Raw genomic sequence first — 55210 nt, forward strand, 5'->3', positions numbered from 1 at the left:
AAATAAATTTTATGAAATCAAAGACCTCAATTCTGTAGCTGGTATTTATGGACACTATGTAATGGTTTTAGACGAGTATTGTCAAGTTTATATAGGAACCTCAAGTCGTAATGATGGTATAAAAGCAAGGATACCCCAACATTGGAGAGAGAAATTATCCTTAGCTCGTCTTGACAGGGGGGAGTATGGTTCTTTACATATAGATAGTTTTAGAGCTATGGATACTACCAGAATTTTTGTATGGCGAGATGATGAATGTACTTTTTTTGAGGATTACACGTTTAACGAGCTTCATGAAGGTAAATTGGTCGCCCAATTTCCTATAGATTATTGCCTGAATTCAGTCATGATAAATATACCAAAAGAGTTCTTCCATCAGAGAATGAGGGATCGCGATCTAAGAGATTTAAGGGTGTATGGAAAAAGTTGGCGAACCGAGAAGTTAGATCGAAATCATGGAGGTTTAAAATGAAAAATGGTGACAAGGTAATCGTATCAGGCAGAGGTCAAACTGGAATATCATACTTAGAATGTACTGGCTATTATCAAGGATTTTCTGAAGACCATAGTTCGAAGCTGAAGGTGAAATTACTGGATAAAACAGAGGATGTTTTTGACCAAGACTCAGTAAGATTGTGGGACTATCGGTGAAACGAATATTTAATACTAATTTGAGTCGGAGGATTAATTTATGAACCTTGAATTAGAGTATAAGACAAAAAGGATTCTGTCACATGCGAGTCAATTGGCTAAATTAGCTCAACTTGGTGCGCCAGAAGTACTTATCGAAAACGAGTTAGATATTTTGAAAAAAGCATTCAAAGAATTTGAAGCGAAACTAGTCATGGATGCTGCCAATATGCAAAACACCATTAACGTTGCTGACACAAGAACACTCGATAATTTGTTTGAATTGTATTACTCTACCCATAATTTTTCTAAAGTTGAAGAAGAATTCATTGCCCGTAATAAAAAACAATAGGCTATGAAATGTGAATTTGATTTAGATTAAGAATTGAGGATAGCATATGAGAGTATTTGCAGACTTTTTATTTAAGACTTTGAGTTTACTGATAGTTCTAATAGATTTTGTCGTATTTATATTAATACTCCCATTATTCGTTATCCTTGCATTTTTCCTAAACAGAAAGAATAGACTCAACAATCAGTACTGTTTTAGTTACAATGAGAAATCCAATAAATATTATCTCCATCATTCGCCAAGAGTGATTATCAACTTTACCGATTCAACAACCTTTTTTAATTCACGAATTAACGCAGTAGATGAGTTTAAACTTCTTAAACCTAATGAAGCACTGTTTGCCAAAACTATGACGCTTCAGGATTTCTACGAAAAAATGGGGTTTGAAGGTGAGAAGACAAAGCAGACATTCGGTATCGTCTCAAGTACTTTTTTAGCAATATTAATGAACTTAAGGAATATCATAAAATTCAAAACGTTTAGGTTGTTTAAAAGAGTTTATACGGTAAAACCGAAAGAGTATAAGATTCTATGAAATATGACTTTTAAGGAAAAGTGAAAGGAATTGATATGACCATGGAATTTCAACCTTTTAAATCGTATTATCGAAACATCATTAAAGAGAGATATGCATATAATTGCGAATACATTATGTATACAATCAAATCGGGCGAAGAAGAGTATCTTGATGATAAAGTATTAATTCCATCTGACGAAGAATTAAATGAAAAACAGTTAATTGAAATTCTTGGAAAAATGATTCATAAACAAATTGACGAGCAGACGAAGTATGACAATTATGATATTGCAAAACTGTACTCGGTAAGAATTGATGAAGTGTATGATCGTGAGCTGTAAATTTAGAAATTGACAATCAAAATAACCGCATAAAATAAGGGTTTTTTTAAACATAAATCATGATGAAAGTGGCATTTTATAAGGAAAATACTTTAATCAATTGTGAACATGTTTTTAGGTTGATTGGGGGTCGAGGGGAAGAGATGGAGGATTACATATTTAATATTATTAGCATTTTCAATGAGAGGAAAGAAGACGGAAGAATAAAATTTAGAATAATATTTAAACAGAATTATTGGGCAGATATAACCTTGAAAAACGATGAGATTTTAGTAACTCCTGGTAGCGATTATGATTCTGAAGACATCGAAGAAATGATTTACTATTTAAACGAAAATGTTAGTATCTTAGCAAAAGAAATAGTAGAGAAAGAATTGCATATAATGGCAAGACTCTTAACTTAATAAAAACTATTAGTGGGGGAATCACATGTTTATAGAAGGACCAGCAACTGGATATAGAAAAATGATGGTTTTTTTGATGGTGAAAATATCGCATTGAGATACCAAGATATACTCAAGACAAGAAGTCCCAAAGAACAAGTTAAACACTTAAGGGACGTTTTTGTATGGCATCCTGCCGTAACAAGAGAGGCGAGCATTGTAGGGAGGCATGAGATAGTAAGAGCTACATATTATACCTATGCAATAGGTGATGAAAGCAAACAAGCCGAAATCAATAGTTCAATAAAGTCATTAGATTTTGATTATAACCCTAATTCGAAACTCCCTAATAATCTTTATCCATATGTTTTAAGAAAAATCAGAAACAAGGCGGCAAAAGGTGTAGACATAAAGATGACCCTCGACATTATACTTCATGCTAATAATGGAAGTTACGATACCGTACTTTTGGTTTCAGGGGACGGAGATTATTTACCAGTTATAGAAGAAGTAATGAGGACGGGAAAACAGGTTTATTTGGCAGCTTTCTCAAGCGGGTTAAACTCTAAACTTCGGAACAGCGTTGATTATTTTATCGACTTAGATGAATTGTTCTTTGAGTAATATCTTCATAAAACCAAAACCAATATTTCATGATAACTGGACGTAATCTTCGTGATTCAGACAGACCATTTACAATATCGATTTGTTCAGAGAGTGCTTGGAATTGAAGGTAAAGAAGACATCAGAAACCACCTGAAAAGGAACTATTATCGGGTCTATCATGATATAGACAATGCTTTTAAGAAATCAACTTTGATTGCTGAAAATTGGCCTAGATTCAAAAATCACGAACAGTTTGATTGTTATTTGTTTGATAATCGATTTATATTTTCTTTAGATAGCCAGAGTCAACAAGGACGAACAGTAATTGAAACCAGATATGCAGACAATGTAAAGCAAATTATTAGAGATATTCATGATATCCATTTACTAATCAAAAACGTTAACAAATCAAAAGAAGATCAGGACTTAATTTCCAGAAAAATTGAATGGACAATTAAATATCTTGAAGGGAAAACTGATTTACAAGATGACTTGAATTTGAGATTGAGTGTCTCGATTGCGGCTTCAGTGGATAAAGTCAAAGAGATAAAGCAATTAAAAGAAAAGAGAAATCATCTGATTGAAAACATTATCAAGAGAAAATAACATATGAAATAAAACATACATTTCATTCGAATCCACTGGAGGGATATTATGAGCTTTGTATCTATTGTGGCAAGAGAAAATTTTATCAATGTAATGAGTGATGGAAGGGTCACAGGATCAAATGATGAAGTAGTGGATGAGGAATATCAAAAGTATGTTAGCAATGATAAATCATTTATAGCTTTTGCAGGAACACTTGAAACATGTGAGATGGTTGTTAGAGATATTAAAGAAATTGTATTTGATAATAAAGATTATGTGGGTGCCATCTATGTTCTGCTTGGGGTTTTTAAGCAGATTAAGTTGGAAGAAAAGGGCATGAAAGTAATGATGGCATTGGGAGGAGTGAATAAAATTGGAGAAATAGAGTTTTATACAGTAGATTCTATTAAGAAAGAAGCACAGACTTACATACCAAAGGATGATGATATAGCTTATGCTTTCCTAAACAACACCGAACATGAAGATGTTACTTTGAAATCAGAGTTTATTGGAATCCTAAAGGAAACTGGATTTGATACTCCATCTAAATCAATACAAGCACAAAGATTGATGAATAACAATGTTGCAGATAGAGATAAATCTGTAAACAAAAAAACTTTTAGAGCAGTAATAAAAAAATCTAACTGAAATTTTCCTTTTACCAACAATGGTTATTATGGAGGAATAAAGATGAAAATATTGGATTATATTCAAAAACGAAAAACAAGATCAACTTCAGATGACACTTTAATGGCGCAGCAGGATAAAATTTATAGTGACAATCTTAATAAGTATATAGGTGATAACGAAAAAATTATTGAAGAAGGAAACTTTAAAAAGATTCTTCTATTAAACGGGATAATAGTAAATGAAATAAGCAATGTGAACTTGAGGAAGTATTATAAAGAAAATCAACGGCTAAATCACATTATTGATTTAGTATCTGACATATCCTTTCTCTCCAAGAATTCAGAGGATGACGATGTCTATTTCAAAGTCTGTAGAGATGGAGCAGATGAATTAGTGGCGGTATATTTCAATTTAAGTCATTTTGGTCCAGGAGGCACAAACGTACCAACTCTATTTCTATCATTTGGTAAGGTTTTGTCCATGCGGTCTAGAATGTATCTCGAATACGAGGGCTATAGCAACAAGTTAATCATTAATGATTTTTTCTCCGAGGTTGAGCGAAAAGGACATGGAGGTTTAATGCTGAAGGCTTTACTAGAAATAATTCCTGAACTGAATCGAAGGATTACAAAATATAACAAACAGTTTTATTCAGAAATCGAACATCGTTATTCATATGAAGAATTTAAGAAATCATTGAGTTACAAAAAACAAATTAAACTAATTACAGGAATTCTTGAACCAGCCAGAAATTTAACTAAAGAAGATTTAAAACGATTCTATGGAAAATATGGTTTTATCAAAGATGGTAAGCTGCATAAAGAAGTTTGAGTCCGCTAATTTTGATAAAATCTTTCTTTTACGAGGAGTGCTCAGATAAAAATGGAAGGTCTTCTGAAAAGAGTTGCAACTGTATTTAGAGAAACAATGGAATCAATACATTGGTCGGAATTTCCTGAGTCGTGCCAACTAAATCATTCTTTCCCCGGTGGAGCTTGTGGTGATACCAGCATGTTGCTTGGGAAGCATTTTCTCGAAAAATATAAGATTGATTGTACATATATCTGCGGATCATGTCTAATAGAAGGACGAGAACAATGGACACATGCATGGCTAGAATACGATGGATACAAGATAGATATAACCGCAGACCAATTTGATGAAGTAGACGATAAGGTAATTGTGAAAAAATCTCATTTACTCTACGATTACTACGAACCAGATAAAGGAAAGAAGATATCTGAAGCATTTCCTGAAGAGTTGGAAAGCAGTTATCGAAGAATCAAACAAGAAATCGATGAGATGTATTCTAGATAAATGTTTACTTTCATAGCAAACAGAGAGGGTGTTATCAATGGAACTCAATAAATGGCTGACGGATAATATTAATCTAATAAGTGTCTTAAATATTACACTTACTATTTTATTAACAGCGCTCAACGTTTGGTTTGCTCGAAACTCTCAAAAGTACAGTGCGGAATCTCTTCGACAGAATGAAAAAATTAGAATAGAGAATAACACTCCCAATCTAATAGCTTATTTTGACTCAAAAGATCTTCAGATTGTGTCCTTTAAACTCGCAAACATTGGAGTGAACGCCGCAAAGGAAATCAAAGTTAAACTAACTCCAAAAAATAGAACAGTGCTGCCAAAAGATTTATTAAACTCACATATGTTAAATGAAGGAGTTGCGTTTCTGGCACCTGGACAAACATTAAGTGCTGTAGCGGGAGGATTCATAGAAATTATGGACAGTGAAAGAAACTTTCCCAACTTTGAAGTAACTGTAAAGTTTAAAGACATAGATGATAATCAGTATGTAAGAGCTTATGTACTTGATTTGAATATGTACAGTGGAAATTATGCGACTAGGGAGAGAGGTTTGACGGAGTTAAATAAAGAATTAAACACAATCGAAAAGCATGTACGTAAAGCTGTTCGATTATATGAAGTGCGCGACAGAAGAGAACGGGAACAATTAATAAATAAGTCAAGAAGAATTAGAGGATGAAATATTTAGCATTCCCATAAAAGCTTGATTTGATCATGATTTTAAATTCATTATTTTATATCATATTTGACCTATATTATTCAAGGAGGGCGCGGAGATATGAAGTGGATTTTGGTTAGAAGCTTACCGTATACACATGAATTTGAACTTGAAAGTGATGATAGGGTAGAACTCAAACTATCGTGCCGTGAATCTGAGATTATGCATAAGCTGCGCTTAACTTTTGGGCGTGACGTTGAAGCCGATCTAAATATGCTAAAGGAGGGCTGACAATACACAGCCCATTATGTGCATTATTAAAGGAGGTGCTTGAAGTGAATAATGAGGAGAAACCTCTCTTAACCTTGGATGAGACCATAGTATGTTTGAAAACTATGGTGAATCCAGAAACAGACGATGACATTAAAATTTCATTTGAAGAATTTCTTGCAATAGAAAGTTGCATTGAATACTTAATTAAGTATAAGAATCGTCAGTTCGAAAAACCCGTATAAATTCTAGCTTTTTTTATCATAAAAAGCACATGAAAGCCCGATTTCATCAAATGAATTTATTAATAAACTAAAAATAACTATATACATTAAATAATAAACGTGGTATTCTAAATGAGTACCAAATACATAGGAGGATGATTATTTGAATTATCAATTTGAAAAGAATAAGCTTTACAATTACTTGGGCCAACATTTGGTTAGCGTATTTAAGGAACAGAAGGTGTTTATTGCCGGGGGAACAATTAGCAGTCTATTCAGTAACAGGGAAATTAATGATATTGATGTGTATTTTAGAAACGAAGATTCTCTTACTGAAATTATTGAAGCTGTTTGGGAAGATAGTGGAGACTGGATTAATGCGCTAACTGAAAAAGCATTGCTTGTACGTGTTGCGGACACTGAGGTTCAATTTATCCATTTCAAATATTACGAGAAGGCTGAAGACATTTTTGAAAGTTTTGATTACACGGTTTGTATGGGAGCATTTGACTTTCAAACAGAGGAATTTATTCTACATGATGACTTCCTGAAGCATAACTCACAAAGAATTCTCAAATTCAACAAGGCTACGGACTTCCCTGTTGTTTCATTATTGCGAGTACATAAATATAAAGAAAAAGGATATAACATTTCTAAGCCTGAGTTCCTGAGAGTAGCATTGAAATGTATGGACCTGAAAATTAAAACAGTTGAAGAGTTGAAAAATCATCTTGGAGGAATGTATGGAGTTAACTACGACAAGTTGATCCAACTTAAAGAAGGTGAAGAATTCACCATTGACCTAATCCTTGATAAAATTTCAGATATCACTCTAAGCGATGAATACTTTATCGAACCAAAGAAAGTTGAGTTTAAAGATATCGACGAAGTTATTCAACGAATTCAAAAGCAGCCAGTTAAGATTGTACAAATTAATGAAAATACATATAGAGTCACCAGAAACGGAACATTAAAAGAGATTGGCTATACTCCTAAAGATACAATTGAAATTGAAGCAAGAGACTTCATTGAAGGTAGAAAGTTTTATAAGTTTGTAAATAAAGTCGATGGCAAATATATGAGCCATTGGGATAAAGAGTTTGAGTACAAAATCGATAGTGCAGCAAAACCCAAAGAGGAGAATTATCTCTACTTCAACGAGAAAGGTGAAATTCTCAAGTCATTCTATCGAAACAACGGAGTTCTCTTAGAGGCATATATTCCATATGATTCGTTCCATTCGAAGAATTCCAGTTATGGAATCTTAACAAAGAAAGCATACATATTGCGAGAAGTTCCGAAGGAAGAGTATGAAGCATGGTCCCAGGATTAATATGATAAAATAATTATAAATCTAAGGAGATATATATGGTTAAAAATGAAAACATGAAGCACGATGAGCTAATTCAAGAACTATGCAGGGTTTATGGATTTTTAAAGTTTGATTCTAATAATAGTGAACTGAAGAAGGATTATGAAAAACTCAAGGAGATCGCTTTAAAACGAATGAATTCATACTCTTTGATTGAGGGGATGAGTCTTCAAGAGTTGCTTACTCATGAAGAAGTAGTCACAAACAGAACCCAAATTGACGAAGTGTTTAATAAATTAAATAAATATCTTGATAATAAAGTTAGTAGACCAAAGAACTTAAGCAATCATGATCAAGCAGTTTTCATCATTATGATGGATAATTCAGGTTCAATGGGAAGATATGAGAAATGTGTTGCAAAGGCAATGACAACCTGGAGTAAACTTCTGCTTGAAGATAGATACGACAAAATCAAAACAGAATTTATTGTTCATCACACTGAAGCAAAAAGTGTAAATGAGGATACATTCTTCAATGTTACAGAGGCTGGAGGCACGATTGCATCAACGTCATATATTCGTTGTTTAGAGATTATCAACTCATCAAATTTTGGCAAGAACGATATATATGTTATGCATATTTCAGACGGAGACAACTTACCTTCTGACAATCTGAGAACGGTAAATTATCTTCATGACATTTTAAATAAGGTAAACCAAGTCCACTATGTTGAGGTAAATCAGTACAACAGAAGCAGTACGCTAATGCATGGCTTTAAGTCTCTGAATAACCCCAAATTCATTAAATCAACGATTAAAGATGAAAAGGATATTTTAAAGGCAATCCTTGATACATTTGAACTTTTAGCGTGTTTCTAATGAAATCTCAGTTTCATTATAAATGAAAATAACCATATGGAGATGATTAATTGACGAAAATAGAGATTGAATTAACTGAGCAACAAGAGAAATTTCTTAAATTGTTCGCTGAGAAGCAATATCCAGGAGCAGATGATAATGTCTATACCTGTAATACTATTCATGCAGTAGAAACATATCGACCAATTTATATTCCATATCATGAGGATCAGGTTGAATATTACGATGGACTACCTCTGAAATTCACAACGGATTATGACTATGAACAATGGCATGATTCAGAAGAAGAATTGGTTCAAGAATGGTTTGAACGGAGAGAAGAAACCCCCCCCGTTTGAAATTAAGGCTTTTAGAGAGATAGAGTATGAGACATTTGAAGTAAATGATGATGAGATATTTGTAATGAACTATGATGATTATTTCAAAGTTTATGGTATTGAGTGGTACGCTGCCACATGGATTAAAGACGATTATGAACCAGTCGCATTCTTCTTTATCTTGGACGAAGCAAAACGATACATAGAATATCAAAGACATAATCTCACAAAGCCAAGAACCTATACATATTCAAGTGGATACGCAAATCATGGAGAGTTTAATCATTTTAGGGATTTATTGCTAAGTATGGGACAGAAGTTGAACAAGGAGGAGGGGGATTTATGAAAGATGAATTAATTGTTACATTGAAATCAACTAACCATTCGGTTGATATTATGGATTTCATAACTGCCATAAATAAAACGGACAGTCTAAGCGCTTTAGTTTTACCAAAATTGGATGATAAGAATTATTATGAAATTAATATTTACAAATTAAACAGTTGATGAATCCCTCATTTCATGTAAATTTTAAGGAGTGATTAATTGAAAATAGGAACAAAAGAAAACCCTAGACACATCTGTGGTATTAGTGGAGGGAAGGATTCTTCGGCTTTAGCAATACATATAAAAGAGGCAATGCCAGAAATATTTGAACTACTTGAATTTTTTTTCACAGATACTGGAGCAGAGCTGCCTGAAGTATATGAGTATCTTGACAAGATGGAAAAATATTTAGGTAAATCAATATTAAGAATTAAAGCAGATCCTAATTCTAACAACAAATACAAAATTGTAGATGGAGAAGATGGATCAAATCCATTCGATGAGTTACTTGTCAAATTCAAAGGGTTCTTGCCAGCACCCAATGCTAGATGGTGTACAAGAGAAATGAAGATTAAAACAATGGAAGAATGGATTGGAGAAGACTATTGTATAAGTTATGTGGGAATCAGAGCAGATGAACCACAAAGAGAAGGATACGAAGCAAAAGGGAAAAATAAGAATATAAAAGCAGTTTTCCCTTATAGAGATGATGGCTTAATTCTACAAGATATATACAACATTCTTGAGAACTCGGGATTAGGATTGCCTGGATATTATAAGTGGAGAACACGTTCGGGATGTTACTTCTGCTTCTACCAAAGACGAGTTGAATGGGCAATACTTGCTCTACTGTACCCAGAATGGTTTGAGGAAGCAAAGAAATATGAAACCCAGCATGCAGATGGACGAATGTACACATGGATTAAAGAAAAACCATTGGAATACATAAAAGAGAATGCTGAAGATATTTTAATTCGATACATAAAGAAGCAATATAAAAAAGTTAATGAGTGCGAACTAATACATAGCTTGGATGAATTAATCAAATTGGTTCAAAAAGAACAAATAAGAGAGCTAATTGATAGTTGGGATTTAAAAAAATTACATGACGCAGATGGGGAAAATAAAGAAGGATGTACAATCTGTGCCATTTAGAAAGGAACTTTAAAATGGAATGGAAATTGTTTGATATGAATAATGAATATCTAATTGATGTTAACTGTCAATATGATTCTTTAGACATGTCTGTAATGATGTATGGAGCAACTAGAGTCGAAATTAATTTTGATACAAAAGAAGCAAAGATACTTTGGCTTTCCGACATGATTGGAGAAGAAGAGATTAAACGCAGATTCTTAAATATCAAAACTAATAATTCTTCTTTATATAAACCAATTTTGCTTTTATATTCACTGAAAAAATTAAAAGAAGGAAAAAGGGAATTGGATTTTATCGAAGTTCAAAAAGACCTAAAGAAAGTCTATTCTAGAATCAATAATTTGAAAAGGGTTCATGTTGAATACCCTTTTATATATCTGATAAACGATGGAGTGTGGAAAATTAACAAAGAGAAGGTCCCTACTAAGTTAACAAGTAGAGAGTTAAGTGAAATAAAAGGTGGCTTCAATGATGAAATAATTCAAGTATTAAAGAATAAACAAAATTTAATTGATGAATTATCTTCATTAATAATGGAAACATACTTTGATGAAAAAATAGGACAAGAATTTCTTAAAGTAATTTGAACAATATGAAAGAGGTATTTCATCTGAACATTAAAATGGAGGAGAAAAATGAACAAAGTAACTGTTACTAAAGAACAACAGGAAACATTGCAATTTTTAACGAAGGTATACTCTGCTGAAGATATTGTAAAGAAGCATGCTCTTAAGAAAAACTTTTGGGATAACACACTCTGGTCGGAACCGATTAATATCGAGTGTTTAAACACTTTGAGTGTAGATGAAATTGTAAGAGCTTTATATATTGGAATAGAAATTCAAAAGACTCCACATGAAAGATTGCGAGATTGCTATGAAGGTTACTTGGATCATGGGCATTCACATTATAGCTTTAATGCTGACGAAAAGCATGGATTCAGACTAGGCATTGCAGTTACATGTTTTGTGCTTGGAGAGAAGATTGTGGGCATAACTGAATAGGTGCTTACAGATACATAATGCTTACCAATAAAAAGCATATCGTAGCTGATTGATAAGCTTACAATTGAAGGAGGTGATTGGTTGACTGAACGTTTATTTAAGTGTCCCATATGTAGTCAGTATGGCAAGAAGGAGAACATGATTAGAGAAGAGGATAAACGGTATTACCATCTTGAGTATTGTCATACTAAGTGGAAAAGAGACAGAGCTTTCAAACTGAAGGAAAGAGAAGAAATGGATAGTCTAGTAAGCACGATTGTTAGACTGCATAAACTTCAAAGTGTTGCTACTTTTCCACGAACATTCTACCCTTTTATCCAGGAGTTGCGAAATGACTCTGTGCTATTCGGAAAGATCGAACGAAGATACAAAGAAGGACTTACATATAAAACTATTGAAGATACATATTTGTATTGCGCCGACAAGATTGAATGGGCGAAAGGAAATAAAGAGTTTAAGAATGTTATGAGCGAATTAAGATATTGCTTCGCTATAGTTAAGAACAACATTGAAAACTATTTCAGAGATGGCAAGAAACTGTCTAAACAAAAAGCGGAAACGGAATTACTAACGAGCCATGTTGAGTCAATGAGAGATGTGAACCAAGTTATTATTGCAGCTCAAAACAAAGCAGTTCAAAATAATAAAGAAAAAATAGATATAACATCGTTGTTCGACTAAAGGAGTGATACTATTTCTGAGGAATTATCTAAGATTGAAGATTTGGGATCAGAGATGTTTATCATTGGTAGCATGTACCTCAACCCAGATCTATTTTTGGACTATGGAGAATTAATTAAATCAAAGTATGATTTTAATCAACCATCAAATAAGTTTTTGTATGACTCTATCATGGACTTATATAGTCAACATGCAGGAACAGAAATCAATCAAATTAAAGTAAATACATATATGAATTCTGACCCAGAAAGAAAAGCTAAATACGAGTATTTAAAGGGGTATTCATATATTGACCGCCTAATAAGAGTGGTTGATTTAGACGATTTCCCTTTATACTATGAGAAACTAAAAAAGTTTTCTTTGCTGCGAGAGTTTGAAAGAAAAGGATTCCCTGTACAAAAACTAATGGGGAGAAAAGATTTTGATAAGATTGGCACAGAAGAGATCATTAAGGGTATGGAATATCAAATCAATACAATTGGGACAGTAATTGGTGGTGTAGAGGATAGTATTATACTTGGTCATAACATGCCAGAAAAGATTGATGAGTGGGAAGAAACTCCAGACGTAGGAATTCCAGTACCGTTCCCAATCATAAACTCATTGCTCCGTGGTCTTAGACCAAAGAAATTTAATCTATTCGGAATGCACAGTGGATGTGGTAAAAGTCGTACAACAAGTAAGATTGCTTGCTATTTAGCGATTAAACTAAAAATTCCAGTCCTGGTTCTGGTTAACGAGCAGGATGAGGCTGAGTGGCTAGGTATGCAGATTAGTAGCGTCTTAAACAATCCTGAGTTTGGATTCGATATTCAAATGAAAAGAAAAGGGATTGATGGAATTGATGAAACCAAGATTGTTACTGGAACATTAAATACAGAAGAAAAAGAAATTGTTAAAGAGGCAGCACGATACATAAAGGCAAATAGCAAAATGTACTTCCTTGAATTGAATAAATATGATGAAAACACATTAAAAAGACAAATCAAACGACATAAGCTTAGGAATTGCCAACTAATTATCTATGACACTATGAAAGCTCCAGATCATGACTGGATGACATTTGTTAAGACTGCTGACATGTTGAAGGAAGTCGCAAGCACAGAAGATATTCCAGTATGGTCTACGTTCCAGTTAACGGACGACAGCCTATTTAATGATATGTTGACAAGTCAAGCAATCGCTAACGGAAAACATATTAAGCATGTTGCCGATGCATTAATGATGGCCAAACCTATCTCACGAGACCAATATGATAAATTCGTTATCTATAATCCAAACGATCCATTTGTTGGGGAGAGCACTTCAAAGTTAGAAATGCATATTAACTATTATATGGTTGTAATTGATAAAAACAGAGGAGGAAAAGACAAGGATATCCTATGCTTTGAGGTGGACAAGGGCAAAAATATTTGGATTGAGAGAGGATATTTGGTTCCTTCGGACAGCGAAAAAGAACTTAAGGCGCTGAAGAAAGAAAACAAGAAACTAAAGACAGAAAAAGAAGTGGCGAACTTGAGAAAGGCGTTAAACAAAGAATAGTTCAAGAGGTGATATAAAATTGATGCTCAAACTTTAAAAGAAAACATAATAATAGACAATAAAGTTGCTGACATTTTAACATCTCTTGGATGCCACATTAACGAACAAATGTCGGATAGTACAGAGATACGCTCTACAAGACCTGGAGGAGATAACCCCTCCAGTCTTCAGGTTTTTATAGATTCGTTGTTAGTGAATTGCTATACGAGTCCGTTACCAAAACTCTCAGGTGGACATCCCGATATTATTACGCTCGTGCAGCACTATAAAGACTTGTCTTTTTCGAAAGCGATGTATTATATCTGCGAGGTTTGTGGTTATAGCTACTACGCCGACTATAAATATGTTAAAGAAGATGTTGATCCTTGCATAGCATTTTTAGATTTGATTGAGCCTAAATTAAATCATAGAGATGAAGTTCCATTAAGAAGACTAGACGAACAGATTTTAAAAATGTATGTTCCGTATCCTAACCAGTTATTTTTAACGGAAGGAATCTCTGTTGAAACACAAAAACTATTTGAGATTGGCTATTCCATTAATGATAACTGTATCACCATTCCTATTAGAGATGAGCTGGGAACATTAGTGGGTATAAAAGGGAGAACAACACTGGATTATAAGAGACTGAAGATTCCAAAGTATTGGTTTCCTATTCCCACTCCCAAGAGTCAAATTCTGTACGGCTTAGACAAGACTTATGATCATATTAAGGCAAATGGTAAAGTTATTGTGTTTGAAGCTGAGAAGAGCGTACAGAAGGCTTGGAGTTATGGGATTAAGAATTCTGTTAGTATTGGTGGTCATGAGCTCAGCGATGCTCAGGTATTGAAATTGGAACGAATGGGAGTCGAGGTGATTTTGGCTTTCGATAACAACATTTCGGCAAATGAGTTGAAATCTGAAGCCGCCAAGTTTGTTATTAGAGACTATGTTAGTTGCGTGATTGCTCACAGGAATAAGGGAGTGCTTGGTGAAAAAGATGCTCCTATTGATCATGGAGTAGAGTTATTTACAAAATTATTAAATGAAGACCGCTACAAAATCCCGGTTTAATTAGTATAAAATATAGTTTTTATCAGAAGACAAAATAGGAGGCCTATGCCTCCTATTTGCTATTCGTATTCTCCTCTGTTGAGAGCACCAATCCCAGCTCCAAGACTAAGATAGCCATTTTTGGATATTGACTCAGGAATAGAAGCTAGATAAGGCATAGTTATTATCCTATACCCCTTTCCCGGCACTAATTCAACATAGCGGTAACAATCTTTAAAAAATCTTAAAGATTCAAACATGATCAATTCCTCCTCTGATAATGTTGGCTTATTTCAAATCTTACATTATAGTATTTGCGCAGTTTGCTCAATTTAGAACACCCTCAATTTCAAGCAGGGAGCGGTTCAGTTGTGTTTAAGATGTTCAATGTACATGTTTAATAAATCTGCAATCTGGTTAAAATAATAAGTTAATCAAACTAAAAATAACTATTGACTTTATAAACTAAAAATAATAATATGAATATGTAAACGAGAGGAGATGTACGCTTGCATAATTCTCAAATTGAGATAGGCACCTTAGAGATCACTGAGATAGAGGAAGAAGCAGAATACGTCAAAATAGTTAAGGTAATATACCGAGGAGGAGATGTAACAGAGGGCAAGACTTATAAAGTTGAAAGAATGCATTACAATAATAATCCGGCAGATTTTCTTAACGGTGAAGCATACGTGATTAATGATATGGGCAAGCAATTCTTTGGTGCTTTTAATATGTGTAGAACTGAAATGTACAAATTAAAATGAAAATAATTATGCGGAGCAGCAATATATTTATAATACATAGTTTCATATACAGATAGTATTGCTGACATTGTAGATTAGAGGTTTTGTTGTTGAACTGCAGAGCCTCTGGTTTCTTTAAAAGATGGAATTTATCAAAAAGAGGGGGATTGTCAATGTCTAGACCTAGAGTTTATAAACTGCTTCACACTCATGAATTTGAGGATTCAAAAATCTATTTTAAGACAACATGAAGGACACTCATCTGATTAAGTTAATTAAGATTTGGCAGCTTAAATTATCTGATTATGCACAAGAGTATGATTGGGGAATTGAAGAGATGATGAAAGTACTTAAAAATTTCGGATGTATTCAAATACCAGAGCATGACGGATTTAAATCCTATACCGAAGCTGATCTTTACATGATTTGGGAATATGCAAACACATGGTATACGGAGACCGAATGTAATGATCCAATTTTCAATAATCCAGAAGCGGATATAATTCTACAGAAAATGATTGAAGAAAATAGAAAAGGATATGAAAAGTATTGGGTTAACATGGAGGAGAGAAGACGTAAAGAAATCGAAGAAGAACGAGCTGCAGGAAAACGATAGTGATAATGAAATTTGTGTTTTATGGGGAGTTGAGAAAGCATGAATGAAATTGCCATGCATATTCAAAAAGCATATGAGCATATTTTGCAGGCAGATAAGCTGTTAGATGGTATCGAAGAAGACAATAGAGCAAATTCTGCCCTAAAGATGTTCTTCAAAGAGCATGTTATAAGTCATGAGGCATATGTTGAATGGACTAAAGAATATCTAGAAAGTAAACGAAATTTGATTTTAACATCTGAGGAGGGCTTATAAAGTGGGTTACATGACAACAATCACAATCTTAAATGATGGGCTTAGTCAAATTAAAGATAATCCAGAAGAATTTGTTGATAAGATTAGCGAAGGGATGAATGGATATAGAAGATTCTTAGGTTCTATTGAAAGAAATAGCGTTAGTACTTTTGGTGTTGGGAATCACTGTAATAATGTGATGGTTGCAGCGTCAAATCACGCTGATGATCCAAGAATGTTCATCTCATATCAAAATTCAATGGATATTATCGGATGGGGGAATGATTCAACGCATCTAGAATATCGCAAACGGTTGTTGAAGATTGCCAAAGGCATGATTCAATACGAGGAAGAACAGATCAAGAAACTTGAACTTGAAGAAGGGAAATGAAGATGAAAAAAGAACCGGGAGTTCAGCGAAGTAATTATCAAGAAGTTAAAAATCATATACACAATGAATTGGGTATTACAAAGGAATATGTTCAAGAACTAATCAAAGAGTTGGTGCAGGAAGAAGTCAAAAAACTAATCAATTCCAACTATATTGATCATTTGGTTGAAAAAGACATTAATCATCGTGTGGGCAAAACCTATGGAAGAGGATTTGGAAGTAACTTTGAGAACAACGTTCGCGGAATTATTGCCAAAGAAGTCGGCAGAATGTTGGTCGAAGATATGAAAATTACAATTGGTAAATCCGATAAAGCTGCACAGGTAAATGTGTCTTCGTTCTATATGGAAGATAAAACAGTTACTTATGGATTAAATGAAATGAAATTAGAATTTCGTAAGGAAAGAGGAATGGTAATGGAAGAGACAAAAACGTATAGTATTGCCATCGCCAGCAATCAACAACTTAAAGCTATTACATTTAAAGAATTGTATGAAGATATCTTGAATGAGATTGATTCGTACAAAGAACTTGGGACGCTTGATGAATTAATGAATCAGAAAGTTAGGCTGTCTCTTTTAGATGCTAACGGCAAAGTAATTGAAGGAGCAGCTACACTCGCTGTTGGCTGGCTAGAGAATGGTGATGTACTTATTACTGGTGGGATTGAAGGTGTTTATGAATGAAACTCAAAGAAGCGTGTAAGCGAGTCTGCGTGTGTCAAGTGGAGCACAAGAATCACGTTCATGTAGATTCTATTGAGCTGAAAAATCACGAACTTGATTCCTTAGACGGTTTCTATTGCATTCACTGTAATTCGTTTTGGTGCGAACCCTAAGAAAATATCGATAAAATCGGATTAATAAATAAAAATAAGAATAAGGAGGATATATGGAAAACAAATTTTTGAAGAACGGTAACTATTACATACTCCTTGATTACCAAGACAATAAGAGGGTAGCACTAAGACTATCCGAAACACCTGATGTTGAATTGACTCCTGAACATCCTGAATTAGTAGATATCAAACTTACTGATGTCTGCCATATTGGTTGTACATGGTGCTATCAAGATTCACGATCAGACAGTGTACATGGGAAATTAGAAACAATCAAAACAGTGATTAAGTCTTTAAATCCTGAGATTACTGAAGTTGCTTTTGGAGGGGGTGATGTATTACAGCATCCAGACATCGTAGAAATTTTGAAGTTCTCTAGAGAACATGGATTGAACTCTTCGAACATTACAATGAATTGGCAAAGTATTATGCGCTATCCAGATAAGGTTAAAGAGGTGATGCCGCACTTAGATGCGATTGGAGTTTCAATCACAGGAAGAGGGCAGATCGGAAAAGTAGTGGAAAGTCTTAGGGAGATTAACTGCCACATTCCTTCGAGAATCTGTTTTCACGTAATCCCAGACTTGTATAGCAAAGAGTTGTTGCTGAAGATCTTGGCTGAGGTTAAGGAAGAGTCTCCAGAAAGCGATGTGCTATTTCTAGGGTACAAGACGAATGGCAGAGGCAAGAATGTTACACCAGTACATGTTGAAAGCATGAGAGAAATTATTGAATACATAATCAAGAATAAAGTGTCGCTTCAATGTGATACCAAGTTTGTAAAAGACTATATCGATGTGGTTAAAGAAGTTAGCAGCAAGTTGACCTACGACATCAAAGAGGGCGAGTATTCTATGAACATCGATTGCGTAGAGGAGTTCTACTCTCAATCAAGCTACAATTTAGCGTTTCAAGGGAAGATTACAGAAGACTTTGATATCACTAGAGCATTTAGCGAAGTAAGAAAATACGGAAACCTAAAAACATTTAATTAAAAGGAGAACGATTATATGATTACACTATTTTTGCGGAATATTAAAAAGGGATTTGCGACAAATTCAAGCAGCTACCACTCAACACTGGTTTTGACTAAAGAAGAATATGATAAATGGGTTAGTGGAGAAACAACAGTAGAAAATGATTGGGGTAGTCAGATTTCATATGATGATTGGGGCAGTGAATATGAAACAGATGAACGAAACTATACTACACCTAACGGAGAAAAGATCGTAATTCTTTGTGAGTATGGATATGACGGTTAAGTTATAAACATCATGATATCTACTGCATATAAGTGCTCTTCTGTCAATAAAGTGGACGCCAATTAAACGACTGTCTGGTAGTAAAGTTGCTCAAAACGCACTGGCGACATGTATCCCAGAGTACTGTTGGAACGCTTGCGGTTGTAAAACAACTCCAAATACCAGTATAGCTTTTGGTAGGCCTCTTCCTTGGTTTTAAACTTCGGATGACTGTAGATCAACTCGCGCTTCAGAATGCTGTGGAACGCTTCTATACAAGCATTATCGTAGCAGTTGCCCCTGCGGCTCATACTCGCTTTCATGCGATAGGTTTGGAGCTGTTTCCGGTAGTCCTTGGAGGCATACTGAGATCCTCGGTCGGAGTGGTGTATCAGGTCCTTCCCAGGCTTTTTCGCCTTGTAGGCCTGCTGGAGGGCGCCTAGAACCAGATCCGTGGTCATCCGGTCACTGAGCTTCCACCCGACAATCTGTTTCGTATACAGGTCCAGAATACTCGCCAAATAGAGTTTGCCTTGACGACACGGAATGTACGTAATATCGGCCACCCATTTTTCATTTGGCCTTGTGGCCGAAAAGTCTTGCTGGAGTTCATTGGGCGCAATCGGCAGATCGTGATTCGAGTCCGTGGTCGTGACCCGGTATTTACGGGCCATACACGAACGTATCCCTTGCTCGCGCATGAAGAGGCCGACGGTACGCTCGGAGACCTTCCAGCCCTCCCTTTGGAGTTCCCGATGAATCCTTGGGCTGCCGTAGGTGCCCCCTGAATCCTGGTGATACCACCGAATACGCTGAATCAGCTTCTCTTTTCGCTCGAGTCGTACCGGCTGCTCTGCCGTACGCCATTTGTAGTACCCGCTTCGGGATACCTTGAGGACCTTGCACATCTTCTCCAATCGAAAATCCGAGCGGTGATCTTCGATAAACTGGAACCTTAGTTCTTTTCTTTGCTGAAGATGTGCAGCGCCTTTTTTAGAATGGCCAGCTCTTCTTTCAGGTCCTCGATTTCACGTTCTTTGCGGTGATTCTCCGCTTCGGCATCCTTAAGCGTCTGTTCGATCTGACGCATTTTCTCCGGGTGGTGAATGGCCTCCTGGTCGAATTGGCGGTACTGAGAGATCCATTGGTGAATCGTACTCTTGGGGATATTCAGCTCCTCACAGATATCCCCAATACTCTTGGTCTGCTCCTGCACATATTTCACCGTCTGCTTCTTGAATTCTTCATTGTATCGTTGCCGTCGTTCCCCCACATTGGACACCTTCCTTCGTTAAGCCTATTATCCAGTGTCTCTTAACGTGGCGTCCACTTTTTATTCTAATTGCAAAGTTCTCTAAAAAAGCCTGTATGCGGTAGGTACTTATATAAAAGTCAGGATGAAAGAAGAGGTTTATCTGAAGTTTGTTTGATATTGATGCACTTAAAAAGTGAAGGAGAGATGAATGTATGAAATCTCAAGTAATTAGTTTGTCCAACCATGAAAGAAGTAGACATGAACGTTTTATGATCAACCACACAGCAACCGTAATTATTAAAGATTTTGATTCCTCAGAAAAGACTGATGTTATCGACGAAGTTAGTATCAAAGCAAATTATCATCCTCTGGGGTACGGTATATATGGATATTCTTCAATTGAACCCACAGGTAAAATGGACGAGTATGTAGTCAAATGGAAGACTGGAGATAATTGTGATTAATGAATAGTTTTATCAAGTGGAGGAGGTTGACCAAGTGAACAAACCAGAAAAGATTAATGAATTCATGCGTGGTCTGATGAAGGAGGCATCAAGAAACTCGCTTATACAATGGCTAGAGTGGAAGGGTATTACTAATGAACAATACGGCGAAATAGAACGACATTTTTGGGAAGAATACAATATCCGATTGTAGAAGAACGTAAAATATAATTTCAAGTGAATGGAGGACAAAATGAGCCTAAAACAAACAATGGAATATATTGAGATGAACAAAGAAGAATACTTGGCGACAAAATTTGAGAAGACTTTAAAAGATCAGATTACCAATGAACATCTCCAGCTTATTGGTAGCATTATGGTTGGAGACAAGAAATGTGGATGCGGGATGTGTGGAGATCCAACAAACTTTATCGATGTTTTAAGTGAAGACTATATTTGTAGCGATCACTGTCGCAACAAATTCTATGAAATGTTGGACTCAGTAATTCCAGAAGATACACCATATTCAGATGAAGATTATAAGGAAGCGAAACAACAAGGACTCGATTTAAATGATTGGAATGATTATAAAAAGTATTTCCATATGGAAGAGTATGCAGATAATGCAGAGGATTGTTGGCGGTAAAAAGTACATAAATACATACTTTTATGAGGATGAATATATTTATGAATATTTTTTCAAAGAGTGTGGAGATATTTGAATGTATTAAGAACTTAATTTATACCTGGATAGTTAAAAAAGCTGACTTTATTAGCAATGTCGTTACACTGAAAAATGGCTTCTTGGTAACAGTTTGGGATGGAAGCGAGATATTTGTATCTACAAATGAACTTTATGGTGAAGAAGAAATACCTATTCTAGATAAGAAATCATTTGTCTCAATTCAAAATCAGGCCGATAAGAATTCTTCTAATTTTCTTATGAGAGTCGATTACAGATATATTTAAAAGCCATAAAACTTATCTTTTATCAAATTTAGGAGGTGGATTGGGTAATGGATATGAATGCCGTTAAGCAGACTCTACAAGATGTGGGAATCAACATTTACCATAAGGATGGTCGAATGAAAGAGTTCGTTATGGTTTGGAGTGAGCTATTCAACTTGTGGGCCAGACTAAACGATGCAGAAAAGGCAGAGTTGTTGGTTAATCTGGAACTCAACTAATTTATTGGAGAGTGTTTATATGAACAGACGAGTAGATATCAGAATTATTGACAAACTTACTGGGCGCGAAAGCAAGAAGCTGACATATAAATTCATGACTGCAATGAACAGCTATGACAATATATCATTACCTGAAAAATTCAGAATAGTAATTCGATAAATACATAGAAAAAGGTGATTATACATCGTCTCATGGAAAAAGAAAGTACCCATTATCCCATATGATGAGAAGGATAATTTATATGCCAAGTTAGCTAAAATTAACGGGATTGAAGATATTGATTCTTTCCTAAATCCGTTGAGTAATGTAGTTCACAGTCCATATCTATTGAAGAACATTGATTTGGTCGCTGAAAGAATCATCAAAGCAATTAAAAATAATGAAAAGATATTCATTTTTAGCGATGCCGATTTCGATGGATTAAGTTCAGGAATCATCCTTTATAAATACTTATTGAATTTCACTGATAATCTTCAACTGCAATATGTTGAACGGAGCATTGGTCATGGAACTCAATATATTATAGATCAAATTCCTGATGACATTAATTTATACATAGCGGTGGACAGTAGCAGCAATGACATAGAAGAAATGAAGCAACTAACTGATAATGGCATCGATTGTTTGATAATTGATCATCACACAATAACAGATGACAACCCCTTTGCAACAATTGTTAACCCACAACAAGAGGGATGTTTGTACCCAAATAAGAATAGTTCAGGTGGACTCCTGGTGTGGAAGCTATGTTCAGTACTAGATGATTACATGACTACCTATTATTCAAATGATTTCTTGGATCTTGCTGGCTTCTCTTTGGCTGCGGACATGATGTCAATGAGAGAAATGGAGAACAGATACTTCTTTAAGAATGCTTTGAAAAATGTGAGACATGAAGGCCTAAAAGCATTATTCATAGCACTAAATAAAGAGATAAAGAATCTCTATGCCAATGATTTTGTATACGGTGTATCTCCAGCAATAACAGCAGCCACAAGAGCAGATAACATTCAGTTAGCAATCAACCTATTAATGTGTAATAAAGAAAGTCCAGAGATCCCAAAGTTGGTCAAAGAACTCATCAAGGTTAATGAGAAAAGAAAAGAAATTCAGGCTTTAGCTTTGAGACGTTTGAAGCCCACAATTAATTCTGAAAACAACTGTATTATTGTTCATGATTCTGCCATTGGGAAGGGATTCAATGGTCTTGTGGCTCAAGACTTATCAAAGTATTATAACAAGCCTTCTATAGTTCTTGGCAATGGAACAGACGATGATACATATGCAGGAAGTTTTCGTAGTGTAGATGATTTTCCAATGTTAGATCTATTGACTCAATGTAAATACCCAACTTTCGCAGCAGGCCATCAAGGAGCCGGAGGGACTGGCGTAAAGATCTCTAAAATGGACAATTTACAAGAAGAGTTAAATGAAGAATTAGAATATCATACATTTGATGATTCTCTGTTCTATGACCTGGAGTTTAATGTTAATGAGATTGATGAAAAGTTAATCAAATACATAGCAGACTTTTACCGTGTTACTGGGACAGGATTTAAAGATGGGAAGTTTCTAATTAAAGGTTTGTTTATCTCACATAAAAAGCCGATGGGTTCTTTGGGAAATACCACAAGGATTGACTGTGATTCTTTAGTTTTAATGAAATTTAAAGCAGATGAAGATTTTTATGATTCTGTCCCAGTGTTCACAGATGTCGAGGCGGTTGGTACGTTAAATGTAAATGAATTTAAAAAGTATAACAGGCAGAAGAAGCGTTATGAAGTAGAGAAGACGAATCAACTATTCATCGAAGACTATAGAGAAAAGATCTAAAATAAAAATATGAATGGAGATATTATTGATGACAAACTTTTACGGATTGACAACAACACAAAACGGAGTAAGCGTAGCGATTCATAACCTTCCATCCGACCGACTTGGAGCAACTAAAGAAGCAAAACGATATGCTGCAAAGAATGGCCTAATCTTTCAAACTGTACTTCCAGTAAAAACAAATGAGACGAAAGGGGCTACACTTACCAAGAATAAGCGTGAACGAGATCGCATAGCCAACAAACGGTAATGCCTATGCGAATTAAAATTAGTGAACATGCAAGAACACGGTTGGAAGAGTGTGGTGTGAAGGCGGGATATCTAATTAAAGAAATATCCTCCATCCCCAATATTCAAGGAAAGATTAGGTGGATGACAAAGTTTGGAGTGATTGTGGTCGAGAGAGTAAATGAAAATCTCATACTGATTAAGACATTTATCGCTCGTTACAAGTATAAGGGTCAAAACTATCGAAAAGGTTGTACAACATTTTAGTGCATGGGTTAATGAAATTGAGTTTTCATCAAGAAAGGAGGGGGAGACATTTGATCGTTAGTGAACCAGTGAAAATAGAGATTGAGATTGAAGATTTAACAACGAATTGCACTTACAGATATAAAGGTAATTCTATGAAGGATTGTGTGGAATATTTTCAATCGTTATTTATAGGGAGAAGACCATATAAAATAATTCGCGCTGTTGGCAAATAAGTAGTGAAGATGGTACTGAGTTAAGTAAAATACAAGATTTATCAAAAAAATGAGGGGAGACAAAGAAATTGAAATTGGATGAATTTAGTAAGTTGTCAACAAATCTAGAGGCATATACAGCGCAAGATGTTTTAAATTTTCAACTCATGACTGAGGAAGAATTAGACGACTATCAAAGAGACATTGAATTTAATGACGGGGATAACATTACTCCTTGGGATCACATGAGGGCGGTTATTACATTTAGAAAAATCATTCGTGACCAAATCAAATAATGCATTTATCAAGAAATAAATATACATAGAGGAGAAATGATTAATGGACAAAAACAATAATACTGATTGGTTTTCTAAAGGAGTCGGAAATGTGGTTAAAATGGGACTTCTACTTTTTCTCATTCCAGTAATGACATACTCTTTTGGATGGTTAGGAGGACGATTTCTGCAATGGGTATACGGTGGATATGTGGCGAATGGATTAAATCTATTGTTGAAAGTGGAATATTTCAAATCAACACAATTGCCGATTGTCTGTGGGACTCTAGCGGTTATCGGAGGATACTTTAAGTACTCACAGAACTACTCATCCACAGATAAGAAAGCAGAAGTAAAGAAATAAACCTTACGAAAGATATATTTGATTCGAAAGGGGAGAGAAGATTGAAGAATTATGATGAGCTGATTGATGAATTGGGTTCAAAAGTAGAGACCAGAGATAGGTTGCTGCAACAGATTAAGTTATTCCAGGCTAATGTCGATGAGTTGAATGATGATATCGAACGACTCATCGAACAGATTGACGAGCGTGAATCATTAAATGAGGAGGAAGATTAATGCTTATTATTCAATTAGAAGATACAGATAAAGAGTTTGATTTCTTCAAGCCAGCAGTGAAATTTTGTGAATATGAGTTTGGATACGAGGGCGAAGCTTGGAATGATGTAGTGAGGTCGAATTCGATGAGTGAGTTGTATTATTTCCTTGAGGATGATGGTATTAGTGTTGTTTATAAACCATAAATAATATGATAAAAGAGAGATTTCATGAGGAAGGGGCTTATATGAAAAGAGTATTTAAATGCATTATTCCCCTTATCATTGTTGTGGGGCTATTAAGTGGGTGTGGTTATGAGACTCAAGAATATCAAAACCTCATTTATAAAGGGAGTCACTTAATTGATCGAAGCTCAGGTGAGACACCTTTCACTGCAATGATTTTTACCACAATCACTGGAGAAGAAAAAGTACTCTATGATGACGAGAATCAAACATCAACATCACTCATTCAAGAAGAACACAGATATGATGTCACAGTTTCAGTTGCCAGTAGATTTTACTATGGTAATGCAATTGTCTCAATCAAAGAAAGTAAGTAAAAGGCGTATTTTAAAGAGAAATGGAGAACAAAAGTGTCTAATTATAAATACAAATGTCCAACCGAATATGGTTTCACAAAATTCAAATTAACAAAGAGACAGCATAATTCTTTATTCAAATACCGTCAAATCAAATGGAATGATAAATATGAATATTATTACAATAACCAAAGTGTGATTCTACATAACTTCACCAGCAATAGTGCTGTTGTCTTATCAACTATTTTATTTCCAGTGCTAGTTCTATTCGCAGGACTTTCCAACTTCAAAAAGTGCATTAAGGAGCTTAAGGAATTATATAACCAGAAAGAATACGGCGCGTTTGTTAGAGACGATATTCATTTTGATAGCAATAAATATAATGAAATAATGAAAATTATCAGTTCGAAGAAAGGTGAAACTAAATGAATCTATATAAAATCATGTTTGAACATTTTGCTCCAAAAGATAGTAAAGCAGGAATAGTAACCTATCTGCAAGCTCAATCGGATGAAGAAGTATATGAGTGGCTTAAGTCAGAACCAGAGGCTGGAAATGAAGGGAAAGTATTTACCTCTTATAAATACAAAGAGGAAGACCGGGAAACATATGATATTTACGATAAAGATTATAACTGCGTTGGACAAGAAAGTTTTAAAGAAAAAATGATTCGACTTCATGGAGATATGTTTGATGAAGATGCTGATGTATCAGATGCATACTATGGTGTCACTCTTTATGGATGGGAATGTGTTAAAGAGAATATCTCGCTTGAACTATCTGAATCAATTAAACATAGCGGTGTTAGTGTTCATGAAATCAATTATTGGCAGTAGGGTTTTATAAAATAGGGAGGATTACTGAATGGGATATTATACACAATATGAGTTGGACTTTGTAGGAAATATTGAGCCAAATGATTATGAAGAAATTCAAGTTTATATTAGAAGTGACGATACAATGCAGTATGCAATTGTTGATGAACAGGAATGTAAATGGTATGACCATGAAAAAGATATGATTCAGATGTCAAAGAGATTCCCTTATGTAGTGTTCATGCTTCGCGGTCAAGGCGAAGAATCTGGTGATTTGTGGGTTAAATATTTTAAGGACGGTAAAAGGCAAATTGCTGAGGCGAGAATTACATATGATGAATTTGATTCAAACAAATTGATTTAAGGAGACTTTATTAATGGGAAAATATCTATATGAATTTCATTGGGACTGTGGACGACAAGGAGATGTTGAAGGATTGTTTGTAGCGACACAAGAACAAATCGATAATGCAATTGGTAAAGAGGTTTATTTTGGTGAAATTCTAGGTAAACATAGTGAGATTTTTGGAGAACTTGAAAAGTGCGACATAAAAAAACTAGAAATTAGTTCGGAAGTTGTAAGCGAAGTGAGCAATCATCTGGGATTGACTTGGAGTGGATACAATCCTTTACACTATTTGCGTTATAAATGCACAAAATGCGGAGATGAGTATCCTGGCGAAGAGATGATTTGCATTGATCCAGGGAATGAAGTTTGCGATTACTGTACGGAAGAAGATCAAGCGAAACATAATTAGTAAAAATAAATAAGGGGAGTAATATTTTTATGGGAGTAGACACACACAATTATATTATTATCGGAGCGAACATTGGAGATTTAGCCGTTTTGAATTTTGAAGACGATGATGAATACGAAAAAACAGAAGAATATCGAGATAGGTACAGTAAACAAAAACAACCTGGAGACATGATTTATCTGGATGATTGTTATGGCGGAAAGTATTTTTATGTTGGAGAAGTGATTCAAGCAGATTATGAAGGATACAACGGATTCACACCCATGGAAATTGACACAGACGAAGATAAGTTTGCTGAATCCAAGATTAAAGTGAAGAATTTTATCCTTGAGAAATTTAATGTAGAAATTAATCCAAAAATCGTGGTTATGACACATTATACATAATTGAAAATCCATTATTTATAATGGTTTTCTAAACTGAAATAGCGCATGAAAGTCAAATTTTATTAGGAGATGTTAGAAATGCCAGAAGCAAACAAATTTAAAGTGATTTATACAGTCGGAACCACATCGCAAGAAAAAAATGTAATGATAAAATCCGAAAATTCTGATTTGGTGTACAGTCTTGCCAAAACTATGCTAGGTGAACAAGCAATAGTCAAGAAAATTTTGCACCTAGCTTAAATAAAATGTACCTTTGACAAGAAAGGAGGTGCTATGTGAAAGTAATTGGTTGGTTTTTGGCATGCTATTGGTTGATTATGTTGGGACTTTTAATTGTTGGAATTAAACCAGATTATTTTATTGTTGGATGTGCATTTCTGATTTCGGCAATCAATAGTATACCAACGGAAAAATAATTATAAGGAGTTGGCATATGTTTTCAAAATACGATGAAGAAACATACGAAAGTTACGTCTTAGAAATGTACATGGCAGAGGATGTTGCAGCGAATGGTGAAGAAGCAACGTCTACAAGAAGAAAACATTTTGATGTTCTGCCTTCGATGGATAAGATTGAAGAGGCAGTACAAACAGTTGGGTGCGATACATTTGAAATAACTCATATAACTGAAAAGGTAGAGAGGTATTCATTAAATAATGATAAGAATTATTAGAACAACTCAAAAATTGATTGAGGGTGTTTGGAAGCCCTATGATTTTAGTGATTTAAAAAGAGATGATTATTTTCGGCTTTTTGATAACATTACCCCAGTGACAGACGAGTCAGGCAATTCAGTATTCGTTGCTTTATGCAACCCTTATTATGGCGACAATAACATCTTAAGAATAGATTATGAAACTTGTTGACATAATTAAATAAACTAAATATAATGATTTAAAAGGTGAAATAATAATGAGGACATACATTAATTTATCTGAAGCTTTATATGAGACCTTTAAAAGTGTAATTGGATCTGAAGAAGAATGCAAATTACACGAGGATGTATTTATAAAGAGAAAATTAAGAGAAACAATAGGGGTTAAGGAATTTAATAGATTCGATGCTCTTGATGAAAAGTATTGGAATGAATCTTGGAGAGAGTTTGATATCATTGTTTTTGAGGGGAGGTGATAAATTGAACGAGGACATCAAGAATTTTTTGCTTAAAGAACCTTTAAACAGAGAATATGAAGCGATCAATACAATTGTTACAACACTGTACTTTAATGATAACTCAGATTTTAAATCTGCACTTTGGGAGACATTGAACTATCTATTGGATGGAAAGATCTCTGAGTATGCTGGAGACAAATTCCTTGCTGAATTGTACAGGTTTTTGAATGATGGTGATGATTGATAAAACAAGTCTTTAATAAGGAATTGAATAATAGCAGGAGATGATAACTACGCTAGTAACAAAAAGAGATGGAACACAGGTTGAATTTAATAAACTAAAGATACTTCAGGCAATAAAAAATGCGATGATTCGAACCGAAAAGGGAATTGATAAAGAGGTCTTAAACAAAGTAACAGATAGAGTAATGCATAGAATTAATGATTTGGAAACAGTGGATATTGAACACATCCAGGATGAAGTGGTGGCAGCTCTTATGCTTAGTAAGAGAAAAGACGTTGCAGTAGAATACATAGGATACAGAGAAGTACGGAGTCTCAAACGTAGAGAACGTAGTGCATTAGATAAAAAAGTTCAAGGATTATTGGATCTCACGAACACCGAAGTTATGAGTGAAAATTCTAATAAAGACAGTCAAACCATCCCGACTCAACGTGACTTACTGGCTGGTATTATGGCAAAGGATTTTGCACAAGCTTATATGATTCCTAAGCGTGTTGTTGAAGCCCATAATAATGGAGACATACATCAACACGACCAAGATTATACTCCATACTTTCCAAGCTACAATTGTATGCTGATTGATCTTAAAGAGATGCTAGAGAATGGATTTAAACTAGGAAATGCTCAAATTGAGACTCCAAAATCCATAACAACAGCCGCAGCAGTAACGGCACAAATTATTGCTCAAGTTTCTAGCCATATCTATGGTGGAAATACAATTAATGAGATTGACAAGGTGTTATCACCATACGTCAGCAAATCATTTGAGAAACACTTTAAGACAGGTATGGAATGGTTATATAGCGCCGAAGCAGATCTTATCAATGTGCTCAATATATCAGTAGATAATCTTGACATTGCAAGTCGTTTCTCAAGATGTTATGACTATGCTCTGAAACTAACTGAAAAAGAAACATTAGATGCTTTTCAATCATTAGAATACGAAATCAATACTTTGGTATCAGCTAACGGACAGACACCATTTTCAACATTTGGGTTTGGTAGAGGCACATCATGGGAAGAGCGCCAAATTCAAATTGCCATTCTAAAGAATCGAATCAGAGGACTAGGCAAAGAAGGAAAGACTCCTGTGTTCCCTAAGTTGATCTTTGCACTGGAAGAAGGTGTGAATGTTAAACCTGAAGATCCTAACTATGACATTAAGAAGTTAGCTATTCAGTGTAGCACCTTGCGTATGTACCCGGATATCTTGTCAGTACCCAAAGTAAAAGAAGTAACTGGGTCATTTAAATTTCCAATGTCATGTCGCAGTTTTGTTGGGCAATACATAGAAAATGATAAAGAAATTCATGATGGACGATTTAATATGGGTGTAACCACAATTAATTTACCACGGCTTGCCATCAGAGCAGAAGGATCAGAATCGAGATTTTATAAACTTCTGGATGAAATGCTTGGAGTGTGCAAGGAAGCCTTGATGTTCCGAATTGAACGCCTCAAGGGAGTAAAAGCAAAAGTAGCACCAATTCTCTATATGGAGGGTGCGACAGGAGCAAGACTTCAAGCTGAAGATACGATTGACCATTTACTTGAGAATGGAAGATCAAGTATTTCGCTCGGCTACATTGGAGTACATGAAACTGTACTGTCGCTGTTCGGGAAGCACATTTTTGACGATCTTGTCCTCAGACAGAAAGGGATAAATATAGTTAAATATCTGAGTAATAAGGCTGAAGAATGGAAAGATGAAACTGGTTATGGCTTTAGTCTTTATTCGACTCCAGCAGAGAGTCTATGTTATCGCTTCTGTAAATTGGATGAAGAACAATTCGGTTTGATCTATGGGGTTACAGATAAAGGTTACTACACAAATAGTTATCATTTAGATGTCCAAAAGAAGACTACTCCATTTGAGAAAATTGAATTTGAAAAGGACTATCCTCAATATGCTAGTGGTGGATTTATTGTTTATTGTGAATTCGATTCCCTTGTAAAAAATCCTGAAGCACTAGAAGCTGTATGGGACTTTGCTTACGAAAGAGTTCCTTACTTTGGTACAAATACACCAGTTGACAAATGCCTTGAATGTGGATTTGAGGGAGAGTTTGAAGCAACAGTAACAGGTTTTACATGCCCTAATTGCGATAATGGAAATCCAAAAACTTCTTCGGTTATAAGACGCTGTTGTGGGTATTTGTCGGAGCCATCACAACGTCCCTTCAATGCAGGTAAACAGAGTGAGGTTGTGAGTAGGGTCAAACATAAATGAATATTGCCGATTACAAACGTTTTGATGTAATAAATGGTATCGGACTAAGACATTCACTCTATACATCGGGTTGTTCTCATCATTGTAAAGGGTGTTTTAATGCTTCAATCTGGAACTTTAATTATGGAAAACCATATACAAAAGAATTTGAAGATAAAATTATTGAAGACTTAAATATTAATTATGTTAAGATCTCAGGCTTGTCAATCCTTGGCGGCGAACCTCTACAAAGTGTAGATGGTTTGCTTCCGTTGGTAAGAAGAATAAAGGCAGAATGTGAAAATAAAGATATTTGGATTTGGTCCGGTCATACATTCGAGGAGATTCTTCAAAATAACAAACAGAAAGAATTGCTTTCGTATTGTGATGTTTTGATTGATGGACGATTTGAATTGGAGCTTCGAGACTTAACTCTGAAGTGGAGAGGTTCAAGGAATCAACGAGTGTTGAATGTCAAAGAAAGTTTAAATCAAGGTAAGGTTGCTCTATTGCCTTTGAGTGGAGGAAACTAATTGCTTATTGTTTTCGATTCGCTCACAGGTAATGTCCAACGGATTATTGATAAATTGAATATGAGAAATATTAAGATTAAGCCAGGACTTGAAATCAACGAACCATACGTGTTAATTACCTACACTACCGGATTCGGAAAAGTGCCTAAGTCTGTTGAAGGCTTTTTAAAAGGCAATTATCAACAACTACAGGGTGTTGTAGCTAGTGGTAATCGAAATTGGGGGGTATTATTCGCCAATGCTGGAGACTTGATCTCTGAACAATACGATGTTCCATTACTTTATAAGTTCGAAATATCAGGCAACGACAATGATGTGAAATTACTGCGAGAGAGGATAAAACAACTTTGAAATATTTAGAACTTAATAATCAGGTAATGCAGAAGAAGGAAGGTTTCTTTGATCTTGATAAGGATCTGGAGGCTGTAGAAGAGTACTTGAAAGAAGTAAAGCTTAAAACACTTCATTTCCCTTCTAATATAGAAAGAATAGAATTTCTTATTCAAGAAAATTATTATGAGAATTTATTAACATACTATACTTCTGAGCAAATTGAAAAGCTTCATGACTTAGCATATAGCTATAAATTCAAATTTGCTTCATTTATGGCAGCACAGAAATTTTACAAGGATTACTCTTTGAAGACAGATAACAAAGAAAATTACCTTGAAGATTATGAACAACATAATTGTGTTGTGGCAATGTATCTTGCACAAGGTAATTATAGTCTTGCTGAATCATTGCTTCGAGGGCTTATGGAGCAACGGATTCAACCAAGTACTCCCACTTACTTGAATGCTGGTCGTAGTCGTAGGGGAGAAATGGTCTCCTGCTTCCTGCTGGAGATGGACGATTCGCTGAATTCGATTAACTATGTGCTTAACACTTGCATGCAGTTGTCTAAAATCGGTGGTGGTGTTGCTGTCAACTTGAGCAAACTGCGTGGTAGAGGAGAAGCTATTAAAGGAGTAGAGGGAGCCGCCAAAGGCATCATGCCCGTCCTGAAGCTAATGGAAGACGGCTTCTCCTATGCTGATCAGATGGGCCAGCGCAAAGGTTCTGGTGCGGCCTACTATAATATTTTTGGCTGGGATGTACTTGAATTCCTAGACAGCAAAAAAATAAACGCTGACGAGAAGACTCGATTAAAGACGCTGTCTATTGGACTGATAATTCCACAAAAATTTTACGATTTGGCTAAGAGCGATGCGCCTTTCTATGTATTCGCTCCACATTCAGTTCATAAAGCATTTGGTGTTCACCTGGATGATATGGATCTGAGCTCAATGTATGAAGCCTTGATTAGTCATCCAGACGTTAAGAAAAAACAACTTGATGCAAGAGATATGCTTACTAAGATAGCAGCCACACAATTAGAATCAGGTTATCCATACATAGCAAATATTGATAATGCAAATAAGAATCATGCCTTGAAAAATGTAGGCAATATCAAAATGTCTAACCTTTGTACCGAGATATTTCAGTTACAAGAGACATCAACAATCAATGATTACGGTACAGAAGATAATATTAAGCGAGACATTAGTTGTAATTTAGCCTCTCTTAATATTGTTAATGTAATGGAACATAAAAAACTAAAGGAGTCAGTATTTGAAGGTATCATAGCCATTGATTCTGTTGCAAGACTAACTAACATTTCAAACGCTCCTGGTGTTAAGAAGGCTAATAAAGAACTTCATTCCGTTGGTTTGGGCGTAATGAACCTGCATGGGTATTTTGCCAAGAATAAGATTGCATATGAGAGCAAAGAAGCCATTGAATTTGTTCGTGCATTTTTCTCTGCGATGAATTTCTACTCATTAGAAGCCAGCATGGAATTGTCCAAGAAGTATGGGACATTTGATGGCTTTGAACAATCAGAATATGCGAATGGGAATTACTTTAAGCGATACCTTGTTGAAGATTTTAATCCTAAGAGCGATAAAGTAAAGCATCTCTTTGAGGGCATCTATCTACCAAATCAATTGGATTGGGAAAAGCTTAAATATAAAGTAATGAAGCATGGACTGGCTAATGCATATCGTTTGGCAATCGCACCTACTCAATCGATTGGTTATGTTCAGAACGCAACGCCAAGTGTTACTCCGATTGTAGAACATATTGAAATCAGAACCTATGCTAATTCTACAACCTATTACCCTATGCCATTCTTAAGCCCAGAGAATTTCTTTTATTATAAATCTGCGTATAACATGAACATGTTTAAAATGATTGATCTCATATCCGAAATTCAACCACATATAGATCAAGGAATATCTACTATTCTTTTTGTAAACAGCGATGTATCAACTAGGGAATTGGGTAGATATTATGTTTATGCTAATTACAAAGGACTTAAATCGCTTTACTATACACGAACTAATAAACTGAGCGTTGAAGAATGCACTTCTTGTGCAATTTAAGAAAAGAGGATAACTATAGATATGACGTTAAAAGCTGTAAATTGGAATAGACCAGATGATGATTTTTCACTATTATTCTGGAATCAGAATATTCAGCAGTTCTGGACAGATGATGAAATTCCATTATCGGATGACAAAATGAGTTGGATGGAAATGACTGATATTCAACGAGATACATATATGAAGGTACTCGGTGGACTTACACTTCTTGATACACTACAGGGAGGGGTAGGCATGCCAAAGATCCTTGAACATGTTGATGGTCTTCAGCGTAAAGCTGTACTTGGTTTCATGTCCATGATGGAGCAGATTCATGCTAAGTCATATAGTTCGATCTTTACTACTTTGGCTACTACTGAACAAATTGATGCAGTATTTGCTTGGGTTGAAAAAAAACCACAGTTACAACTCAAGGGGAAGCTAATTGAATCATTTTATAAGACTATTGATAGACCAGCCCGTCTATATCTGGCAATGGCAGCATCAGTACTTCTCGAAAGTTATCTATTCTATTCTGGATTCTTCTATCCACTCTATCTGGCAGGTCAAGGCAAGATGACATCTAGCGGTGAAATTATTGATTTGATTCTCCGCGATGAAAGCATTCATGGCGTATACGTTGGCGTTATTGCTCAGGAGATTTATGCAGAGTTAGAACCAGGAATTCAGATTGAAGTTAAGGAAATCTTGTTTGAGCTGCTTGATGAACTAATGAAAAATGAGGATAGCTACACTGAAGAAATCTATGCTGGCGTTGGCCTCGTTGATGAAGTTAAACAATTTGTCCGGTACAATGCAAATAAAGCCCTCATGAATCTTGGTCTTGAGCCAATCTATGATGACGTTCAGATTAATCCGATTGTTCAGAATGGCATTAACACAGGCACGAAGCAGCATGACTTCTTTTCCAAGAAAGGGAATGGATATGTTCGTGCATTAAATGTAGAAAGAATGACCGACGAAGATTTTGTATTTTAAAATAAATTATCAAGGGAGAATACATACATAATGAAACAACCATTTCAAGATGAAACGCTTAAAAAATTAAAAGAGATGATGAATTTACCAATGGAGTTGGACCAACTAAGTGTTCGTTCACATAAGTCACAATTCGAACAGGTTCGTGAATTTCATAAAGCATTTGAATGTCCCGCGCCAGAAGTTCCAACCGAATTATCCGACAAACTCTCTATGAATAGAGCATCATTTATTCTCGAAGAAGTAATCGAGCTTTTGTATGCTACAGCCGGGAACAAGGAGCGTTTTAATCGATTCTTTGCTGAACTTATTCTTAATGCAGAGAAAACCTATGATAAGCAACTTACAAAACCGTTCCCTGAAGACAAATTGATTGGACAGATTGATGCGTTTACAGATATCCTGTATTTTGCTAACGGGGGCTTTGTTGAGTCTGGAGTTATTCCAGATGATATTTTCTCTATTGTACATCAAGCCAACATGGGCAAAATTTTCCCAGATGGTAAACCACATTACAATGAAGTGGGAAAGGTTGTTAAACCTGATAATTGGGAAGAGGAACACGCACCTGAGCCAAAGATTTTGGCTGAAGTTGAACGGCAAATTAAGTTAGGCGGTAAAAGATTTGAATAATCAGAGGATTTGCGGTGGATTGTTTTACCGTTTTTCATAATTAAAAGGGAGAGATTTAATGAACGTCCAACTAATTGCTAACACACAATTATCAGATTCATACAGAAAGCATATCGAAAGTGATATACAATTTGATTACAACGAAAGAGCTGCTATTGCGCTCACTGCTATCAGAACTTGTTATTCGGCAAATCCACCCTCAGAAATCCTTTCTCTAGAAGGTAATAAATACTTTGGTTATAAAGCTACTGATGGTAAAAGTGGCACTGAAGCAGACCGTTTATTCCGTCATATCACCGGATCAGGCCACACTAGCACTCTTGAACACCTTAATTATACTTTTGCGATTGAAGGAGTAAGCCGTGCTCTTATGGGACAATTAACACGCCATAGACATCTTTCATTTAGTATTCAATCAATGAGATATGTACCAATGAGTACAGACAGTAAATCAAAGGGCTTTAATTATGTTGTGCCTGAAAAGGTTGATGAACGTGAGTTTTCAGAGATGCAAACAGCAAGAGATATTTTTGAAGCAGCAATGGAATATGCTCAGGGTGCCTATGATCAACTACGAGCAGCAGGCCTACCGCAAGAAGATGCACGGGCAGTTATTCCACAGGCCGCTACAACAAACATTGTACTGACGGGTAATCTACGTTCTCTGCTCGAATTTTACAACAAGCGTAAGCCAGGGAAAGGCGCACAATATGAAATTACTCAATTGGCGGAAGGTATTAAATCAGAAATCCTTGGAGTCGATGAATGGCTGACTCCATACTTTGAAGAGAAGCAATAAATAAACTAAAAATAGCTATATACAAACTAAATATAATAATATATAATAAAACTCAGATAAGGCGATAAGCCAACATCTGAGTTTTTTATTTTGAAGGGGAGCGATAATATAAATTGTTAAACATACTCAACGTTGTACCGACACTAATACTTGCCGCAATACTTTATGTAAGAAGTAAAACATTTAAATCTGACTTGATGAACCTTAACAAGACTGCTGCAGATGACATCTTTTACTCGTTCTGTATCTCGATTATTGGATTCAACGTCCTAACTGCATTATCATCTATGTTCTTTTTAAACACCACAACTAAGTCAGACATGAGAACACCTATGATGTACATATATGCAGTATTATTCAGTCCAGCATTTGAAGAATTGATCTGTAGAAAACATCTGACAAAAATAATCAATAAATATTTTAACTGGTGGATTGCTGCTTTAATCAGTTCCTTGATATTTTCATCACTGCATTTTAATCTAACTGGTTTCATGGGATACGCATTTATTGGAATGGTCTGGTGCTACTATTATCGCAAATCCAATAATATTCTTGTTCCGATCTTAAGTCATTTTTTATTCAACTATACTGCAATTTTAATACAATCATTGAAGGGATGATCAATACATATGAAACAAAGTAAAGAGGCAGAGATTCTGTTATCACTCTGTTGGAAGAATGGTCAGAGAGCATCAACTACATTCATTATTGGTGACAAGTACACATTTGAAGAGAAAGATTTTAAACCAACTGAAAATACATATGAAGAACTTGAACAGTATCGTGATAGTGGAGATAAACCTATTAAAATTTATCGTAATGGAAATTACGTAAATATCACCGGAGGAGCTTTAGAGGAATGAGGAGATTGTGGAGTAAACTAATAATCAATTTATTCTGGTCTGAATCATTTAAACAAGTTAGGGCGAAACATTACAATATGGCCTACGAGCAGGGACGATTTGATGAAAAAGCAGAAGCGATTTATGGAATTATTGATTATAAATCTATGGAGGAATTTTATGAAAACTAAAGAGTTGAAAGTTAGCGATGCTGCCAGAGAATCCTATATGAAGAATTGTTGGAGAAGTACTGCAAAGTGTGAGTCGCTATACGAGGTTGATTATAAAATTAGAAGAGCAGCATATTTGGGAACAGTAGTTCAGTCATATCCTGAGAGAGTTATTCATTATCATAATCTAAGGCTAGTAATTAAAAATAATAGTATTTTTGAATTGTTTATGAATGGTGAAGAATACATATGGATTAGTGAAAAACGAAAATATACATATGATAAATTGAACGACAAAGTGTTGGTGTAGATCATGACAACGCTAATGATCGACAAAGAAAGTACATATAAGGCTACCATAACGGAAAAAGCAAACACTGGGTTCTACAGACTGACTATTCCTGCACCAGTTAGAAAAATCCTTCAAGTTGCTCATGGAGACAAAGTTAGATTAGGAACTAAAGATAATAAATTAATTATAATAAAGAGTAATAACGGAGTTGGTATCACAGTGAATAAGGATGGAAATATTCATCTTCCTATTCGGTTGAATGAAAGATACATGATTGGATCAGGTGATGTTGCTTGTTTCAACTTAGAAGAAGAAAGAGTTGTAATCGAATTTAAATATAGACTACCCAATCAAACGTATGGTAAATGACATGTCAACTAAACGTGAATATGAAGATAAACATTGGAAATGGATTATTAGATATGAATTTGATAAAAAGAGGCTGTCTCGGAAGTCCAAGAAAGCTCTCAGGAGACATTTTGATGAGATGGCACAAGAGCACGAACAATCGGAAGGCTTTAGATTATATGATCTTCCTGAGTGTGAAATCTGCAATGGAACTGGAAGAGAAGATCCTTACGATTTAGAATGGACATTCTTCGATTGCTTGAATTGTTCTGGAACGGGCAAGATAGGGTGGAAATACGATGAGTCAGGCAAGAAGCAACCGATTAGGCGGTTTTTGAAGAATAAGACTCGAAAATACCGCATGAAATAAGGGTTTTTTAGCCCAAATATGCTGATGAAATCCCAATTTTATCAAAACAAGAAAAAGGAGAGAATTATGACACCAGAACGAATAAAAGATATCAAAACGTTTTTGCAAACACTAGACTCAAAATGTGAACTCGCAGAATGGTTAGAAGGACTGCTTATTGCTATAGAAGAGACTGAGCAGCTAAATAGAGACAAAAGTCATGATAAAGACACGATGAAATTTATGAATGACTCACTATCTGCTAAGTTGATAGAGGCACAGAAGTTCATAACTCAACTGGAGACTGAGCTTGAAGAAATGACCATTGACCGGAATATATGGCGAAGCAATTCTACAGATTGGGATGGACAGGAAGAGCTTGTATATGAGGAAGGAGATAACCAATGACAGATATTGTATATGCAATTCAACAGCAACAATTACAGAAGACTTATGGTGAACTTAATGCATTATTGGCTTTGCACTACGATCCAATGAAGGGGTCTACAGTAAGGTTCGAAGAGTTGAATGAACTTATTAAGAATTTTATTAATGGCTTAGGGGATTTAATCGGATAGAAAAGGAGTGTGCCAATATGAAATGTAATTATTGTGGGAACACATTGAAGCACGATGATAAATTGATGCAATTGGAAAGCTGGGATTTTGGAGAACATCATAAAAATATGTTCTGCAACATAGATCACATGGTATTACATGTTTTAATTAATCGTTATGGAATGGACGTATCGGCAGCCGAAAGATTGATTCCCAATTATTAAATAGCCTGATAAAAGACAAGTTTTACATAGGAAATAAAAGGGGGGAACATTCGTGTTCGATAAACTAAAAATGAATTTAAGGAATAGATTAAAAAGTATTCTGGGGGTAACAGATCTTGAAAATGAATTAACAAATTTTAAACGTACTACAGGAAGCAGTTTAAATAGGCAAGAAGAAGAAATTAAATTAATACATAAGCATATACAGAATAGCAATATTAAAATCGAAACCCTACATAACACCCTGTCAAACGTTGTTTCGATGGGAAGTGATATTACTCCATATGAAGGAAATAGTTGGGCTGTTGTTTGTATCGAGGGCAACCACAATATTGTTAAATTCTTTGATTTAAGCCGACAAGACGGAAGAGAGATGCTGAGAATGTTGAAATCATTTGAGGGCGGGAAATATGTCAACGATACTCCGATTGGATTTTTTCCAAAAACATTTTTTGTTGATTGGGGCAAATAACCTAATAGAAGTTTAGTTTCATGAAGAGTGGACGCAACTATACATGAAGGGAAGATGATATATGAACATTGTTAAGGAAGAATATTTTTTCTATGAGTGGCTTAAGTGAGGATACGTTTTCTAAACTATCAACTGTCGAAGTAGAGAAACTTCGAACTGAGTGGAAAACATGGTTTGATAAACAGTAATGACAATACAAGGAAATAGTGAAGGAGGAATAACTTGATTACACAGGAGAGATTTAATGATATCGAATCTGAGTATGGTTGCGGATATTATCATTTATGTTGGGAGAAAGCTTGTCCTTGTGCAATAACAACTGAGAACAAAGGACTATCAAAAGAAATATATGATAAGTTCATTGAAGAAAATGAAAAACTGACTGAAGATTTGTACGAAGATGACTTCTATGATTTTTATAACGAAGATTACAACTGAAATATGATCAAATACCTGTTTCATTCAAATACATAAAAGAGGGTGACGGCCAATGAATGTTTTTAAAATAGGTAGGTATTGGATTGCTGCAAATAAACCAGAACAAGCCTACTATGAATGGTTGGACTATAGTAGTGATTTTGAGAATTTATTCGACCTTAGCGAAATCAAAGAAGGAGAAGAATGGACAGAGGAAATTACAATTAAACGTCTTACATCTAAGCAAATTGATAATGAAACGGTTCCCTGTTGTAATGGCGAAAATGATTGTGATAAATGCGATGGATTGAATGACAATGTTTACTCAACGTTTCGAGAGATTATTGAATCAAAAAGTGAAGAAGAATTCCCTTGTGTGATTGCAATTGAAGAGTAAGTAAAATATCTATTTCATAGGGAGTTAGATAATGAGAGTAACCAGAACAAAAGACTTTTCCGATGACAGAGATAAATTAGTATTACAAATCAAATGGCTTTTAAATGAGATGGAATATGCTCATGGTTTAATCGAAGAAGGGAATTTGAAGGAAGCAAAGAGTGTCTTGTATAAAGAATTTGAATTGAGTTTTTGGTATACCGTGGGATCAGGAAAGGGTGTATAACACATGAAAACAGAGAATTGTGTTGGCTGCGGAAAAGATAAACCCCAGACAAAGATGAAGCAGTTTAATGGTGAATTATTGTGTAAGTGGTGTAGAAATCAGGAAGCATTAAATAAAGAGTTCGGCACACTTGAAAACAACACTGAGCAAATTTCTGATAAAATTATCGATGCTCAATCAGATCTTTTATATTGGGAAGAAGGATTGAAAGTGGCAAAAACAAAGCTTGAGGAAGCAAAAAATACGCAGTTGTTTAACGAGTTAGATATTTTGAATTTTGATTGGAATCGATGGGTTCTTGATGAACCAAAGGAGGAAAGTAATGAGTAACCCAGTAGAAATTAAAGTAAACGTAATCAACCAATTAAAACTGTTACGTCAAAGCACATTCAAAGACAAATTGTCATTCTTAGATGAGGATATTCAAAACGCACAGCGCGCAAAAGCGACTGAAGTAAAAGTAACTGTAGACTACAATAAAGACAAAGTAACGATTGAGAATAATGGTAAGATTCTTTTTAATCCCCAGGCACTATTCTCAATCGCTGAGTCTGAGTGGGATGAGGATATCCAGAAATCAGAATCACCTTTTGGGATGGGCTTCTTCAGTAATATTACAGTAAGTGACTATATTGAAGTGTTTACAGGGAATAAACATATTGTTTTCAATGTTTCTGACATGATCCAAAACAATAAAACACAGATTGAAGTCAACGAAATTGAAAATACATATGATGGGTTCAAACTAATTCTAAACAACTTTGACTTCAAACAAGTGAGTACATCTAGCATTAGAGAACGAGTCGAGATGCTTGGCAAGTATGTACATGAACTTGATATTTTTTGTGATTGTAAGTTACAAGAAAAGAAGGATTTGACTGAAGGTGATGGGAGTGTATTCATTAGTAGGATAGATGATGAAGCACTCAAAGGTTGGATTGCATTGCATACGGGTTTTTGCCAAGATTTAAATGTATTTTACAAGGGGCGTTTCGTAACCAAACTTGAAAATCTCTATTATGTAAAAGGTGATTTACACATCACAGATAAGGCACTGAATCTAACTTCGCCAGATCGTAAAGATATAGTCAGAGACAATAAGTATTATGAGTTTTTGAGAACTGTTAAATCATATATTCAGGAACTAGCAAACACCAGTTTCCTAACCGGAGAACAAAAATGCATAGATAGTCATGTTGATTCAATTTCATACTACGCTGATAAAGAAAAATTAAAGAATGAAATGACATTCTTGATTTTCAATACAGAAGATGAAAAGGATTCAAAATATCTAAGCGGTATTGCACTAGCTAAACGCGACAATGTTGAAATGAAAACTATCAACCAGTATGAAGTATTTCTCAACTCTAAAGCAGCAAAACAATCTGAGTCCAATTATAACGAAATTGAAATTAAGGTAGACATAAAAAGTAAAGCTCCGCAAGCTGAAGGAGTTCGATCATGGAGAGGTGACGAGGGTAGTTCTGGAGGTCGGAGCGAACCAAAAATCGATGGAGATAAAACAGAAGAGAAGAAAGGCAAACAAATTGATTTCGACTTTGAGCCTGTGTTTTGGTTGGGCTTTGATCAGGTGATTGAGCAAGAAGCCAAATTCAAGATTGCTGAACACTACAAGTTAAAGATTATTGTTTCGAGAAATAAATTTGAAAGTAGCGTTCTTGAACTGTTGGGGAATGAGCAAAACATTATACATATTTCACAACTTACCGAGAAGACAAAAATTAGAGCGTCTTTATCAAATACAGAATTAAAAAGCACTGAAGGCAGAGCGTTGATGTTGCTCGATATGATTAGCCGTATGGTTGGGTTTAATAGAAATGTTTTCGCTATTGGAGATTTGATGATACTCAAGGAAACATCTGTGGAGGCATTGAACCATACTATTGAGGCAATCGAAGATAAATTCACTGCAATTCATGATGCTAAAAACAATAAGATTTATATTGATAGAACGGTTATTGATAAAACAGCCTTAAGAAACGATTTAGATGAGAAATTAGATATTGAGGATTATAAGTTCATTCTGTTTAATCTCAAGGAAATCGTTCGAGAATTAAATTTGATGAACTTCAATGAAATCAATGTCAAACCAGATGATCTATATGAGCGGATTATCAACACACTGGCTGTCGCATAAACACATGAAATCTATGGTTTATTGGAGCGAATGTATATGAAATTAGAACACATTAAATTTAATTCTTCGCTTAACAATGAAAGTTCAATAAAAAAAGCAAAGAAAATTGGCAATAAGGATCTGCGAGATAGAATCATCAATAACAATATTCCACTTGTCATAATGTTAGTAAATCGTTGGCGAAGTCTAGGTTCAATTGTCGATCCTGAAGATCTACGAAGTATGGGGTTAATCGGCCTCTTGAAAGCATATGAAGCATTTGATTTGGGTAAGAAGATTAAGTTTTCGTCATTCGCTGGAAAAGTAATATGGAGAGAGTTTATGGCTAATGCTCGTTATGACCAAATGAAGTGCAGAAGTAAATACATAGCAGTGAGTATGGATAGTTCAGTATATATTTCAAAGAAGGAGAAAAAAGAATTGAAAATTAGAGATATTATTTGTGATGATATTCCCACTGAAGAATATTCATTGATTGAAAATATGATTTTCAGTGAAAATCTTGAGCAATTAATTGACTATGCATTGAAGGGAAATGAACAAACCGTAGCTAAAAAGCATCTTCTTGAGGGGAAAGGTTTTACGGAGATCAGTTCAGAAATGAATATTTCAAGGCAGGGTGTTCATCAGATACATAAGAGATATTTGCCTCAATTGGCATTGGCTATAAATTAAGGAGGAATAGACATACGAACATTAGTTATTAGTGATATTCATGGTTGTTACGATGAATTCAATGCTCTTCTAACAAGGGCCAACTACGATCCATCTGAAGACAAACTCATACTGCTTGTCGACTATGTTGACAGAGGTCAAAAAAGTAAGCAAGTAGTTGCACAGGTAATGAACATGATTAAGCACGACAATATTACTGCTCTTCGCGGAAACCATGATTAGATGTTTCTAGACGCTATGACCCAGAGCGATGAATCTTGTGCTGTACATTGGACTAGAAATGGAGCCATTAGTACATTAGTTAGCTATTGCGGGATGGACTTATTTGAAGAGGGATTTGATTGGGATAAGTTTAATGAAGCTAAACTGCTAATTCAAAGACACTATTCCGATCATCTTAAGTTCCTAAGTGAGTTACCATATTATCATGAAACTGATAGTCATATCTTCGTACATGCGGGAATTGATCCATATAAAAAATCCTGGAAAGATACGAGCAATGAAGACTTTATTTGGATTAGAGAAATGTTTTACAAGCAACCAAACATGAACACAGAAAAGACGGTTGTATTTGGACACACTCCAACACTTCACTTTCATGATAGTGCTGAAATATGTTTTAGTTCTGATGGAGAAAAGATAGCTGTGGATGGAGCTTGTGCATATGGTCGTCAGCTTAATCTGCTTGAGATTAAAGATGGCGAATACCGCTATCATTCAGTTCAAAGAGGTGTGACCCATTAATCAATTTGCAATTTCAATGTCTGGATTTCTCTGGTGTCTGCTTGTACTTATTGTATGTGTCATCAATAGAGATTCTAATACTGTTGGTTGGTTGTACTGGACACTGGCTATGGGATTGTTAGCTTGGCGGAATTATTTACGTTGCGTAAAGAAGAGTGAGACTAAATAGGTTGGTCAAAGATGCGTTTCGTAAGGAAAGGAGAAACGGATGGATAAATGGATAACAATAAATAATGTTTGGATTAGAGATTCTTCCTCAAAAGAGCAGTATGGATATGTAATTAGAAACAACCCAAAAGATCATAGAGGTAAAATAGTGTCAATGGACACGGCAAAACAAATGGTCGAAAAGGATATCTTGGAGATATCTAACTGGTCATATTTATCGGCCTGTAGTGTTCCAAGAGATTTTATTGATGATGCAAAAGAGGTATTGTAAAAGGCTGCTTTTATCAAATACAAGAGGAGAGGCGTCATGGAATTAAAGATGACCGAATTTCAAATTGAATCGCTTTCTAAGTGGTTGGGATATTATGAAAACAATAACCAGAAAAGTGCATCAGCTACTGGGACTTATGCTGGAATAAAATATGTTCTTCAAGAACTTCAAATTTTTTACGATATTGCCACTAGAAAAGACAACATAGAAATAATCACGCCATCAGAGACGATAGATCGTTTAGTGAATTATATGAATAAAAATAGCATTGACGCACAATGGAATCTTGGAGTTGCCTCTGGGATATGCTGGACGCTTGAACTATTAGGGATTCTTGATTCAAATTATGCTGGATTAAAAGACTAGGGGAGAATAGTACATATGACGGTGATTTATAAAGTTGAGCAAATTGATTATATGGGTTATCCAGCCTACGAAAGATATTTTAACGATAAGAATAATGCCGAACAAGACTTTGAAGATCGACTACTATATATCAAAGAAACTGAAGATATTGTTGAACCAGAAGAACACGATGAAAAGAACGAATTTTTACTTGGGGATAAAAATAAAATTAAGGCAGAAACCGTTTGGTATTGGGAAAGATCGAGCTATGAATACGAAGAATACGATAGATATCCTATTGAATTAAACCTTAGAGAGATTGAATTGAATTAAAGAAATACCATAAAAACTGAATTTCATACAGAAAATAGGTGAACGATTAATGGATAAAGGCAAGATCCCTAAAGGTTCTTACTGCTACGATGATAATGGATATTGTCCATACTCTCGTGACGATGAAAGATATAAATACAACGCATATGGGTTCGGCTACGTAACATCGAGAACCTGTGATTATCTTAATCTTAATAGCGCTCAGTTAGATTTCGAAGGAGTATATAAGAAGAATGGAAGTAAGTGTTATACAGCTCATTTAATTTATGATTTGTGCAAAGTATGTGGAGTGAATAGATAAATGATTGTCGAATACATAAGAAACATGCGATTGCCCGAGAAATAAAATAGAGGAGAATACATATGTCACAAACATGGTATACAAGTGACACGCATTTCAGTCATAACAATATACTTAAGCACGAGAACAGGGCCTTTGAAACAGTTGAAGAAATGAATGAATCTCTGATTGAAATCTGGAATAATACAGTCTCCAATAATGACACCATATTTCATCTTGGAGATTTTGCATTTGGTGGAGTGACAAAATGGGAGCCTATTCTGTCCAGACTCAAAGGGAATATCAATCTTATTCAAGGAAATCACGATGACAAAAAAGTACTGAAAAGAGTTGCTCATCATTTTGATTCCATTGAAACGATGGTGGAAAAGGTTATTGATAAACAGCACTTGTTTTTATTTCATTATCCTATTGAGATTGGTTTGACTCCAAATGCTTACTCTATCCACGGCCATATTCATAGCAGAGAATCAAATTATGTGAATCAAATCAATGTTGGAGTGGATAGTTCCTTCACAAAGAAAAACGTTGGATTCGGCAACCTGATTCCTGAAGAGTTGCTGTTGCAGGAATTGGTTACACGAAAAATACAAATTCTTGATCTGAGATCAAATAGAGGTGAGAATGTTTGAAAGACTCGCTCTATAAATACACAAAAAAATTGATTAAGCAGTCTTATCCTAAATACAAGAAAGTTCAAGCTGGAGCAACACTAAAAGAAATCATTGTTCAACGAAAAAGAAAAGTCGGACGATGTATAGGGATTAATACATACTATCACTACGAATATTATGAAGAACGAATTCCGATGGTTAAATTTACTGAGGTCTGCACAATTGGCTATATGAGATCTGATGAACACAACATCAATGTGGCGGTAGACCAACGGAATAAAACAGTCTATTGGAATTTTGAAAGAAAGTGCTGATGAAACTTTGATTTCATGTCGACACAATATCAGCTACGCACAATATATTGTGGACAAAATTATTCGATTTTAATTTATATATGTCAAAGCAGTGAAATGAATTCCTGAATATGGTTAATAGTGAAAAAGAATGGTATAGTTTGGATGTAGACGCTTACAAATCTAGGAAAGGAGATGTTATATTAGAATACTAGTGTTCATAATAACACAAAGGAGAATGATAAGAATGAAATTTCGTAAAGGAATATTTCTTGTTGTCTTAATACTGGTACTTATGATAACTTCATCTGCATATGCAGCCGGAGAGAATGTCCAGGGCATAGAAAGCAAAGATCAAAAAAACGCAGTTGGTATTCAAACCGCTCAAATAGTTGGAGAACGTTTTCTTCAAGAATCTGGAATAGAAAATTGGAATCAATCTACTTTAGTTTATTCAGAAACCTTTTATGATTTAGATGAAACAGAGTCTGCTTATTATTTCTTGGTTAACTTTAATAATAAACAAGATGGCTATATTATTGTATCCGCCATTAAGGAGAGAGGGCCAATACTTCAATTTGGTCAAGGAACTCTTGAATTTGATAAAACGAAAGGTTCAAAAGGATACTTCTTAGGTCTGCAAATTATTTATTCGGATAGCGGTAGTGAACTATTATCAAAAAGTGTAAACATTGATAAAAAGTCATCAGAGCAAAATCCCGGGGTGCGAACTCTCAAAAAGACACCGGAAAGCAGTGTCCCTGTTTGGGATAAATACTTATCTTTGGAAAAGTCAATTACCCCCATGATCGTTTATCCTACATCAAAAGAACTTGCCGTAACACGTGTTTGGCAAAGAACTCCTGGAGTTAATCACCCAACTACTTCATGTGGCCCTGCAACCGCTGCTATGATTGTGAATTATTATAATTATGTAAGGGGTTATTCCTTAAAAGGCTCTTATTATTATTTCTCAGATGCTGCCTTCATAAATCATTTGTACACTGATCTGGGAACAGGAAGTTTAGGAACTTCTCTATCATCAGCGTATACTGGTTTGCTAACTCATTTGAATCATGATTACACTCTCTATTTTAGAGGGATGTCGTATAATTCTGGAGTAGGAAACTACGGAGTATATAAAGATGCAATTATGAGTAATAATCCAGTAGCAATTCGATATAATTATTTTGTAAGTAGTGATTCTTATACCAATTATCATTTTGTTGCCGGGAATGGATTTAAAACAGTTTCAGGAGTAGATTACTTTGGCGTCAAAGACCCAGATTATGGCGAGAACTATACTGCTACACAATGGATCAACTGGTTAACGAATGATGACGACTTCGGCATGATTCTAACATTCCCACAAACATAGTAGCAGTCATCTCCGCTAGATAATAAAAACTACTTATATCTTATATTTGTTTAGCGGAGTATTTATTTAAAAGGAGGCATACTTATGAAACTAAAATACTGGGCAGCATTAATAGGTATGATACTTAGTATTCTATGTGTTTTTGCGGTAGACATTACAACCTTCAAGTACAGAGTAGGAAGGGGAATTTCCGGAAATGGAAATCCTGGATTAATAGCATTGGCATTATCATGGACATTTTTTACAGTAACTCTAACATTGCTTGCATTCATATTTGTAGACTTCCTGAAAAGAAAATCCAATAAATTGATTCAACTTGCAGTGGCAACTCTTTCTGCGACTCTTCTAATTTCGATGGTTTTTGCAGAATTAAGAGCAATTAACATATTGGAAAAAAATTTAAATGGATTCTCAAGCGATAGAGATTCAGTTGTTTTTCGTTTTACTTTAATCAACCAATATACTAATACTCTCTTCTATAACTGGTACATCTTAATTTTTGGTATTGCGTTGGCGCTATTTATTTCTTGTCTTATTGTTTTATATGGTAATAGAAAAAATAAAAATTCTTGAGTGTTCTTACTTATCTTTTGACCCTCACAAAAGATTCAATCAATATTTGAGAATTAATTGACATTGCATTGATGATGGGTGATAGTGAATGATTTGAGGAATTATCCAATACAAACAATGAGTTAGTTCAATCAATATAAACTAAAAATAACTAAACATATATAAAATTGAATGTTATAATCTTCATAAGGACTGTATTACAAGTGAATCACTTTAATTTACTTTATATACACCATATAAGGAGGTTATATCATGTCCTCAAATGCATCACCAAGTTTAAGTGTTATTGACCTGGGTTTTTCGGTATACAAAAGGCAAGAAAGGCAAGACAATCTATTTACAGCCATCGATTACTGGTGAACCACAAGACATGTTTGAACAAAACATTAAATCTAACCATTTCACTTACAACGATGAATTGTTTATCGGAGATCTGGCACAGGGCTATAGTGACATCAAGTATTTTTCATTGAAGGACAATAAGAGCGAAGCGATGACATCTGAAGTACTTCTAAAAACAGGACTTGGCTATCTAAACAGAAGCAACCCGTTCAACTTAGTTACTGGACTGCCTGTTTTGTTTTATTTCTCACAATTGTCTGACATGGAAAAGTTAATTGAAACTATTGGAGATCAAAGTACATATGGGATCAGAAAAGGAAATCAACTAATAAAAGATGTTAAACTAAAATAAATGAATATAAAATTTATCCGCAAGGATATGGCATAGCAATGAGTTATCTTCTCGACAAGAATGGCAAACTTATCAACAAACATATAGCCAGGAAGAGAATTCTTGTCATTGATTTAGGTTTCTATACTTTGAATCTTTTGGGTTTGGATAAACTCGATATCATGAAGGAATCAACCAGCCTACTCTTGGGAGTAGAAAAGGCATATAAACTATTGAGAAGATATCTTGTGAACATGTTGGAAAAGCTCCATCAATCTATGAGATGGACCAATATGTTCAATCTGGATTTTATGAAGGGATTAATATTAAAACGTTAATCTCAAAAGCATTTCAATCCTTAGCATTGCAAATCTTAAACGAGGTCGAAGGGCTGAACATTCAATTTGATTATTACTTTATTGGTGGAGGTGCGGCATTTCAGATTTTCGATGCTTTAACTTTGAAGAACAAGATTCTGTTTGGACAGATGGCTCAGACAGAAGATTATGAGAATGCCGGGGTGAGACAATGGGGGTAAAAGTTGTGATTGCTCGGTTAAGACCGAAGAAAGATGACGACATACGCCTAGCTCTTAGCAGATTGCCTTCGCATTATGATGAGAGTGATGTCATAAGAGAAGCGTTGAGACAATTTCTCTTTAGTCACAAAGGAAGAATTCCTCAATTGTTTGGACGCCAACCAGAAACAGAAAATAATGATATTAACCCACTTAATAAAAATCCCGAAAAAGAGATTCATCTTGAGAGGGTAATGGATGAAGAAGACGATGATTTGGAAGCAGCATTAGATAATTTTATTAAAAAGTAGGCTTTGCCTACTTAATACATAGATTTTCTCCATATTTCGTTTAGGAGGTGGTTAAAAACGTTGATTCTAAAGGGTTTTTTGGGCCATATTTGCTTATGAAATCAATATTTTATCGTGACTTGTAAGAAAGGAGATGTTATTCATCTGTAATCAATGTAATTCAATACTACTACATAATCACACTGACAGAGGCTCTAATCTCAAACTTCGAGATACTACAAACACCATAGAGGGGTTGATTCAAACCGCTAATGATATGGGGCATAAGGGTTTAGCCATAACCGACCACGAGTCTGTAAGTTCACATGTAAAAGCGATTCAAATCACCGAACAACTAAAAAAGAATGAAAAAATAGCTCAAGACTTTAAACTAATCTTAGGCAATGAAATTTATCTAGTAGAGAACACAGAAGAAATTCGCACCAACTATAAATCTGGTGTAACGAAGTTTCCACATTTCCTCTTACTTTCTAAAGACGCAATTGGACACGAACAAATTCGATACATGAGTTCAAAAGCTTGGGCAGATTCGTTTTTCACTGGCCCTATGTTAAGAACTCCTACTGAAAGAGGATTGCTTGAATCTATAATCAAAAGAGATCCTGGACACTTGATTGCTTCTAGTGCGTGTCTGGGGTCTCCACATTGTATCTATCTACTTGAAATGAAAACACACCACGAAAATAATGATTTAGAGAAAGCAAAAGAAAGCTATAAAAAAGTTTGCGATTTTACTGAATGGTGCATTGATGTGTTTGGGAAAGATGATTTTTATCTCGAACTCCAACCAGCTTATAGTGAGGAACAAATATATTGTAATAAACAATTACTTAAACTTTCCAATAAATATGGTCTTAAATACATAATCACTACTGATAGTCACTTTCTGCGTCCAGAAGATCGAATTGTGCATAAGGCATTCTTGAATGCCAAAGAAGGAGAACGTGAGGTAGATGCCTTTTATGAAGCTACTTTTGTTCAAACGATTGATGAGATGTCAGAGCGACTAAATTATCTAGAACATGAAGTAATCAAAACAGCCTTAGACAATACAATAGAAATTGGAAATAAAATTCAAGACTACACAATTCTTAAACCGACTGTTATTCCCAAGATTGATTTACCTGACTTTAATCTTCGTGGAACTTTCAGATCTGTATATGGAAAATATGAATTTATAAATAAAATGGCACACTCAGAAAACCCACAGGACAGATATATAGTTAAATTGATCGAAGATGGTTTTTATGAGTACTTGCCCTACAATACATATTCAACCGAAAAATTGCATTCTGTGGCTGGACGTATAAATGTTGAACTAGGTGAACTTTGGAAGATTTCAGAAACACTTAATCAGTCAATGGCGAGTTATTATATTACCGTCAGAGAAATTGTAAATGTAATTTGGGATGATGATTGTGGAAATAGTCTTGTGGGGGTTTCTCGTGGTTCTGCTGCTGGGTATCTTATCTGTTTTCTTTTGGGAATTACGCAGGTTAATCCACTGGAGTATGGAATTGAAATGCCACATTGGAGACACCTTACAGCAGAACGCCCTGAGTATCCTGACGTAGATATCGACACAGAGGCCGCAAAAAGAGATCAAATATTCAGACAGCTAAAACAATACTTTGGTGAAAAACGAGTATTGCAAGTATGCACTTTTGGAACCGAAGCATCCAAATCTGCTGTTCAAAGTGCAGCCCGTGGTCTTGGAATTGATAATGATGTAGCAATGTATGTTTCAGGACTAGTGCCATTTGAACGAGGAAGTAACTGGACACTTTCAGATTGTGTGAATGGCAATGAAGAGAAAGAAAGAAAGCCTGTACAAGAATTTATCTCTGAAATCAATAAACACGAACATTGGCTAAATGTTGCAATGAAAATTGAAGGACTTGTAAACAAACGCAGTATCCATGCCAGTGGTGTTATTGTCTTTAATGAAGAATTCTATAAAACCAATGCAATGATGACTGCACCAAATGGAACACATGTAACGCAATTTAGTCTTGAGGATTGCGAAGCAGTTTCAAATATGAAATTTGACCTTTTGACGATTGAAGGACTTGATAAAATTCGAGTCACATTAGATACATTACTTGCAGAAAACCTCATGGAGTGGCAAGGCACAATACGCAAAACCTACAATCGTTATTTGCATCCCAACAAAATTGACATGGTCAGTCCCAAAGTATATGACCTAATTGGATCGGATAGTATTACTGATTTATTTCAATTCTCTACTGAAATTGGGATTCAAACAGTAAAAAGAACAAAGCCAGCAAACTTGATTGAGCTTGCTTCTGCCAATTCACTAATGAGACTAATGGGAAGTGGACATGGAACTGAAACACCTATTGATAGTTTCATTCGTTTCAAAAACAATATTGGTGAATGGTACGAAGAACTTCACAAGCATCAACTTAATGAAGATGAAATTAAGATACTTGAAAAACATCTTTTAACACTGAACGGTGTTGCTGACACACAAGAATCTATCATGTTGTTGTCAATGGACGAAAAAGTTGCAGGGTTCTCAATACAAGATGCCAATAAATTGAGAAAAATCATTGCCAAGAAAAAGGCAACTGAAATTGAAAAAATTAAGAAGACGTTTTACAAAAAAGGTTTAAAACTGGGCAATAGAACTGAAATGCTTGATTACGTATGGAATGTGCAGATCGTAAGACAGCTAGGATATTCATTCTCAATCCTTCACACACTTGCATATTCAATTATTGCTCTACAAGAAGCAAGTCTGAACATCAACTATAATCCCATCTATTGGAGAACCGCATGTCTAACAGTCAATTCAGCATCCATAGACAATGAATCGGACGCTGATGAAGAAGACACTAAATCAAAGTCGCAATCCACTAACTATGGTAAAATTGCTTCTGCAATTGGGAACATGCAGAGTCGCGGAGTAAAAGTTGGTTTGCCAAATATCAATAAGGCTTACTTTGGATTCAAACCTGATATTATCGAAGATCAAATCATATTTGGATTAAAAGGTATTAATGGTATTGGTGATGATGTGGTACAGAATGTAATTCAAAATCGACCATATGCTTCATTTGATGATTTCCTGGTTCGAATGTATGACACCTCAATCATTAAGAAAGCTCAATTAATTCAACTAACCAAAGCAGGATGTTTCGAGACATTTGGTGATCGTATTTCTATAATGAAGACTTTTGTAAACAAACTCTACATACCAAAAGAAAAACTAAATTTTCAGAATCTAAATGCTGTAATTGAATGTGGTCTTATCCCTCAAGAGATGCAACAGTATTCTAAGCTCTTTAATTTCAGAAAGTATGTAATGAAAAAAATACATAGAAAAGTTAATAAAGACAAGTACTATGCACTAGATAAGATTTCTACTCCATTTTATTATGAGAATTTCTCTGATCAGGGAATCAAAGAGTATAGTGGCAACTTTCCAGTGATCAGCGAGAACGTATTTAAAAAAGAATACGATAAAAAGATGGATGGAATTAGAGAGTGGTTGTCATTACCTGAAACACTAGAACGGTTTAATGCTAAACAATATGAAATGGAATGGGGATCTGTTGCCGAAGGTACAGTTAGTAAATGGGAAATGGATTCGTTATCTTTCTATTATACCGAACATGAGCTTGAACATATCGACTATGTACGTTACGGAATTAGTAAATTTGGGGATCTGCCAGAAGAACCAATTGTTGTTTCAACAATGACATTCAGAAACGGTAATAGCAGACCTAAGTTTAAACTTGATTTTATCACAGGAACTGTATTAGACAAAGACAAGAACAAACACACTGTGGCCCTTCTAACAACTGATGGGGTGGTGACACTTAAATTTTCCGATGGTGAATTTGCATACTACAACAAACAAGTGTCTAAGCCTAAGCCCGATGGAGGGAAACAGATTGTAGAAAAGACTTGGTTTGCCAGAGGAAATAAATTAGTGCTGTGTGGATATCGTAGGGGAGCACAATTCAAACCACATCGATATAAAGATACTAATGTTAAGCACACAACCATGCTCATAACTGCAATTGCCAAAGATGGCTCAATAAAAGTTGAAACAGAAAGAAAAAAATAAATATAAGAAGGGGAATTGAATTATGGAAGAAAATCTCACCAAACTATCCAAATCATCAATTGAAAAACTTCTAAATCGTCCAATCTCAGACGAATACTACAACCTACTACTCAAGGAGTCATTAATTAATCTCTTAGAAACGAAGGAAAATGAAGAATATGAATAAATATAATAACAATAATGAACTTGATTATCACAATATCTTATGCAAATAAATTCTTTCCTGATCCACAGGATAAGGAGGTGACCAATTATTCAACATGTGCGGGATGTGGCGAAGAGGTAAGTTTGAGCGATGTTGCTGAAGGTGAAATTTTAGACATCTATGGTATGTGTGTGCACGATGATAGGCAGTGTATTAAGGATGCTATGCAAGCGAGAGTTGTAACGTTAGATGACATTGTTAATGAAGAATAGGAGGGTGATTATTTGAATTTGGTAGGACATAATATTGGATTGGTTGAACAGTTGAAAATGCATATGATTAAGAAATTGAACGAATATCATAGAGACGGATTTATTGTCGAGGGCAAATTTCAGGAACTCTTGATAAGAGAGACTGCTGCACTAGATGAACGGTTAGAGGTAATGAAGGAATGGCTGTAAAGAAAAACGAAGGCAAAATATTTGAGGATAACTTTCAAGCTTCAGTTAAGGGCGTTGACGAGAAGATATTTTTTACTCGAGTAAAAGATACCTTCATACCCCCAGATCTTCGACAACGAGTTAAGGTTACAAAGAACGACTACGATTGCATGTTGTTTGCTCGATCACATCTTTTTACGCTTGAACTTAAATCAACAAAAGAGAACAGATTTAGTTTTGACGAAAGCATAATCAAGCAGCACCAGATTGATAAGTTAGTTGAGGCAAATACATACGACAATATCATATCAGGTTTTATAATGAACTTCCGTGAACCTTTAAATAAGGTGTTTTTTG

At 35.1% G+C, this 55210-nt stretch carries 87 protein-coding genes and 1 pseudogene (2 of these 88 running past the window's edge); 85 read left to right on the forward strand and 3 right to left on the reverse strand.

Translation table 11 applies throughout. The features are described from left to right. The 23 genes and pseudogenes from MHH78_RS17795 to MHH78_RS17905 form a co-directional block, all read left to right on the forward strand. Nucleotides 1-472 carry the 3' portion of a hypothetical protein gene (locus MHH78_RS17795; RefSeq protein WP_341168248.1) on the forward strand. It extends 221 nt beyond the left edge of the window, so only the last 472 of its 693 coding nucleotides appear in the window; the start codon falls outside the window, past its left edge; its stop codon occupies nt 470-472. Between the two features lie 219 nt (nt 473-691). Beyond that, complete coding sequence (locus MHH78_RS17800; protein ID WP_341168249.1) at nt 692-982, forward strand: hypothetical protein; 291 nt, start codon at nt 692-694, stop codon at nt 980-982. A 576-nt stretch (nt 983-1558) separates the two neighbouring features. After that, a complete protein-coding gene (locus tag MHH78_RS17805) occupies nt 1559-1840 on the forward strand; it encodes a hypothetical protein (RefSeq protein WP_341168250.1) in 282 nt (93 codons plus the stop codon). A 143-nt stretch (nt 1841-1983) separates the two neighbouring features. Beyond that, nucleotides 1984-2244: a hypothetical protein gene (locus MHH78_RS17810; RefSeq protein WP_341168251.1), complete on the forward strand. Its 261-nt coding sequence runs from the start codon at nt 1984-1986 to the stop codon at nt 2242-2244. An 81-nt stretch (nt 2245-2325) separates the two neighbouring features. Further along, nucleotides 2326-2847 (forward strand): annotated as a pseudogene (locus tag MHH78_RS17815) (NYN domain-containing protein); the annotation flags it as partial. Between the two features lie 51 nt (nt 2848-2898). Continuing rightward, on the forward strand, nt 2899-3435 hold the full coding sequence (locus MHH78_RS17820; RefSeq protein WP_341168252.1) for a hypothetical protein: 537 nt from the start codon (nt 2899-2901) through the stop codon (nt 3433-3435). 48 nt (nt 3436-3483) lie between these two features. Beyond that, on the forward strand, nt 3484-4065 hold the full coding sequence (locus MHH78_RS17825) for a hypothetical protein (RefSeq protein WP_341168253.1): 582 nt from the start codon (nt 3484-3486) through the stop codon (nt 4063-4065). A 42-nt stretch (nt 4066-4107) separates the two neighbouring features. Continuing rightward, nucleotides 4108-4878 (forward strand): hypothetical protein, encoded by a 771-nt coding sequence (locus tag MHH78_RS17830; protein ID WP_341168254.1) that lies wholly within the window; start codon nt 4108-4110, stop codon nt 4876-4878. 51 nt (nt 4879-4929) lie between these two features. After that, a complete protein-coding gene (locus tag MHH78_RS17835; protein ID WP_341168255.1) occupies nt 4930-5364 on the forward strand; it encodes a hypothetical protein in 435 nt (144 codons plus the stop codon). Between the two features lie 37 nt (nt 5365-5401). Next, nucleotides 5402-6058, forward strand: a complete 657-nt coding sequence (locus tag MHH78_RS17840) for a hypothetical protein (protein WP_341168256.1) — start codon at nt 5402-5404, stop codon at nt 6056-6058. A gap of 99 nt (nt 6059-6157) precedes the next feature. Beyond that, complete coding sequence (locus MHH78_RS17845) at nt 6158-6328, forward strand: hypothetical protein (protein WP_341168257.1); 171 nt, start codon at nt 6158-6160, stop codon at nt 6326-6328. Between the two features lie 44 nt (nt 6329-6372). After that, nucleotides 6373-6552 (forward strand): hypothetical protein, encoded by a 180-nt coding sequence (locus MHH78_RS17850; RefSeq protein ID WP_341168258.1) that lies wholly within the window; start codon nt 6373-6375, stop codon nt 6550-6552. 142 nt (nt 6553-6694) lie between these two features. Next, nucleotides 6695-7864, forward strand: a complete 1170-nt coding sequence (locus MHH78_RS17855) for a hypothetical protein (RefSeq protein WP_341168259.1) — start codon at nt 6695-6697, stop codon at nt 7862-7864. Nucleotides 7865-7899: 35 nt separating this feature from the next. Continuing rightward, nucleotides 7900-8721, forward strand: a complete 822-nt coding sequence (locus MHH78_RS17860) for a DUF444 family protein (RefSeq protein WP_341168260.1) — start codon at nt 7900-7902, stop codon at nt 8719-8721. 50 nt (nt 8722-8771) lie between these two features. Next, the gene (locus MHH78_RS17865; RefSeq protein WP_341168261.1) at nt 8772-9059 is read left to right on the forward strand and encodes a hypothetical protein; all 288 of its coding nucleotides are present in this window, start codon (nt 8772-8774) and stop codon (nt 9057-9059) included. Beyond that, nucleotides 9028-9384 carry a hypothetical protein gene (locus MHH78_RS17870; RefSeq protein WP_341168262.1) on the forward strand — a complete coding sequence of 119 codons (357 nt, stop codon included), beginning with the start codon at nt 9028-9030 and terminating at the stop codon, nt 9382-9384. Before MHH78_RS17865 ends, MHH78_RS17870 begins: the two co-directional genes overlap by 32 nt. After that, nucleotides 9381-9545, forward strand: a complete 165-nt coding sequence (locus MHH78_RS17875; RefSeq protein WP_341168263.1) for a hypothetical protein — start codon at nt 9381-9383, stop codon at nt 9543-9545. The genes MHH78_RS17870 and MHH78_RS17875 overlap by 4 nt, the downstream gene beginning before the upstream one ends. A 39-nt stretch (nt 9546-9584) precedes the next feature. Further along, entirely contained in the window at nt 9585-10520 is a 936-nt protein-coding gene (locus tag MHH78_RS17880) for a phosphoadenosine phosphosulfate reductase family protein (RefSeq protein WP_341168264.1), read from the forward strand. Between the two features lie 14 nt (nt 10521-10534). Beyond that, on the forward strand, nt 10535-11110 hold the full coding sequence (locus MHH78_RS17885) for a hypothetical protein (protein WP_341168265.1): 576 nt from the start codon (nt 10535-10537) through the stop codon (nt 11108-11110). A gap of 48 nt (nt 11111-11158) precedes the next feature. Next, complete coding sequence (locus tag MHH78_RS17890) at nt 11159-11527, forward strand: hypothetical protein (RefSeq protein WP_341168266.1); 369 nt, start codon at nt 11159-11161, stop codon at nt 11525-11527. A gap of 81 nt (nt 11528-11608) precedes the next feature. After that, on the forward strand, nt 11609-12208 hold the full coding sequence (locus MHH78_RS17895; RefSeq protein ID WP_341168267.1) for a hypothetical protein: 600 nt from the start codon (nt 11609-11611) through the stop codon (nt 12206-12208). A gap of 42 nt (nt 12209-12250) precedes the next feature. Next, on the forward strand, nt 12251-13750 hold the full coding sequence (locus MHH78_RS17900; RefSeq protein ID WP_341168268.1) for a DnaB-like helicase N-terminal domain-containing protein: 1500 nt from the start codon (nt 12251-12253) through the stop codon (nt 13748-13750). 273 nt (nt 13751-14023) lie between these two features. Further along, complete coding sequence (locus MHH78_RS17905; protein WP_341168269.1) at nt 14024-14806, forward strand: toprim domain-containing protein; 783 nt, start codon at nt 14024-14026, stop codon at nt 14804-14806. A 59-nt stretch (nt 14807-14865) separates the two neighbouring features. Here MHH78_RS17905 and MHH78_RS17910 read toward each other — a convergent pair whose 3' ends face one another. Next, nucleotides 14866-15045 carry a hypothetical protein gene (locus MHH78_RS17910; protein WP_341168270.1) on the reverse strand — a complete coding sequence of 60 codons (180 nt, stop codon included), beginning with the start codon at nt 15043-15045 and terminating at the stop codon, nt 14866-14868. 249 nt (nt 15046-15294) lie between these two features. On the opposite strand from MHH78_RS17910, the gene MHH78_RS17915 reads away from it, so the two are divergent. The 7 genes from MHH78_RS17915 to MHH78_RS17945 all read left to right on the forward strand — a co-directional run bounded on the left by MHH78_RS17915 (nt 15295) and on the right by MHH78_RS17945 (nt 18872). Beyond that, nucleotides 15295-15552, forward strand: coding sequence for a hypothetical protein (locus MHH78_RS17915; protein ID WP_341168271.1), 258 nt, complete (start codon nt 15295-15297; stop codon nt 15550-15552). 316 nt (nt 15553-15868) lie between these two features. After that, nucleotides 15869-16147 carry a hypothetical protein gene (locus tag MHH78_RS17920; protein WP_341168272.1) on the forward strand — a complete coding sequence of 93 codons (279 nt, stop codon included), beginning with the start codon at nt 15869-15871 and terminating at the stop codon, nt 16145-16147. Between the two features lie 39 nt (nt 16148-16186). Further along, the gene (locus tag MHH78_RS17925) at nt 16187-16402 is read left to right on the forward strand and encodes a hypothetical protein (protein WP_341168273.1); all 216 of its coding nucleotides are present in this window, start codon (nt 16187-16189) and stop codon (nt 16400-16402) included. A gap of 1 nt (nt 16403) precedes the next feature. Continuing rightward, nucleotides 16404-16772, forward strand: coding sequence for a hypothetical protein (locus tag MHH78_RS17930; protein WP_341168274.1), 369 nt, complete (start codon nt 16404-16406; stop codon nt 16770-16772). 2 nt (nt 16773-16774) lie between these two features. Further along, a complete protein-coding gene (locus tag MHH78_RS17935) occupies nt 16775-17458 on the forward strand; it encodes a hypothetical protein (protein ID WP_341168275.1) in 684 nt (227 codons plus the stop codon). Nucleotides 17459-17663: 205 nt separating this feature from the next. Further along, nucleotides 17664-18605, forward strand: coding sequence for a radical SAM protein (locus MHH78_RS17940; RefSeq protein WP_341168276.1), 942 nt, complete (start codon nt 17664-17666; stop codon nt 18603-18605). A 15-nt stretch (nt 18606-18620) separates the two neighbouring features. Continuing rightward, a complete protein-coding gene (locus MHH78_RS17945) occupies nt 18621-18872 on the forward strand; it encodes a hypothetical protein (protein ID WP_341168277.1) in 252 nt (83 codons plus the stop codon). A gap of 62 nt (nt 18873-18934) precedes the next feature. Here MHH78_RS17945 and MHH78_RS17950 read toward each other — a convergent pair whose 3' ends face one another. Then, nucleotides 18935-19795, reverse strand: coding sequence for an IS3 family transposase (locus MHH78_RS17950; RefSeq protein WP_340827831.1), 861 nt, complete (start codon nt 19793-19795; stop codon nt 18935-18937). An 11-nt stretch (nt 19796-19806) separates the two neighbouring features. Beyond that, nucleotides 19807-20124, reverse strand: coding sequence for a transposase (locus MHH78_RS17955; protein ID WP_076086950.1), 318 nt, complete (start codon nt 20122-20124; stop codon nt 19807-19809). Between the two features lie 194 nt (nt 20125-20318). Between MHH78_RS17955 and MHH78_RS17960 the strand changes: the two genes are divergently transcribed. From MHH78_RS17960 to MHH78_RS18225, 55 genes are all read left to right on the forward strand, one after another. Then, nucleotides 20319-20570 (forward strand): hypothetical protein, encoded by a 252-nt coding sequence (locus MHH78_RS17960; RefSeq protein ID WP_341168278.1) that lies wholly within the window; start codon nt 20319-20321, stop codon nt 20568-20570. 34 nt (nt 20571-20604) lie between these two features. Next, the gene (locus MHH78_RS17965) at nt 20605-20763 is read left to right on the forward strand and encodes a hypothetical protein (protein ID WP_341168279.1); all 159 of its coding nucleotides are present in this window, start codon (nt 20605-20607) and stop codon (nt 20761-20763) included. A gap of 39 nt (nt 20764-20802) precedes the next feature. Beyond that, on the forward strand, nt 20803-21195 hold the full coding sequence (locus tag MHH78_RS17970; protein WP_341168280.1) for a hypothetical protein: 393 nt from the start codon (nt 20803-20805) through the stop codon (nt 21193-21195). A 41-nt stretch (nt 21196-21236) separates the two neighbouring features. Continuing rightward, on the forward strand, nt 21237-21518 hold the full coding sequence (locus MHH78_RS17975; RefSeq protein WP_341168281.1) for a hypothetical protein: 282 nt from the start codon (nt 21237-21239) through the stop codon (nt 21516-21518). 47 nt (nt 21519-21565) lie between these two features. Next, nucleotides 21566-21736 carry a hypothetical protein gene (locus MHH78_RS17980; protein ID WP_341168282.1) on the forward strand — a complete coding sequence of 57 codons (171 nt, stop codon included), beginning with the start codon at nt 21566-21568 and terminating at the stop codon, nt 21734-21736. Between the two features lie 328 nt (nt 21737-22064). Continuing rightward, on the forward strand, nt 22065-23570 hold the full coding sequence (locus MHH78_RS17985) for a DHH family phosphoesterase (protein ID WP_341168283.1): 1506 nt from the start codon (nt 22065-22067) through the stop codon (nt 23568-23570). Nucleotides 23571-24348: 778 nt separating this feature from the next. After that, entirely contained in the window at nt 24349-24555 is a 207-nt protein-coding gene (locus MHH78_RS17990) for a hypothetical protein (RefSeq protein WP_341168284.1), read from the forward strand. Nucleotides 24556-24598: 43 nt separating this feature from the next. Beyond that, a complete protein-coding gene (locus MHH78_RS17995; RefSeq protein ID WP_341168285.1) occupies nt 24599-24898 on the forward strand; it encodes a hypothetical protein in 300 nt (99 codons plus the stop codon). 41 nt (nt 24899-24939) lie between these two features. Next, nucleotides 24940-25113 carry a hypothetical protein gene (locus MHH78_RS18000; protein WP_341168286.1) on the forward strand — a complete coding sequence of 58 codons (174 nt, stop codon included), beginning with the start codon at nt 24940-24942 and terminating at the stop codon, nt 25111-25113. Continuing rightward, nucleotides 25113-25298 carry a hypothetical protein gene (locus MHH78_RS18005; RefSeq protein ID WP_341168287.1) on the forward strand — a complete coding sequence of 62 codons (186 nt, stop codon included), beginning with the start codon at nt 25113-25115 and terminating at the stop codon, nt 25296-25298. Before MHH78_RS18000 ends, MHH78_RS18005 begins: the two co-directional genes overlap by 1 nt. A 41-nt stretch (nt 25299-25339) precedes the next feature. After that, nucleotides 25340-25654, forward strand: coding sequence for a hypothetical protein (locus MHH78_RS18010; protein ID WP_341168288.1), 315 nt, complete (start codon nt 25340-25342; stop codon nt 25652-25654). A gap of 404 nt (nt 25655-26058) precedes the next feature. Beyond that, on the forward strand, nt 26059-26469 hold the full coding sequence (locus MHH78_RS18015; RefSeq protein WP_341168289.1) for a hypothetical protein: 411 nt from the start codon (nt 26059-26061) through the stop codon (nt 26467-26469). A 28-nt stretch (nt 26470-26497) separates the two neighbouring features. Next, nucleotides 26498-26812 (forward strand): hypothetical protein, encoded by a 315-nt coding sequence (locus MHH78_RS18020; RefSeq protein ID WP_341168290.1) that lies wholly within the window; start codon nt 26498-26500, stop codon nt 26810-26812. Nucleotides 26813-26825: 13 nt separating this feature from the next. Continuing rightward, nucleotides 26826-27206: a hypothetical protein gene (locus MHH78_RS18025; RefSeq protein ID WP_341168291.1), complete on the forward strand. Its 381-nt coding sequence runs from the start codon at nt 26826-26828 to the stop codon at nt 27204-27206. 29 nt (nt 27207-27235) lie between these two features. Beyond that, a complete protein-coding gene (locus MHH78_RS18030; protein ID WP_341168292.1) occupies nt 27236-27592 on the forward strand; it encodes a hypothetical protein in 357 nt (118 codons plus the stop codon). 78 nt (nt 27593-27670) lie between these two features. Next, nucleotides 27671-27832: a hypothetical protein gene (locus MHH78_RS18035; RefSeq protein ID WP_341168293.1), complete on the forward strand. Its 162-nt coding sequence runs from the start codon at nt 27671-27673 to the stop codon at nt 27830-27832. 35 nt (nt 27833-27867) lie between these two features. Further along, nucleotides 27868-28008 (forward strand): hypothetical protein, encoded by a 141-nt coding sequence (locus tag MHH78_RS18040; protein ID WP_341168294.1) that lies wholly within the window; start codon nt 27868-27870, stop codon nt 28006-28008. A gap of 17 nt (nt 28009-28025) precedes the next feature. Beyond that, nucleotides 28026-28265, forward strand: a complete 240-nt coding sequence (locus tag MHH78_RS18045; protein WP_341168295.1) for a hypothetical protein — start codon at nt 28026-28028, stop codon at nt 28263-28265. Between the two features lie 239 nt (nt 28266-28504). Beyond that, entirely contained in the window at nt 28505-28723 is a 219-nt protein-coding gene (locus MHH78_RS18050) for a hypothetical protein (protein WP_341168296.1), read from the forward strand. Between the two features lie 4 nt (nt 28724-28727). After that, complete coding sequence (locus MHH78_RS18055; protein ID WP_341168297.1) at nt 28728-28949, forward strand: hypothetical protein; 222 nt, start codon at nt 28728-28730, stop codon at nt 28947-28949. 40 nt (nt 28950-28989) lie between these two features. Beyond that, nucleotides 28990-31179: an anaerobic ribonucleoside-triphosphate reductase gene (gene nrdD, locus MHH78_RS18060; protein WP_341168298.1), complete on the forward strand. Its 2190-nt coding sequence runs from the start codon at nt 28990-28992 to the stop codon at nt 31177-31179. After that, a complete protein-coding gene (gene nrdG / locus MHH78_RS18065) occupies nt 31176-31691 on the forward strand; it encodes an anaerobic ribonucleoside-triphosphate reductase activating protein (protein ID WP_341168299.1) in 516 nt (171 codons plus the stop codon). Before nrdD ends, nrdG begins: the two co-directional genes overlap by 4 nt. Next, nucleotides 31692-32042 (forward strand): class Ib ribonucleoside-diphosphate reductase assembly flavoprotein NrdI, encoded by a 351-nt coding sequence (nrdI, locus tag MHH78_RS18070; RefSeq protein ID WP_341168300.1) that lies wholly within the window; start codon nt 31692-31694, stop codon nt 32040-32042. It abuts the gene before it with no gap. Continuing rightward, a complete protein-coding gene (nrdE, locus tag MHH78_RS18075; RefSeq protein WP_341168301.1) occupies nt 32039-34114 on the forward strand; it encodes a class 1b ribonucleoside-diphosphate reductase subunit alpha in 2076 nt (691 codons plus the stop codon). The genes nrdI and nrdE overlap by 4 nt, the downstream gene beginning before the upstream one ends. A gap of 21 nt (nt 34115-34135) precedes the next feature. After that, nucleotides 34136-35092 carry a class 1b ribonucleoside-diphosphate reductase subunit beta gene (nrdF, locus tag MHH78_RS18080; RefSeq protein WP_341168302.1) on the forward strand — a complete coding sequence of 319 codons (957 nt, stop codon included), beginning with the start codon at nt 34136-34138 and terminating at the stop codon, nt 35090-35092. Nucleotides 35093-35122: 30 nt separating this feature from the next. Continuing rightward, nucleotides 35123-35725, forward strand: coding sequence for an HAD family hydrolase (locus MHH78_RS18085; RefSeq protein ID WP_341168303.1), 603 nt, complete (start codon nt 35123-35125; stop codon nt 35723-35725). A 58-nt stretch (nt 35726-35783) separates the two neighbouring features. Beyond that, the gene (thyX, locus tag MHH78_RS18090; protein ID WP_341168304.1) at nt 35784-36524 is read left to right on the forward strand and encodes an FAD-dependent thymidylate synthase; all 741 of its coding nucleotides are present in this window, start codon (nt 35784-35786) and stop codon (nt 36522-36524) included. Nucleotides 36525-36859: 335 nt separating this feature from the next. Then, nucleotides 36860-37144 carry a lysostaphin resistance A-like protein gene (locus MHH78_RS33950; RefSeq protein ID WP_445668099.1) on the forward strand — a complete coding sequence of 95 codons (285 nt, stop codon included), beginning with the start codon at nt 36860-36862 and terminating at the stop codon, nt 37142-37144. 9 nt (nt 37145-37153) lie between these two features. After that, nucleotides 37154-37387: a hypothetical protein gene (locus MHH78_RS18095; RefSeq protein ID WP_341168305.1), complete on the forward strand. Its 234-nt coding sequence runs from the start codon at nt 37154-37156 to the stop codon at nt 37385-37387. After that, nucleotides 37384-37557: a hypothetical protein gene (locus MHH78_RS18100; RefSeq protein ID WP_341168306.1), complete on the forward strand. Its 174-nt coding sequence runs from the start codon at nt 37384-37386 to the stop codon at nt 37555-37557. Before MHH78_RS18095 ends, MHH78_RS18100 begins: the two co-directional genes overlap by 4 nt. Beyond that, a complete protein-coding gene (locus MHH78_RS18105; protein ID WP_341168307.1) occupies nt 37547-37846 on the forward strand; it encodes a hypothetical protein in 300 nt (99 codons plus the stop codon). The genes MHH78_RS18100 and MHH78_RS18105 overlap by 11 nt, the downstream gene beginning before the upstream one ends. A gap of 3 nt (nt 37847-37849) precedes the next feature. Beyond that, nucleotides 37850-38197 (forward strand): AbrB/MazE/SpoVT family DNA-binding domain-containing protein, encoded by a 348-nt coding sequence (locus MHH78_RS18110; protein WP_341168308.1) that lies wholly within the window; start codon nt 37850-37852, stop codon nt 38195-38197. Between the two features lie 415 nt (nt 38198-38612). Next, on the forward strand, nt 38613-38933 hold the full coding sequence (locus tag MHH78_RS18115) for a hypothetical protein (protein WP_341168309.1): 321 nt from the start codon (nt 38613-38615) through the stop codon (nt 38931-38933). Continuing rightward, entirely contained in the window at nt 38930-39103 is a 174-nt protein-coding gene (locus MHH78_RS18120) for a hypothetical protein (protein ID WP_341168310.1), read from the forward strand. The genes MHH78_RS18115 and MHH78_RS18120 overlap by 4 nt, the downstream gene beginning before the upstream one ends. A gap of 255 nt (nt 39104-39358) precedes the next feature. Beyond that, nucleotides 39359-39778 (forward strand): hypothetical protein, encoded by a 420-nt coding sequence (locus MHH78_RS18125; protein ID WP_341168311.1) that lies wholly within the window; start codon nt 39359-39361, stop codon nt 39776-39778. A 222-nt stretch (nt 39779-40000) separates the two neighbouring features. Further along, nucleotides 40001-40216, forward strand: a complete 216-nt coding sequence (locus MHH78_RS18130; protein WP_341168312.1) for a hypothetical protein — start codon at nt 40001-40003, stop codon at nt 40214-40216. A gap of 52 nt (nt 40217-40268) precedes the next feature. Then, nucleotides 40269-40592: a hypothetical protein gene (locus tag MHH78_RS18135; RefSeq protein WP_341168313.1), complete on the forward strand. Its 324-nt coding sequence runs from the start codon at nt 40269-40271 to the stop codon at nt 40590-40592. Between the two features lie 31 nt (nt 40593-40623). After that, nucleotides 40624-40818 (forward strand): hypothetical protein, encoded by a 195-nt coding sequence (locus MHH78_RS18140; RefSeq protein ID WP_341168314.1) that lies wholly within the window; start codon nt 40624-40626, stop codon nt 40816-40818. Nucleotides 40819-40821: 3 nt separating this feature from the next. Beyond that, entirely contained in the window at nt 40822-41148 is a 327-nt protein-coding gene (locus MHH78_RS18145) for a hypothetical protein (RefSeq protein ID WP_341168315.1), read from the forward strand. Continuing rightward, the gene (locus tag MHH78_RS18150) at nt 41141-42976 is read left to right on the forward strand and encodes a hypothetical protein (protein WP_341168316.1); all 1836 of its coding nucleotides are present in this window, start codon (nt 41141-41143) and stop codon (nt 42974-42976) included. Before MHH78_RS18145 ends, MHH78_RS18150 begins: the two co-directional genes overlap by 8 nt. Nucleotides 42977-43012: 36 nt before the next feature. Further along, a complete protein-coding gene (locus tag MHH78_RS18155) occupies nt 43013-43651 on the forward strand; it encodes a sigma-70 family RNA polymerase sigma factor (protein WP_341168317.1) in 639 nt (212 codons plus the stop codon). Between the two features lie 12 nt (nt 43652-43663). Then, on the forward strand, nt 43664-43873 hold the full coding sequence (locus MHH78_RS18160; RefSeq protein WP_341170337.1) for a metallophosphoesterase: 210 nt from the start codon (nt 43664-43666) through the stop codon (nt 43871-43873). Next, complete coding sequence (locus MHH78_RS18165) at nt 43874-44395, forward strand: serine/threonine protein phosphatase (RefSeq protein WP_341168318.1); 522 nt, start codon at nt 43874-43876, stop codon at nt 44393-44395. Nucleotides 44396-44603: 208 nt separating this feature from the next. Beyond that, complete coding sequence (locus MHH78_RS18170; RefSeq protein ID WP_341168319.1) at nt 44604-44834, forward strand: hypothetical protein; 231 nt, start codon at nt 44604-44606, stop codon at nt 44832-44834. Between the two features lie 36 nt (nt 44835-44870). Then, complete coding sequence (locus tag MHH78_RS18175; RefSeq protein WP_341168320.1) at nt 44871-45200, forward strand: hypothetical protein; 330 nt, start codon at nt 44871-44873, stop codon at nt 45198-45200. A 15-nt stretch (nt 45201-45215) separates the two neighbouring features. Further along, nucleotides 45216-45512 carry a hypothetical protein gene (locus tag MHH78_RS18180; protein WP_341168321.1) on the forward strand — a complete coding sequence of 99 codons (297 nt, stop codon included), beginning with the start codon at nt 45216-45218 and terminating at the stop codon, nt 45510-45512. 363 nt (nt 45513-45875) lie between these two features. Continuing rightward, on the forward strand, nt 45876-46445 hold the full coding sequence (locus MHH78_RS18185) for a metallophosphoesterase family protein (RefSeq protein ID WP_341168322.1): 570 nt from the start codon (nt 45876-45878) through the stop codon (nt 46443-46445). A 522-nt stretch (nt 46446-46967) separates the two neighbouring features. After that, nucleotides 46968-48098 (forward strand): hypothetical protein, encoded by a 1131-nt coding sequence (locus tag MHH78_RS18190; RefSeq protein WP_341168323.1) that lies wholly within the window; start codon nt 46968-46970, stop codon nt 48096-48098. An 84-nt stretch (nt 48099-48182) separates the two neighbouring features. After that, entirely contained in the window at nt 48183-48671 is a 489-nt protein-coding gene (locus MHH78_RS18195; protein WP_341168324.1) for a hypothetical protein, read from the forward strand. 280 nt (nt 48672-48951) lie between these two features. Further along, a complete protein-coding gene (locus MHH78_RS18200; RefSeq protein WP_341168325.1) occupies nt 48952-49365 on the forward strand; it encodes a ParM/StbA family protein in 414 nt (137 codons plus the stop codon). A gap of 262 nt (nt 49366-49627) precedes the next feature. Next, nucleotides 49628-49882 carry a hypothetical protein gene (locus tag MHH78_RS18205; protein WP_341168326.1) on the forward strand — a complete coding sequence of 85 codons (255 nt, stop codon included), beginning with the start codon at nt 49628-49630 and terminating at the stop codon, nt 49880-49882. Next, nucleotides 49873-50172: a hypothetical protein gene (locus MHH78_RS18210; RefSeq protein WP_341168327.1), complete on the forward strand. Its 300-nt coding sequence runs from the start codon at nt 49873-49875 to the stop codon at nt 50170-50172. Before MHH78_RS18205 ends, MHH78_RS18210 begins: the two co-directional genes overlap by 10 nt. 133 nt (nt 50173-50305) lie before the next feature. Then, nucleotides 50306-54268 carry a PHP domain-containing protein gene (locus MHH78_RS18215; protein ID WP_341168328.1) on the forward strand — a complete coding sequence of 1321 codons (3963 nt, stop codon included), beginning with the start codon at nt 50306-50308 and terminating at the stop codon, nt 54266-54268. A gap of 429 nt (nt 54269-54697) precedes the next feature. Next, nucleotides 54698-54874 carry a hypothetical protein gene (locus tag MHH78_RS18220; protein ID WP_341168329.1) on the forward strand — a complete coding sequence of 59 codons (177 nt, stop codon included), beginning with the start codon at nt 54698-54700 and terminating at the stop codon, nt 54872-54874. After that, nucleotides 54865-55210: the 5' portion of a hypothetical protein gene (locus MHH78_RS18225; RefSeq protein WP_341168330.1), read on the forward strand. 245 nt of this gene lie beyond the right edge of the window; only the first 346 of its 591 coding nucleotides appear in the window; the start codon lies at nt 54865-54867; its stop codon lies beyond the right edge, outside the window. Before MHH78_RS18220 ends, MHH78_RS18225 begins: the two co-directional genes overlap by 10 nt.

This window comes from Paenibacillus sp. FSL H3-0333, assembly GCF_038002805.1.
GTDB classification, from domain to species: domain Bacteria; phylum Bacillota; class Bacilli; order Paenibacillales; family Paenibacillaceae; genus Paenibacillus_AQ; species Paenibacillus_AQ silagei.

What these genes read in the sequence shown, in the direction of transcription:
- MHH78_RS17840 (WP_341168256.1), top strand. Translation starts at nt 5,402, where the DNA reads ATGGAACTCAATAAATGGCTGACGGATAATATTAATCTAATAAGTGTC.
- MHH78_RS18185 (WP_341168322.1), top strand. Translation starts at nt 45,876, where the DNA reads ATGTCACAAACATGGTATACAAGTGACACGCATTTCAGTCATAACAAT.
- MHH78_RS18105 (WP_341168307.1), top strand. Translation starts at nt 37,547, where the DNA reads ATGAAAACTAAAGAGTTGAAAGTTAGCGATGCTGCCAGAGAATCCTAT.
- MHH78_RS17845 (WP_341168257.1), top strand. Translation starts at nt 6,158, where the DNA reads ATGAAGTGGATTTTGGTTAGAAGCTTACCGTATACACATGAATTTGAA.
- MHH78_RS18045 (WP_341168295.1), top strand. Translation starts at nt 28,026, where the DNA reads ATGTTTTCAAAATACGATGAAGAAACATACGAAAGTTACGTCTTAGAA.
- MHH78_RS17975 (WP_341168281.1), top strand. Translation starts at nt 21,237, where the DNA reads ATGAATATTTTTTCAAAGAGTGTGGAGATATTTGAATGTATTAAGAAC.
- MHH78_RS18120 (WP_341168310.1), top strand. Translation starts at nt 38,930, where the DNA reads ATGACAGATATTGTATATGCAATTCAACAGCAACAATTACAGAAGACT.
- MHH78_RS18180 (WP_341168321.1), top strand. Translation starts at nt 45,216, where the DNA reads ATGACGGTGATTTATAAAGTTGAGCAAATTGATTATATGGGTTATCCA.
- MHH78_RS17835 (WP_341168255.1), top strand. Translation starts at nt 4,930, where the DNA reads ATGGAAGGTCTTCTGAAAAGAGTTGCAACTGTATTTAGAGAAACAATG.
- MHH78_RS18095 (WP_341168305.1), top strand. Translation starts at nt 37,154, where the DNA reads ATGAAACAAAGTAAAGAGGCAGAGATTCTGTTATCACTCTGTTGGAAG.
- MHH78_RS18030 (WP_341168292.1), top strand. Translation starts at nt 27,236, where the DNA reads ATGGGAGTAGACACACACAATTATATTATTATCGGAGCGAACATTGGA.
- MHH78_RS18215 (WP_341168328.1), top strand. Translation starts at nt 50,306, where the DNA reads ATGTTATTCATCTGTAATCAATGTAATTCAATACTACTACATAATCAC.
- MHH78_RS17825 (WP_341168253.1), top strand. Translation starts at nt 3,484, where the DNA reads ATGAGCTTTGTATCTATTGTGGCAAGAGAAAATTTTATCAATGTAATG.
- MHH78_RS18005 (WP_341168287.1), top strand. Translation starts at nt 25,113, where the DNA reads ATGCTTATTATTCAATTAGAAGATACAGATAAAGAGTTTGATTTCTTC.
- MHH78_RS18150 (WP_341168316.1), top strand. Translation starts at nt 41,141, where the DNA reads ATGAGTAACCCAGTAGAAATTAAAGTAAACGTAATCAACCAATTAAAA.
- MHH78_RS17935 (WP_341168275.1), top strand. Translation starts at nt 16,775, where the DNA reads ATGAAAAAAGAACCGGGAGTTCAGCGAAGTAATTATCAAGAAGTTAAA.
- MHH78_RS18155 (WP_341168317.1), top strand. Translation starts at nt 43,013, where the DNA reads ATGAAATTAGAACACATTAAATTTAATTCTTCGCTTAACAATGAAAGT.
- MHH78_RS17830 (WP_341168254.1), top strand. Translation starts at nt 4,108, where the DNA reads ATGAAAATATTGGATTATATTCAAAAACGAAAAACAAGATCAACTTCA.
- MHH78_RS17800 (WP_341168249.1), top strand. Translation starts at nt 692, where the DNA reads ATGAACCTTGAATTAGAGTATAAGACAAAAAGGATTCTGTCACATGCG.
- MHH78_RS17925 (WP_341168273.1), top strand. Translation starts at nt 16,187, where the DNA reads ATGAATGAAATTGCCATGCATATTCAAAAAGCATATGAGCATATTTTG.
- nrdG (WP_341168299.1), top strand. Translation starts at nt 31,176, where the DNA reads ATGAATATTGCCGATTACAAACGTTTTGATGTAATAAATGGTATCGGA.
- MHH78_RS17810 (WP_341168251.1), top strand. Translation starts at nt 1,984, where the DNA reads ATGGAGGATTACATATTTAATATTATTAGCATTTTCAATGAGAGGAAA.
- MHH78_RS33950 (WP_445668099.1), top strand. Translation starts at nt 36,860, where the DNA reads ATGTACATATATGCAGTATTATTCAGTCCAGCATTTGAAGAATTGATC.
- MHH78_RS18050 (WP_341168296.1), top strand. Translation starts at nt 28,505, where the DNA reads ATGAGGACATACATTAATTTATCTGAAGCTTTATATGAGACCTTTAAA.
- MHH78_RS18175 (WP_341168320.1), top strand. Translation starts at nt 44,871, where the DNA reads ATGGAATTAAAGATGACCGAATTTCAAATTGAATCGCTTTCTAAGTGG.
- MHH78_RS17805 (WP_341168250.1), top strand. Translation starts at nt 1,559, where the DNA reads ATGGAATTTCAACCTTTTAAATCGTATTATCGAAACATCATTAAAGAG.
- MHH78_RS17920 (WP_341168272.1), top strand. Translation starts at nt 15,869, where the DNA reads ATGATGAAAGTACTTAAAAATTTCGGATGTATTCAAATACCAGAGCAT.
- MHH78_RS17995 (WP_341168285.1), top strand. Translation starts at nt 24,599, where the DNA reads ATGGACAAAAACAATAATACTGATTGGTTTTCTAAAGGAGTCGGAAAT.
- thyX (WP_341168304.1), top strand. Translation starts at nt 35,784, where the DNA reads ATGAACGTCCAACTAATTGCTAACACACAATTATCAGATTCATACAGA.
- MHH78_RS18195 (WP_341168324.1), top strand. Translation starts at nt 48,183, where the DNA reads ATGAAACTAAAATACTGGGCAGCATTAATAGGTATGATACTTAGTATT.
- MHH78_RS18210 (WP_341168327.1), top strand. Translation starts at nt 49,873, where the DNA reads ATGGGGGTAAAAGTTGTGATTGCTCGGTTAAGACCGAAGAAAGATGAC.
- MHH78_RS18100 (WP_341168306.1), top strand. Translation starts at nt 37,384, where the DNA reads ATGAGGAGATTGTGGAGTAAACTAATAATCAATTTATTCTGGTCTGAA.
- MHH78_RS18140 (WP_341168314.1), top strand. Translation starts at nt 40,624, where the DNA reads ATGAGAGTAACCAGAACAAAAGACTTTTCCGATGACAGAGATAAATTA.
- MHH78_RS18035 (WP_341168293.1), top strand. Translation starts at nt 27,671, where the DNA reads ATGCCAGAAGCAAACAAATTTAAAGTGATTTATACAGTCGGAACCACA.
- MHH78_RS18110 (WP_341168308.1), top strand. Translation starts at nt 37,850, where the DNA reads ATGACAACGCTAATGATCGACAAAGAAAGTACATATAAGGCTACCATA.
- MHH78_RS17980 (WP_341168282.1), top strand. Translation starts at nt 21,566, where the DNA reads ATGGATATGAATGCCGTTAAGCAGACTCTACAAGATGTGGGAATCAAC.
- MHH78_RS17890 (WP_341168266.1), top strand. Translation starts at nt 11,159, where the DNA reads ATGAACAAAGTAACTGTTACTAAAGAACAACAGGAAACATTGCAATTT.
- MHH78_RS18025 (WP_341168291.1), top strand. Translation starts at nt 26,826, where the DNA reads ATGGGAAAATATCTATATGAATTTCATTGGGACTGTGGACGACAAGGA.
- MHH78_RS17875 (WP_341168263.1), top strand. Translation starts at nt 9,381, where the DNA reads ATGAAAGATGAATTAATTGTTACATTGAAATCAACTAACCATTCGGTT.
- MHH78_RS17960 (WP_341168278.1), top strand. Translation starts at nt 20,319, where the DNA reads ATGAAATCTCAAGTAATTAGTTTGTCCAACCATGAAAGAAGTAGACAT.
- MHH78_RS18135 (WP_341168313.1), top strand. Translation starts at nt 40,269, where the DNA reads ATGAATGTTTTTAAAATAGGTAGGTATTGGATTGCTGCAAATAAACCA.
- MHH78_RS17885 (WP_341168265.1), top strand. Translation starts at nt 10,535, where the DNA reads ATGGAATGGAAATTGTTTGATATGAATAATGAATATCTAATTGATGTT.
- MHH78_RS18115 (WP_341168309.1), top strand. Translation starts at nt 38,613, where the DNA reads ATGACACCAGAACGAATAAAAGATATCAAAACGTTTTTGCAAACACTA.
- MHH78_RS18205 (WP_341168326.1), top strand. Translation starts at nt 49,628, where the DNA reads ATGGACCAATATGTTCAATCTGGATTTTATGAAGGGATTAATATTAAA.
- MHH78_RS18015 (WP_341168289.1), top strand. Translation starts at nt 26,059, where the DNA reads ATGAATCTATATAAAATCATGTTTGAACATTTTGCTCCAAAAGATAGT.
- MHH78_RS17970 (WP_341168280.1), top strand. Translation starts at nt 20,803, where the DNA reads ATGAGCCTAAAACAAACAATGGAATATATTGAGATGAACAAAGAAGAA.
- MHH78_RS17940 (WP_341168276.1), top strand. Translation starts at nt 17,664, where the DNA reads ATGGAAAACAAATTTTTGAAGAACGGTAACTATTACATACTCCTTGAT.
- MHH78_RS18165 (WP_341168318.1), top strand. Translation starts at nt 43,874, where the DNA reads ATGTTTCTAGACGCTATGACCCAGAGCGATGAATCTTGTGCTGTACAT.
- MHH78_RS18190 (WP_341168323.1), top strand. Translation starts at nt 46,968, where the DNA reads ATGAAATTTCGTAAAGGAATATTTCTTGTTGTCTTAATACTGGTACTT.
- MHH78_RS17945 (WP_341168277.1), top strand. Translation starts at nt 18,621, where the DNA reads ATGATTACACTATTTTTGCGGAATATTAAAAAGGGATTTGCGACAAAT.
- MHH78_RS18020 (WP_341168290.1), top strand. Translation starts at nt 26,498, where the DNA reads ATGGGATATTATACACAATATGAGTTGGACTTTGTAGGAAATATTGAG.
- MHH78_RS17910 (WP_341168270.1), bottom strand. Translation starts at nt 15,045, where the DNA reads ATGTTTGAATCTTTAAGATTTTTTAAAGATTGTTACCGCTATGTTGAA.
- MHH78_RS18170 (WP_341168319.1), top strand. Translation starts at nt 44,604, where the DNA reads ATGGATAAATGGATAACAATAAATAATGTTTGGATTAGAGATTCTTCC.
- MHH78_RS17860 (WP_341168260.1), top strand. Translation starts at nt 7,900, where the DNA reads ATGGTTAAAAATGAAAACATGAAGCACGATGAGCTAATTCAAGAACTA.
- MHH78_RS18085 (WP_341168303.1), top strand. Translation starts at nt 35,123, where the DNA reads ATGAAACAACCATTTCAAGATGAAACGCTTAAAAAATTAAAAGAGATG.
- MHH78_RS18145 (WP_341168315.1), top strand. Translation starts at nt 40,822, where the DNA reads ATGAAAACAGAGAATTGTGTTGGCTGCGGAAAAGATAAACCCCAGACA.
- MHH78_RS18010 (WP_341168288.1), top strand. Translation starts at nt 25,340, where the DNA reads ATGAAAAGAGTATTTAAATGCATTATTCCCCTTATCATTGTTGTGGGG.
- nrdD (WP_341168298.1), top strand. Translation starts at nt 28,990, where the DNA reads ATGATAACTACGCTAGTAACAAAAAGAGATGGAACACAGGTTGAATTT.
- nrdF (WP_341168302.1), top strand. Translation starts at nt 34,136, where the DNA reads ATGACGTTAAAAGCTGTAAATTGGAATAGACCAGATGATGATTTTTCA.